At 66.2% G+C, this 54,948-nt stretch carries 57 protein-coding genes and 1 tRNA gene (2 of these 58 only partly in view); 23 read left to right on the top strand and 35 right to left on the bottom strand.

Annotation, left to right across the window (positions count from 1 at the left end; all coding sequences use genetic code 11):
• Together ACSHZY_RS04580 and ACSHZY_RS04575 are read left to right on the top strand one after the other, a co-directional pair.
• A protein-coding gene (locus tag ACSHZY_RS04580) for an LrgB family protein (protein ID WP_435166073.1) crosses the window boundary here: on the top strand, positions 1–248 show its final stretch. It extends 460 nt beyond the left edge of the window; the window shows 248 of its 708 coding nt (coding positions 461–708); its start codon lies off the left edge, out of view; it ends in the stop codon at positions 246–248.
• Positions 245–1,228, top strand: coding sequence for a P1 family peptidase (locus tag ACSHZY_RS04575; RefSeq protein ID WP_435166071.1), 984 nt, complete (start codon positions 245–247; stop codon positions 1,226–1,228). The genes ACSHZY_RS04580 and ACSHZY_RS04575 overlap by 4 nt, the downstream gene beginning before the upstream one ends.
• Here ACSHZY_RS04575 and ACSHZY_RS04570 read toward each other — a convergent pair whose 3' ends face one another.
• The 5 genes from ACSHZY_RS04570 to ACSHZY_RS04550 all read right to left on the bottom strand — a co-directional run bounded on the left by ACSHZY_RS04570 (position 1,229) and on the right by ACSHZY_RS04550 (position 5,645).
• The gene (locus ACSHZY_RS04570) at positions 1,229–1,663 is read right to left on the bottom strand and encodes a molybdenum cofactor biosynthesis protein MoaE (protein ID WP_435166068.1); all 435 of its coding nucleotides are present in this window, start codon (positions 1,661–1,663) and stop codon (positions 1,229–1,231) included.
• Positions 1,660–1,908 carry a molybdopterin converting factor subunit 1 gene (moaD, locus tag ACSHZY_RS04565; RefSeq protein WP_435166065.1) on the bottom strand — a complete coding sequence of 83 codons (249 nt, stop codon included), beginning with the start codon at positions 1,906–1,908 and terminating at the stop codon, positions 1,660–1,662. Before moaD ends, ACSHZY_RS04570 begins: the two co-directional genes overlap by 4 nt.
• A complete protein-coding gene (gene pgsA, locus ACSHZY_RS04560) occupies positions 1,905–2,570 on the bottom strand; it encodes a CDP-diacylglycerol--glycerol-3-phosphate 3-phosphatidyltransferase (protein ID WP_435166062.1) in 666 nt (221 codons plus the stop codon). The genes moaD and pgsA overlap by 4 nt, the downstream gene beginning before the upstream one ends.
• Before the next feature lie 75 nt (positions 2,571–2,645).
• Positions 2,646–4,511: an excinuclease ABC subunit UvrC gene (uvrC, locus tag ACSHZY_RS04555; RefSeq protein ID WP_435166061.1), complete on the bottom strand. Its 1,866-nt coding sequence runs from the start codon at positions 4,509–4,511 to the stop codon at positions 2,646–2,648.
• A 348-nt stretch (positions 4,512–4,859) separates the two neighbouring features.
• A complete protein-coding gene (locus ACSHZY_RS04550; RefSeq protein ID WP_435166058.1) occupies positions 4,860–5,645 on the bottom strand; it encodes a S49 family peptidase in 786 nt (261 codons plus the stop codon).
• A 102-nt stretch (positions 5,646–5,747) separates the two neighbouring features.
• Here ACSHZY_RS04550 and leuB point away from each other — a divergent pair, with 102 nt between their 5' ends.
• The 3 genes from leuB (at position 5,748) to ACSHZY_RS04535 (ending at position 8,039) form a co-directional block, all read left to right on the top strand.
• A complete protein-coding gene (gene leuB / locus ACSHZY_RS04545) occupies positions 5,748–6,848 on the top strand; it encodes a 3-isopropylmalate dehydrogenase (RefSeq protein ID WP_435166055.1) in 1,101 nt (366 codons plus the stop codon).
• Between the two features lie 104 nt (positions 6,849–6,952).
• Positions 6,953–7,912: a DMT family transporter gene (locus tag ACSHZY_RS04540; RefSeq protein ID WP_435166053.1), complete on the top strand. Its 960-nt coding sequence runs from the start codon at positions 6,953–6,955 to the stop codon at positions 7,910–7,912.
• A 50-nt stretch (positions 7,913–7,962) separates the two neighbouring features.
• A tRNA-Pro gene (locus tag ACSHZY_RS04535) sits at positions 7,963–8,039 on the top strand.
• Between the two features lie 306 nt (positions 8,040–8,345).
• Here ACSHZY_RS04535 and ACSHZY_RS04530 read toward each other — a convergent pair.
• Positions 8,346–8,501: a hypothetical protein gene (locus tag ACSHZY_RS04530; RefSeq protein ID WP_435166050.1), complete on the bottom strand. Its 156-nt coding sequence runs from the start codon at positions 8,499–8,501 to the stop codon at positions 8,346–8,348.
• On the opposite strand from ACSHZY_RS04530, the gene ACSHZY_RS04525 reads away from it, so the two are divergent.
• Positions 8,430–8,774 (top strand): hypothetical protein, encoded by a 345-nt coding sequence (locus ACSHZY_RS04525; RefSeq protein ID WP_435166963.1) that lies wholly within the window; start codon positions 8,430–8,432, stop codon positions 8,772–8,774. The genes ACSHZY_RS04530 and ACSHZY_RS04525 overlap by 72 nt on opposite strands.
• Before the next feature lie 432 nt (positions 8,775–9,206).
• On the opposite strand, the gene ACSHZY_RS04520 is transcribed toward ACSHZY_RS04525, so the two are convergent.
• Entirely contained in the window at positions 9,207–9,659 is a 453-nt protein-coding gene (locus ACSHZY_RS04520; protein ID WP_435166047.1) for a DUF3597 domain-containing protein, read from the bottom strand.
• A gap of 340 nt (positions 9,660–9,999) precedes the next feature.
• Here ACSHZY_RS04520 and ACSHZY_RS04515 point away from each other — a divergent pair, with 340 nt between their 5' ends.
• Entirely contained in the window at positions 10,000–11,475 is a 1,476-nt protein-coding gene (locus ACSHZY_RS04515; RefSeq protein ID WP_435166045.1) for a nucleobase:cation symporter-2 family protein, read from the top strand.
• 71 nt (positions 11,476–11,546) lie between these two features.
• Here ACSHZY_RS04515 and ACSHZY_RS04510 read toward each other — a convergent pair whose 3' ends face one another.
• Together ACSHZY_RS04510 and ACSHZY_RS04505 are read right to left on the bottom strand one after the other, a co-directional pair.
• The gene (locus ACSHZY_RS04510; RefSeq protein ID WP_435166042.1) at positions 11,547–12,311 is read right to left on the bottom strand and encodes an SDR family oxidoreductase; all 765 of its coding nucleotides are present in this window, start codon (positions 12,309–12,311) and stop codon (positions 11,547–11,549) included.
• A 36-nt stretch (positions 12,312–12,347) separates the two neighbouring features.
• The gene (locus tag ACSHZY_RS04505; protein WP_435166039.1) at positions 12,348–12,947 is read right to left on the bottom strand and encodes a DUF2076 domain-containing protein; all 600 of its coding nucleotides are present in this window, start codon (positions 12,945–12,947) and stop codon (positions 12,348–12,350) included.
• Between the two features lie 106 nt (positions 12,948–13,053).
• On the opposite strand from ACSHZY_RS04505, the gene ACSHZY_RS04500 reads away from it, so the two are divergent.
• The 5 genes from ACSHZY_RS04500 (at position 13,054) to ACSHZY_RS04480 (ending at position 16,945) form a co-directional block, all read left to right on the top strand.
• The gene (locus ACSHZY_RS04500; RefSeq protein ID WP_435166036.1) at positions 13,054–13,446 is read left to right on the top strand and encodes a barstar family protein; all 393 of its coding nucleotides are present in this window, start codon (positions 13,054–13,056) and stop codon (positions 13,444–13,446) included.
• Between the two features lie 50 nt (positions 13,447–13,496).
• Positions 13,497–14,081, top strand: coding sequence for an ANTAR domain-containing response regulator (locus tag ACSHZY_RS04495; protein WP_435166033.1), 585 nt, complete (start codon positions 13,497–13,499; stop codon positions 14,079–14,081).
• Positions 14,078–15,250: a CmpA/NrtA family ABC transporter substrate-binding protein gene (locus tag ACSHZY_RS04490; protein WP_435166030.1), complete on the top strand. Its 1,173-nt coding sequence runs from the start codon at positions 14,078–14,080 to the stop codon at positions 15,248–15,250. Before ACSHZY_RS04495 ends, ACSHZY_RS04490 begins: the two co-directional genes overlap by 4 nt.
• A gap of 363 nt (positions 15,251–15,613) precedes the next feature.
• The gene (cynS, locus tag ACSHZY_RS04485; RefSeq protein WP_435166027.1) at positions 15,614–16,078 is read left to right on the top strand and encodes a cyanase; all 465 of its coding nucleotides are present in this window, start codon (positions 15,614–15,616) and stop codon (positions 16,076–16,078) included.
• Positions 16,079–16,105: 27 nt separating this feature from the next.
• Positions 16,106–16,945: a formate/nitrite transporter family protein gene (locus tag ACSHZY_RS04480; RefSeq protein WP_435166024.1), complete on the top strand. Its 840-nt coding sequence runs from the start codon at positions 16,106–16,108 to the stop codon at positions 16,943–16,945.
• Positions 16,946–17,134: 189 nt separating this feature from the next.
• Here ACSHZY_RS04480 and ACSHZY_RS04475 read toward each other — a convergent pair whose 3' ends face one another.
• The gene (locus ACSHZY_RS04475; protein ID WP_435166021.1) at positions 17,135–17,428 is read right to left on the bottom strand and encodes a hypothetical protein; all 294 of its coding nucleotides are present in this window, start codon (positions 17,426–17,428) and stop codon (positions 17,135–17,137) included.
• A gap of 239 nt (positions 17,429–17,667) precedes the next feature.
• Entirely contained in the window at positions 17,668–18,180 is a 513-nt protein-coding gene (locus tag ACSHZY_RS04470) for a hypothetical protein (RefSeq protein WP_435166018.1), read from the bottom strand.
• 470 nt (positions 18,181–18,650) lie between these two features.
• Between ACSHZY_RS04470 and ACSHZY_RS04465 the strand changes: the two genes are divergently transcribed.
• Together ACSHZY_RS04465 and ACSHZY_RS04460 are read left to right on the top strand one after the other, a co-directional pair.
• Positions 18,651–21,020 carry a DUF3772 domain-containing protein gene (locus ACSHZY_RS04465; protein ID WP_435166015.1) on the top strand — a complete coding sequence of 790 codons (2,370 nt, stop codon included), beginning with the start codon at positions 18,651–18,653 and terminating at the stop codon, positions 21,018–21,020.
• A 41-nt stretch (positions 21,021–21,061) separates the two neighbouring features.
• Positions 21,062–21,835 carry a FadR/GntR family transcriptional regulator gene (locus ACSHZY_RS04460; protein ID WP_435166013.1) on the top strand — a complete coding sequence of 258 codons (774 nt, stop codon included), beginning with the start codon at positions 21,062–21,064 and terminating at the stop codon, positions 21,833–21,835.
• A gap of 5 nt (positions 21,836–21,840) precedes the next feature.
• Here the strand turns inward: ACSHZY_RS04460 and ACSHZY_RS04455 are convergent, their stop codons facing one another.
• The 12 genes from ACSHZY_RS04455 to ACSHZY_RS04400 all read right to left on the bottom strand — a co-directional run bounded on the left by ACSHZY_RS04455 (position 21,841) and on the right by ACSHZY_RS04400 (position 36,370).
• Complete coding sequence (locus tag ACSHZY_RS04455) at positions 21,841–22,662, bottom strand: carbohydrate ABC transporter permease (protein WP_435166010.1); 822 nt, start codon at positions 22,660–22,662, stop codon at positions 21,841–21,843.
• Complete coding sequence (locus ACSHZY_RS04450; RefSeq protein ID WP_435166007.1) at positions 22,659–23,543, bottom strand: carbohydrate ABC transporter permease; 885 nt, start codon at positions 23,541–23,543, stop codon at positions 22,659–22,661. Before ACSHZY_RS04450 ends, ACSHZY_RS04455 begins: the two co-directional genes overlap by 4 nt.
• Before the next feature lie 51 nt (positions 23,544–23,594).
• A complete protein-coding gene (locus ACSHZY_RS04445) occupies positions 23,595–24,872 on the bottom strand; it encodes an extracellular solute-binding protein (protein WP_435166004.1) in 1,278 nt (425 codons plus the stop codon).
• Positions 24,873–24,918: 46 nt separating this feature from the next.
• Positions 24,919–25,986 (bottom strand): ABC transporter ATP-binding protein, encoded by a 1,068-nt coding sequence (locus ACSHZY_RS04440; RefSeq protein ID WP_435166001.1) that lies wholly within the window; start codon positions 25,984–25,986, stop codon positions 24,919–24,921.
• A gap of 2 nt (positions 25,987–25,988) precedes the next feature.
• Positions 25,989–27,485 carry an alpha-N-arabinofuranosidase gene (locus tag ACSHZY_RS04435; protein ID WP_435165998.1) on the bottom strand — a complete coding sequence of 499 codons (1,497 nt, stop codon included), beginning with the start codon at positions 27,483–27,485 and terminating at the stop codon, positions 25,989–25,991.
• Positions 27,486–27,606: 121 nt separating this feature from the next.
• Positions 27,607–29,280, bottom strand: coding sequence for a catalase (locus ACSHZY_RS04430; protein WP_435165995.1), 1,674 nt, complete (start codon positions 29,278–29,280; stop codon positions 27,607–27,609).
• A gap of 105 nt (positions 29,281–29,385) precedes the next feature.
• Positions 29,386–30,156 carry a Hint domain-containing protein gene (locus ACSHZY_RS04425; RefSeq protein ID WP_435165993.1) on the bottom strand — a complete coding sequence of 257 codons (771 nt, stop codon included), beginning with the start codon at positions 30,154–30,156 and terminating at the stop codon, positions 29,386–29,388.
• 105 nt (positions 30,157–30,261) lie between these two features.
• Positions 30,262–31,290: a LacI family DNA-binding transcriptional regulator gene (locus ACSHZY_RS04420; RefSeq protein WP_435165990.1), complete on the bottom strand. Its 1,029-nt coding sequence runs from the start codon at positions 31,288–31,290 to the stop codon at positions 30,262–30,264.
• A gap of 86 nt (positions 31,291–31,376) precedes the next feature.
• Positions 31,377–32,690 carry a c-type cytochrome gene (locus ACSHZY_RS04415; RefSeq protein ID WP_435165987.1) on the bottom strand — a complete coding sequence of 438 codons (1,314 nt, stop codon included), beginning with the start codon at positions 32,688–32,690 and terminating at the stop codon, positions 31,377–31,379.
• Between the two features lie 3 nt (positions 32,691–32,693).
• Positions 32,694–34,469, bottom strand: coding sequence for a GMC family oxidoreductase (locus ACSHZY_RS04410; protein WP_435165984.1), 1,776 nt, complete (start codon positions 34,467–34,469; stop codon positions 32,694–32,696).
• A 17-nt stretch (positions 34,470–34,486) separates the two neighbouring features.
• Positions 34,487–35,215, bottom strand: a complete 729-nt coding sequence (locus ACSHZY_RS04405; RefSeq protein ID WP_435165981.1) for a gluconate 2-dehydrogenase subunit 3 family protein — start codon at positions 35,213–35,215, stop codon at positions 34,487–34,489.
• Positions 35,216–35,470: 255 nt separating this feature from the next.
• On the bottom strand, positions 35,471–36,370 hold the full coding sequence (locus tag ACSHZY_RS04400; RefSeq protein ID WP_435165978.1) for a LysR family transcriptional regulator: 900 nt from the start codon (positions 36,368–36,370) through the stop codon (positions 35,471–35,473).
• A 295-nt stretch (positions 36,371–36,665) separates the two neighbouring features.
• Between ACSHZY_RS04400 and ACSHZY_RS04395 the strand changes: the two genes are divergently transcribed.
• Positions 36,666–36,854, top strand: a complete 189-nt coding sequence (locus ACSHZY_RS04395) for a hypothetical protein (protein WP_435165976.1) — start codon at positions 36,666–36,668, stop codon at positions 36,852–36,854.
• Between the two features lie 199 nt (positions 36,855–37,053).
• The gene (locus ACSHZY_RS04390; protein WP_435165973.1) at positions 37,054–39,027 is read left to right on the top strand and encodes a PhoX family protein; all 1,974 of its coding nucleotides are present in this window, start codon (positions 37,054–37,056) and stop codon (positions 39,025–39,027) included.
• 41 nt (positions 39,028–39,068) lie between these two features.
• On the opposite strand, the gene ACSHZY_RS04385 is transcribed toward ACSHZY_RS04390, so the two are convergent.
• The 4 genes from ACSHZY_RS04385 to ACSHZY_RS04370 form a co-directional block, all read right to left on the bottom strand.
• The gene (locus ACSHZY_RS04385; RefSeq protein ID WP_435165970.1) at positions 39,069–40,829 is read right to left on the bottom strand and encodes an SLC13 family permease; all 1,761 of its coding nucleotides are present in this window, start codon (positions 40,827–40,829) and stop codon (positions 39,069–39,071) included.
• Between the two features lie 145 nt (positions 40,830–40,974).
• On the bottom strand, positions 40,975–41,799 hold the full coding sequence (locus tag ACSHZY_RS04380; protein ID WP_435165967.1) for a manganese catalase family protein: 825 nt from the start codon (positions 41,797–41,799) through the stop codon (positions 40,975–40,977).
• Positions 41,800–41,882: 83 nt separating this feature from the next.
• On the bottom strand, positions 41,883–42,383 hold the full coding sequence (locus ACSHZY_RS04375) for a ferritin-like domain-containing protein (RefSeq protein ID WP_435165964.1): 501 nt from the start codon (positions 42,381–42,383) through the stop codon (positions 41,883–41,885).
• A 59-nt stretch (positions 42,384–42,442) separates the two neighbouring features.
• Entirely contained in the window at positions 42,443–42,958 is a 516-nt protein-coding gene (locus tag ACSHZY_RS04370) for a ferritin-like domain-containing protein (RefSeq protein WP_435165962.1), read from the bottom strand.
• Positions 42,959–43,139: 181 nt separating this feature from the next.
• Here ACSHZY_RS04370 and ACSHZY_RS04365 point away from each other — a divergent pair, with 181 nt between their 5' ends.
• The 7 genes from ACSHZY_RS04365 to ACSHZY_RS04335 all read left to right on the top strand — a co-directional run bounded on the left by ACSHZY_RS04365 (position 43,140) and on the right by ACSHZY_RS04335 (position 48,819).
• Entirely contained in the window at positions 43,140–43,634 is a 495-nt protein-coding gene (locus ACSHZY_RS04365; protein WP_435165959.1) for a DUF4142 domain-containing protein, read from the top strand.
• A 70-nt stretch (positions 43,635–43,704) separates the two neighbouring features.
• Positions 43,705–44,025 (top strand): hypothetical protein, encoded by a 321-nt coding sequence (locus ACSHZY_RS04360; protein ID WP_435165957.1) that lies wholly within the window; start codon positions 43,705–43,707, stop codon positions 44,023–44,025.
• Between the two features lie 71 nt (positions 44,026–44,096).
• Entirely contained in the window at positions 44,097–44,843 is a 747-nt protein-coding gene (locus ACSHZY_RS04355; RefSeq protein ID WP_435165954.1) for a ZIP family metal transporter, read from the top strand.
• A 100-nt stretch (positions 44,844–44,943) separates the two neighbouring features.
• On the top strand, positions 44,944–45,810 hold the full coding sequence (locus ACSHZY_RS04350) for a cytochrome ubiquinol oxidase subunit II (RefSeq protein ID WP_435165952.1): 867 nt from the start codon (positions 44,944–44,946) through the stop codon (positions 45,808–45,810).
• Positions 45,807–47,915 carry a cbb3-type cytochrome c oxidase subunit I gene (locus ACSHZY_RS04345; RefSeq protein ID WP_435165949.1) on the top strand — a complete coding sequence of 703 codons (2,109 nt, stop codon included), beginning with the start codon at positions 45,807–45,809 and terminating at the stop codon, positions 47,913–47,915. Before ACSHZY_RS04350 ends, ACSHZY_RS04345 begins: the two co-directional genes overlap by 4 nt.
• Positions 47,912–48,526 (top strand): cytochrome c oxidase subunit 3, encoded by a 615-nt coding sequence (locus tag ACSHZY_RS04340; protein ID WP_435165946.1) that lies wholly within the window; start codon positions 47,912–47,914, stop codon positions 48,524–48,526. The genes ACSHZY_RS04345 and ACSHZY_RS04340 overlap by 4 nt, the downstream gene beginning before the upstream one ends.
• A complete protein-coding gene (locus tag ACSHZY_RS04335; protein ID WP_435165943.1) occupies positions 48,523–48,819 on the top strand; it encodes a cytochrome o ubiquinol oxidase subunit IV in 297 nt (98 codons plus the stop codon). The genes ACSHZY_RS04340 and ACSHZY_RS04335 overlap by 4 nt, the downstream gene beginning before the upstream one ends.
• Positions 48,820–48,823: 4 nt before the next feature.
• Here the strand turns inward: ACSHZY_RS04335 and ACSHZY_RS04330 are convergent, their stop codons facing one another.
• The 8 genes from ACSHZY_RS04330 to ACSHZY_RS04295 all read right to left on the bottom strand — a co-directional run.
• Positions 48,824–49,957, bottom strand: coding sequence for a Gfo/Idh/MocA family protein (locus ACSHZY_RS04330; RefSeq protein WP_435165940.1), 1,134 nt, complete (start codon positions 49,955–49,957; stop codon positions 48,824–48,826).
• A 63-nt stretch (positions 49,958–50,020) separates the two neighbouring features.
• Positions 50,021–50,965, bottom strand: a complete 945-nt coding sequence (gene choX, locus ACSHZY_RS04325; protein WP_435165937.1) for a choline ABC transporter substrate-binding protein — start codon at positions 50,963–50,965, stop codon at positions 50,021–50,023.
• A 106-nt stretch (positions 50,966–51,071) separates the two neighbouring features.
• Positions 51,072–51,536: a YaiI/YqxD family protein gene (locus tag ACSHZY_RS04320; protein WP_435165935.1), complete on the bottom strand. Its 465-nt coding sequence runs from the start codon at positions 51,534–51,536 to the stop codon at positions 51,072–51,074.
• On the bottom strand, positions 51,529–52,359 hold the full coding sequence (fghA, locus tag ACSHZY_RS04315; protein WP_435165932.1) for an S-formylglutathione hydrolase: 831 nt from the start codon (positions 52,357–52,359) through the stop codon (positions 51,529–51,531). Before fghA ends, ACSHZY_RS04320 begins: the two co-directional genes overlap by 8 nt.
• Positions 52,360–52,369: 10 nt before the next feature.
• Positions 52,370–53,293 carry an AEC family transporter gene (locus ACSHZY_RS04310; RefSeq protein ID WP_435165929.1) on the bottom strand — a complete coding sequence of 308 codons (924 nt, stop codon included), beginning with the start codon at positions 53,291–53,293 and terminating at the stop codon, positions 52,370–52,372.
• A gap of 38 nt (positions 53,294–53,331) precedes the next feature.
• Positions 53,332–54,204: an OmpA family protein gene (locus tag ACSHZY_RS04305; RefSeq protein WP_435165927.1), complete on the bottom strand. Its 873-nt coding sequence runs from the start codon at positions 54,202–54,204 to the stop codon at positions 53,332–53,334.
• Positions 54,201–54,848, bottom strand: coding sequence for a GNAT family N-acetyltransferase (locus tag ACSHZY_RS04300; RefSeq protein ID WP_435165925.1), 648 nt, complete (start codon positions 54,846–54,848; stop codon positions 54,201–54,203). The genes ACSHZY_RS04305 and ACSHZY_RS04300 overlap by 4 nt, the downstream gene beginning before the upstream one ends.
• On the bottom strand, positions 54,845–54,948 hold the end of the coding sequence (locus ACSHZY_RS04295; protein WP_435165922.1) for a competence/damage-inducible protein A. 616 nt of this gene lie beyond the right edge of the window; 104 of the gene's 720 nt are visible here — the last part of the coding sequence; its start codon lies off the right edge, out of view; its stop codon occupies positions 54,845–54,847. The genes ACSHZY_RS04300 and ACSHZY_RS04295 overlap by 4 nt, the downstream gene beginning before the upstream one ends.

The raw sequence follows: 54,948 nt of genomic DNA, 5'->3' as shown, positions 1-54,948 counted from the left end.
TGACGGCGGGGCTTGTCATCCTGACGGGCATGACGGGGGCGATCATGGTATCGCCCCTGATGAACGCGCTGCGCATCCACGACTGGCGCGCACGCGGTTTCGCCGTGGGCGTCGCGGCGCACGGGATCGGCACGGCGCGCGCCTTGCAGGTGAACCCGGTGGCGGGGGCGTTCGCAGGGCTGGGAATGGGGCTGAACGCGATCCTGACCGCGTTCATCGCCCCCTGGGCATTGAGGGTGTTCCAATGAAGCAAGGACCGTTGAACCTGATCACCGACGTCGCGGGGCTGCGCGTCGGACATGCGGGCGATGACCGCCTTCGGTCCGGCACCACCGTGCTGGTGGGGGACGCGCCCTTCACCGCCGCCGTGTCGGTGATGGGCGGCGCCCCCGGCACCCGCGAAACGGACCTGCTGGCGCCCGACCGTCTGGTGCAGCAGGTGGACGCGCTGGTTTTGTCGGGCGGATCCGCCTTCGGGCTGGACGCCTGTTCGGGCGTGATGGACGGCTTGCGCGCGGCCGGTCGCGGCTTTGCCGTGGGCGGGGCGCGGGTGCCGCTGGTGCCGGGGGCGATCCTGTTCGACCTTCTGAACGGCGGCGACAAGGCGTGGCGCGAAAACCCCTATCGCGCCTTTGGCCGTCAGGCGCTGGAAGCGGCGGCGGCCGAGTTCGATCTGGGGACCGCCGGCGCCGGCATCGGCGCGATGACCGCCCGGTGGAAGGGCGGCGTCGGCTCCGCCTCGGCCGTGCTGAAAAACGGGGTGACGGTGGGGGCGCTGGTGGCGGTGAACGCTGTGGGATCCGTGACCGCAGGCGAAAGCCGCCGCTTCTGGGCCGCCCCGTGGGAGGTGGACGCCGAGTTCGGGTCCGTCGGCCTGCCCTCCGTGCTGGTGGGCGAGGAGGAGCCTCCCCTGACCAAGCGCAGGGGGGAGGCGACGACCATCGCCATCGTGGCGACGGACGCCGCGCTGACGCAGGCGCAAGCCCAGCGCATGGCGGTGGCGGCACAGGACGGCATCGCCCGCGCCATCGTGCCCGCGCACACCCTGTTCGACGGGGATCTGGTCTTTGCCGCCGCGACGGGCCGGCGCGAGGTCACCGAGGCGGACCAGTTCCTGCTGGGCCATGCCGCCGCCGTGACGCTGTCGCGTGCCATCGCACGGGCGGTGTACGAGGCGAGCCCGCGTCCCGGCGACCTTCAGCCCGTCTGGCGCGACGGGCTGGGCTGATCACCAGCGGGTCAGCGCGTCCTCGTCGCTGGCCTTCGCCTCCACCCACGCCTCGCCCTCCGCGCCGATTTCCTTCTTCCAGAAGGGCGCGCGGGATTTCAGGTAGTCCATGAGGAACTCGGCCGCCTGGAACGCCCCGGCGCGGTGGCGGGCGGCGGTGGCGACCATCATGATCGGCTCTCCCACCACCAGGCGTCCATGGCGGTGGATCACCAGCGCGCGTTCCAGCGACCAGCGGGCCGTCGCCTCCTGCACGATGGCGGTGATCGCGCGTTCGGTCATGGCGGGATAATGCTCAATCTCCATCGCGACCATGCGGCCCGCGTCGCGGACAAGGCCCGTGAAGCTGACCACGGCCCCCGCCTCCAGCCCGTGGGAGAAGTTGTTCAGTTCCGCCCCCATGTCGAAGGCGGCGGTCTGGACGCGGACGGTCATCCGCCGGTCATCGGGGGGAAGAAGGCCACTTCGCGCACGCCGGCCAGCGGGGCGTCGAAATCGGCCAGATCCTGATCCACCGCCACCCGCAGGGCGGAAGTGTCGGCGAAGGCCAGCGCATACCGTTCCTCGCGTTCGCGCAGTTCGGCCACCAGATCCGCGACGGTCGCCGCCTGCGTTTCCACGCGTTCCTTCGGCAGGCCGATGCGTTCGCGGACCCAGGCGAAATACAGGATGTCGATCATTTCTCATCCCTCAGGAAGGGCAGCGCCTTGATGAAATAGTCGACGCCGGTGATCGCGGTCAGCAGGGCCGCGATCCAGATCAGGACCAGCCCGATCAGCGTGGCCGTGGTGGCGCATCCCAAGGACCCGCAGGTGCGGATGGCCGGTTCCAGGCCTAGGGTCACCGCCTCGGAATACTCGCCCGCCGTCATGCCCTGAAGGGCGATGCCTTCCAGATATTCCAGCCCCGTGCCCAGGAACAGCACGGCGATGGCCACCATCTGCGCGGTTGTCTTCCACTTGGCCAGCTTCGTGACGCGCAAAAGCCCCGCCCGTGCGCCCAGGAATTCGCGCAGGCCCGACACGAACACCTCCCGGAAGAGGATCACGGTCGTGGGCAGGATCAGCCAGGGGTTCATCCCGGAATAGCCGGTGATGATGACCAGCGCGATCACCACCATGGCCTTGTCGGCGATAGGGTCCATCATGCGGCCGAAATTCGATTCCTGCTTCCACAGGCGCGCCAGATAGCCATCGAACCAATCCGTCACGGCGGCGCTGACGAACAGCGTCAGGGCCAGCCAGTCGGCCCAGGGGCGGTGGAAATACAGAAACATCAACGCCACACCCGGCGCAGCCAGAAGGCGCAGGACGGTCAGCGTGTTGGGCAGGTTCCAGGTCATGGCGCAGGCTTATCCCGTTTCGCCCACCAAGGGGAAGGGGCGGCTTTGCAACAGATATGTGGAAGCTTGCCCCTTTCAGCCCTTGGCATGAAAGAAATCATGGATGTTCTGCGCCATCTGCGCCGAAATGCCTTCCACCGCCTGAAGATCCTGAAGGCCCGCCCGCGCCACGGCCTTGGCCGAGCCGAAATGCGCCAGCAGCGCGCGCTTGCGGCCCGCGCCCACGCCTGGAATCTCGTCCAGCGGCGTGGCGCTGACGGCCTTGGCCCGCTTCGTGCGGTGGGCGCCGATGGCCCAGCGGTGCGCCTCGTCCCGCAGACGCTGGACGAAATACAGGACCGGATCGTTGCGCTGCAGCGCGAAGGGGCGCTGGCCGATGCGGTGGAACTCCTCCTTGCCCGCGTCGCGATCGATGCCCTTGGCCACGCCGACCATGGGGATGTCGTCCACGCCCAGACCGGCCATCACCTCGTGCACCGCGCTGACCTGCCCCGCGCCGCCGTCGATCAGCAGAAGGTCGGGCCAGGCGTCGGACTGGCGGTCCGGGTCTTCCTTCAGCAGGCGTTCGAAGCGACGGGTCAGCACCTCGCGCATCATGCCGAAGTCGTCGCTGTTGGCGCCGGCGGCGCTGCGGATGTTGAACTTGCGATACTGGCTTTTCAGGAACCCTTCCGGCCCCGCCACGATCATGCCGCCCACCGCGTCGCTGCCCTGGATGTGGGAGTTGTCGTAGACCTCGATCCGCTGGGGGGCGCCGTCCAGCCCGAAGGCCTCGGCAAGACCGTCCAGAAGCTTCGTCTGCGTGGCGCTTTCGGACATGCGGCGGGCCAGGCTTTCGCGGGCGTTGCGGGCGGCGTTCTCCACCAGCTCGGCCTTCTCGCCCCGCTGGGGCACGCCGACCACGACCTTGCGACCCGCGCGTTCCGACAGCACCGCCTGCACCAGGTCGGGATTGTCGACCTGCGTGTTCAGAAGCACCATCCGCGGCGGTTCCTTGTCGTCATAGAACTGCGTCAGGAACGCTTCGAGGATTTCCGGCGCCTCGGCCCCGGCCCCCGTCTTGGGATAGAAGTCGCGGTTGCCCCAGCTTTGGTTGGCGCGGATGAAGAAGACCTGCACGCAGGCCTGCCCACCTTCCATGTGAAGGGCAATCACGTCGGCCTCGGCCACGCCCTTGGGGTTGATGGACTGGCCCTGCTGCACCTGCGTCAGCGCCTTGATGCGGTCGCGCAGGGCGGCGGCGCGCTCGAACTCCATGTTCTCGGACGCGGCGGCCATGTCGCGGGCCAGATCGGCCTGCACCCGGGTGGAGCGGCCCTTCAGGAACTGCTCGGCGTCGGCGATCAGGCCGTTGTATTCCTCGGCGCTGACCTTGCCGACGCAGGGGGCGGCGCACCGCTTGATCTGGTGCAAAAGGCACGGCCGCGTGCGGCTTTCGAAGACCGGGTCCGAACAGGTGCGCAACAGGAACACGCGCTGCAACTGGTTCAGCGTGCGGTTCACGGCGCCCGCGCTGGCGAAGGGGCCGAAGTAGCTGCCATCCTTGCCCCGCTTGCCGCGGTGCTTGCGGATCATCGGGAAGGCGTGGTCCTTGGCGATCAGGATGTCGGGGAAGGACTTGTCGTCGCGCAGAAGCACGTTGTAGCGCGGCTTCAGCTGCTTGATGAGGTTCTGCTCCAGCAGCAGCGCCTCCGTCTCGGTCCGGGTGGTCAGGAACATCATCGACGCAGTTTCGCGGATCATCCGCGCAATGCGGCCCGAATGGCCGGAAGGACGGGCGTAGTTCGACACCCGCGCCCGGAGGTTGCGCGCCTTGCCGACGTAAAGGACCTGACTTTGCGCGTCCAGCATCCGGTAGACGCCCGGCGATCCGTCCAGCGTCTTGAGGTATCCTTGAATGACCTGATGGCCCGTGGGCAGGATGTCGGCACTGTCGGTCACGGCTGATTCCCGGGTCGGCTGCAATGGTGGCGGGGTGCGGGCAAGAGGAAAGGCATCCACCGAACCTGTGGATAAGGCTGGGCACAACGGACGGAAATAGGGGATTTCCCCTTGTTTTGCAGGAGGTCCATCAAACTGCCCATTTTTTAGGCTATTTTACAAGTGGTTGATATTGCACGAAACATTGTCGTCATGCCGACAAAGTCCCTGATTTTCCTAGGGTTATACGTGCTTGAGTAACAGTCACGCGACACAGTGGACAAGTGTCACCGCCTTCGGCGCAACATCCCGAGGAAGCCAAGGATCACGACCACAGCAAGGAACAGGATGGCGATCTTGACCAGCATCCTACAACCCCAACCTTGCCCAAGCGCTTCGATCTTCAACCATGCCCAGAGCGGCCTGCGCCGCCCGGAAGCCGAACCGTGCCAGAAGCCCACGCTTGGGGGCGTGTGGGACAAGACGCACATCCTTGCCGTAAAGTTCCTTCAGTTTCGGCACAAGATGGCCCACCCCGTCCGCCAGTCCCAGATCGACCGCCTGCTGGCCCACCCAGATGTCGGCGTTGAACAGGTCCGCCTCGGCCAGCTTTGCGCCGCGCCGCACCTTCACATGCGCGATGAAGGCGTCGTGGATGGGGGCCTGGATCGCCTTCAGGCGGGCCACATCCTCGGGCTTTTCGGGCAGGAAGGGATCGGCCAGGGATTTCGATCGGCCGGCGGTGTGGACACGACGCTCGATCCCGTGGCGAGCGAGGAACTCCGGAAAGCCGAAGCTGGAGGAGATCACGCCGATGGAGCCGACGATGGAGCTGGGATCGACCCAGATGTCATCCCCCGCGCAAGCGAGCCAGTAGCCGCCCGAAGCGGCCGCATCCTCGATGAACACGTGCACGGGCACGCGCTTTTCGTCCGCCAGCCGGCGGATGCGCGCCGCGATCAGGCTGGACTGCGCGGGCGATCCGCCCGGCGAGTTGACGACGACCGCCACCGCCGCGGGCTTGCCGCGCGAGAACGCCCGTTCGATCAGCGGGGCCATGGAGACGTCCGACATCGCGCGGGAGGAGATGACGCCCTGCAACCGGATCACCGGCACGAAGGGGCCTTTGTTCAGAAAGGGGATGAAGCGCTTCATGGCAGGAAGATAGAGGCGATGGACCCCCCGAACAAGGCCCGCGCTTGACCCCCCTCGCGCCCGGCGCTAGGCCGAAGGCATCACCGAAAACAGGAGCTGTCCTTGGCCAATCCTTCCCTTCTCATCCTGCCGGGCGACGGCATCGGTCCCGAAGTCATGGCCGAGGTCCGCAAGATCATCGGCTGGCTTGGCACGCAGGGCGTGTTCTTCGACGTGGAGGAGGGGCTGATCGGCGGGGCCTCCTATGACGTGCACGGGGTGCCGCTGTCGGACGGGACGCTGGAACGCGCGCAGGCGGTGGACGCCGTGCTGCTGGGCGCCGTGGGCGCGCCGAAATACGCGGGCGTGGATTACGCCCTGCGCCCCGAGGCGGGCCTTCTGAAGATCCGCAAGGAGATGGACCTTTACGCCAACCTGCGCCCCGCGCAGTGCTTCGAGGCGCTGGCCGACTTCTCCTCGCTCAAACGCGAGGTGGTGTCGGGGCTGGACATCATGATCGTGCGCGAGCTGACCTCCGGCATCTATTTCGGCGAACCGCGGGGCATCCAGGACGATAACGAAGGTGGACGCGTGGGCATCAACACCCAGCGCTACACCACGAACGAGATCCGGCGTGTGGCGCGTTCGGCCTTCGAGATGGCCCGCCGCCGCGGCAACCGCGTCTGCTCGATGGAAAAGTCGAACGTCATGGAGTCGGGCATCCTGTGGCGCGAGGAGGTGCAGTGGGTGCACGACCGCGAATACCCGGACGTGGAACTGTCGCACATGTATGCCGACAATGGCGCGATGCAGCTGGTGCGCAACCCTCGCCAGTTCGACGTGATCGTGACCGACAACCTGTTCGGCGACCTTCTGTCGGACGCGGCGGCGATGCTGACCGGATCGCTGGGCATGCTGCCCTCGGCCAGCCTCGGCGCCCCGATGGCCAACGGGCGGCCGAAGGCGCTGTACGAACCCGTGCACGGATCGGCCCCCGACATCGCGGGCCAGGGCAAGGCGAACCCGATCGCCACGGTCCTCAGCTTCGCGATGGCGCTGCGCTATTCCTTCGATCTGGGCCATCACGCCACCCGGCTGGAACAGGCGGTGGAGCGGGTTCTGTCCAACGGCCACCGCACCGCCGACCTGATGGGCGTGGAGGGCGGCACCCCGCTGAGCACGTCGCAGATGGGCGATGCCATCGTGGCGGCGCTGGCGGGATAACGCCACTTCCCGCGATCCGGCGCCGGTCCGCCCATCAGGACCGGCGCCGGACTTGCCTTGGGCCGAAGACGGGTCAGTTAACGACCAGAGCAGCCAAAGACGAAATGATGGACGGCAAAAGCAACCTCCGCGCCGCAGTGACGGCCCTGACCGCATTTCTGGTCTATTCGACCCATGACACGGTGGTGAAGGTTCTGGGCAGCTTCTACCACCCCATGCAGATCGTGTTCTTTTCCGTCTGTTTCGCGATGCCCCTTGTCACCGTCATGCTGATGCGGGACCGCACCGACGGAAACCTGATCCCGCGCCACCCGTGGTGGACGCTGCTGCGGACGTTCTCCTCGGTCGTGGCGGGGGTGTCGGCCTTTTACGCCTTCACCGTCCTGCCCCTGGCACAGACCTATGCCATCCTGTTCGCCACGCCGCTGCTGATCACCCTTCTGGCGATCCCGATCCTGGGAGAGCGGGTTGGCCCCCATCGCGGCGGCGCCATCGTGGTCGGCCTTCTGGGCGTGATGATCGTGATCCAGCCGGGGGCGGAACCGTTGACGACGGGCCATCTGGCGGCCCTCGCCTCGGCCGTGTTCGGATCGTTGGGGGCCATCATCGTGCGCAAGATCGGACGGGAGGAGCGGAGCGTGGTGCTGCTGCTGTATCCCATGATGGCCAACTTCATCGTGATGGGCTGCGCCCTGCCCTTCGTCTACAAGCCGATGCCCATCGAACATCTGGGCCTTCTGGGGATGATGGCCGCGCTGTCCTTTGGGGGGATGCTGCTCACCATCTCCGCCTACCGGATGGGTGAGGCGGTGATCGTGGCCCCCATGCAGTACAGCCAGATCATCTGGGCGACGCTGTTCGGTTTCCTGATCTTCAAGGAGACGCTGAAGATGAACACCTTGCTGGGGGCCACCGTGATCGTCGCCTCCGGCCTTTACATCGTGCTGCGGGAAGATCGCGGATCGTCGACCGAAAAGCCGGTAACTCGGTCGCGCTGGCGGGCCGAGGTGTCCATGCCCCGCGTTGGTCCGATGATGCTATGGCAAAAACAGCAGAAACGTTAGGAATGGCCCCTTGCAATGGCCGCAGTAAGCGGGTAACCCACGCCCACGGTCGGAGCGTAGCGCAGCCTGGTAGCGCACCTGCTTCGGGAGCAGGGGGTCGGAGGTTCGAATCCTCTCGCTCCGACCAGAAGAACTTTTGACGCGTTTCAGGAAGTTTTGCTCTTTGTTTCAAAGAGCACCTTTCCGACGCGAGGCTCCCCTCACAAGATAAGGTAGTCCCTCCGTACAGCGCTGCGCTTGCTGAGCAAGGTGTCGGCGCTCTTGTCTGTGGAAGGTTTCGTCGATGTTTGGTCGCGAAATTCTGAAGCTAAGCAGGCAGCGCAAGATGCCTCAGTTGTATCGTCATCATCACGCAGGATAACACGCCGCCAACATGGAAAGGGTGTATTGACTCTGCGGAGTCTGCGCAGGTTAAGCCGCTCATCTGAATGCCTCAGCAGGCGTGCGCCTGGCAAGCGCCTGATGCGGGCGGCGGGTGTTCTAGAACTGAATCCAGTCCCCCGATGGCGCGAGCGGCATGCTGGATGCTCTCGAAGCGGTGTCGGTGAATGCTCTGCTCCTTCAGCGTCCGGATGACGCGCTCGACCATGCCGTTTTGCTGCGGGCAGTGCGGGGTGATGAACTCTTGGCTGAGGCCGTAGCTGCGAACCAGACCCGTGTGATGGCGGCTGGTGAGGACCAGGCCGTTGTCCGATCGCAGCAGGAACTTCCAGTTGACGCGGCCCAGAGGGCCGAAGCGGTTGATCAGGGCATGCTCCAGCGCACTGGCGGCCGTGGTTGCCTTGCCGGTGCGCGACAGGTGCCAGCCGAGAAGTTCACGCGTATGGCTATCAATGACCAGATGCAGGAACTGAACATCTAGGAGGCACTTTTGGAACGGCAGGCGACGTCATTGGATGTGTCAGACTCGGTATGCTTTCGGTGAGGCCAGCACTCCACCTCACAGCTACTCTTGGACAGTCAAGCCGTAGGCCGGTGGCGGCAACATGCACACGAAACATGCCAATGCCTCCCCCTCAAACCCCTGCGCAATGAGGAGGACGATGCGACAGCGAAGCGCGCAGGTGGAACACGGATCGGACCCACGTGGCGGAGCTAGCTCTACTCCGCAGTCCGGTCGCTTTGAATCTTTGGAAGCGGCACCGAAGTCATCTTGCACGCAGGGCCGCAGATTCCATACCAACGGGCAGGTCTGCGCCGGGGCAAACCGGTCCTGATGGCGACGGATGGGCCGTGACTTACGTGTTCACGCGGAGCGCCCTTTGGCGACCCGCGTGGACGAGCATCATACGTATCAGTCGGTCAGTTCGGACGGGACCTTGCCGCCGTTCTTGGCCAGTTCGCGCATGACGGCCTTGTGCAGCCAGATGTTCATCTCGGCGCTGCCGTCCAGATCGCCGGTGTAATGCAGTTCCTTGGCAAGATCCTTGCGGTTGGCCAGGCTGGAATCGATGTCCAGCAGCTTCATCAGGTCCACGATGGAGGAGCGCCAGTTCAGGTCCGAGCCCTTCGCCTTGGCCGTCGCCTCAAGGCTGGCGATGACGTCGACGGGGCTGGACGCGGCCGGGGCGGCGGGTGCAGCGGCCGGCGTGGCCGAGGCGGCCGGAGTGGCGGGCGCCGGTTGCGGGGCCTGCGCCGCGACGTCCTTCTGCGGTGCCGGGGCCAAGGTGGGGGCCGTGGCGGGACGCTCACCCGCTTCCGCCTTGCCGCCGAAGATGGCGCCCTTGATCTTGCTGAAAATGCTCATTCGTAAAAACCTTTCGAACTGTTTTCGCGCCGGCCGTGACGAAGGCCAGCGCATCCTAGCGATCACGTGGCAATCGCCTGACACAGGTCATCTAGTCCGCCGACCCTGTTGGAAAACCTCGATTTCCCGCGGACAGGTCCAAGAACGAACCCCGAGTCAGCGATACGGACCCGCCTGTTGCGCGTTTCACGACGTGATCATTGCTGCGGCGACAGGGGCGAAAAACGGTCAAACCGCGGGCGTTCCCCTGCAAGCGCCGCATCCGTCGACACCGGAACCTGCCCGCGGCCGCACCCCCCACGCAAAGTGGACCCTGACAAGGGGACAGCGGAGGATCACCATGACACATCCCGTCGATGAAAGATTGCCGGCCGGGCGGCTGGCGGTGCTGGGGCTTCAGCACGTGATGGTGATGTATGCGGGCGCGGTGGCCGTGCCGTTGATCGTGGGGCGCGCGCTGCAACTGTCGCCCGCGGATGTGGCTTTCCTGATTTCGGCCGACCTGTTCGCCTGCGGCATCGTCACCCTGATCCAGTCGGCCGGGCTGACGCCGTGGCTGGGCGTGCGGTTGCCGGTCATGATGGGGGTGACCTTCGCGTCTGTGGGGCCGATGCTGGCCGTGGCCACCTCTCACCCAGGAGCCGAGGGGGCGCGCATGATCTTCGGCGCCATCATGGCCGCCGGCGTCATCGGCCTCTTTCTCGCACCGCTGATCGGCCGCCTGCTGCGGTTCTTCCCCCCGGTGGTGACGGGTACGATCATCCTTGTGATCGGGGTGACGCTGATGCGGATCGGGATCAACTGGATCTTCGGCAATCCCGTGGGCCCCACCGCCCCGCGCATCGTCCCGCCCGAGGCGCAGGCCTGGCTGCGCACCTTGTCCGAAATGTCGGGCCAGCCCGGCAGCCCGGTGCCCCCGATGCCCCAAGGGCTGAACCTTGCGCCCAGCCAGCCGAACCCGGCCTATGCCTCGGGCGGAAGCGTCCTGCTGTCCGCTTTCGTGCTGCTGGTGATCCTGGCGATCACGCGGCTGGCCAAGGGGTTCCTCGGCAACATCGCGGTGCTGGCGGGCATCGTCGCCGGAAGTCTGGCCGCGGTGGTGGCGGGCAAGATGACCTTTGCAAAGGTGGGGGCCACCGCGTGGTTCGCGCCGATCCTGCCCTTCCATTTCGGCGCCCCGATCTTCGATCCGGTGCTGATCGCGACGATGGTGCTGGTCATGGTGGTGGTGATGATCGAATCCACCGGCATGTTCCTGGCGCTGGGCGCGATCACGGGGCGGGAGGTGACGCGCGGGCAGCTGACGGCCGGGCTGCGGACCGACGGTCTGGGGACGCTGATCGGCGGGATATTCAACACCTTCCCCTACACCTCGTTCAGCCAGAACGTGGGCCTTGTGGGGGTGACGGGCGTGCGCAGCCGCTTTGTCTGCGTGGCGGGCGGGGTGATCCTGATCGTGCTGGGTCTGATGCCGAAGATGGGGGCGCTGGTGGAGTCGGTTCCGACGGCCGTGCTGGGCGGGGCCGGGTTGGTGATGTTCGGGATGGTGGCGGCCACCGGCATCCGCATCCTGTCGGGCGTCGACTTTCACACGCAACGCAACAACCTGTTCATCGTGGCCGTGTCCCTCGGCTTCGGGATGATCCCGCTGGTCGCGCCGGACTTCAAGCTGTGGATGCCGCACGCGCTGCACCCGCTGATCGATTCCGGCATCCTTCTGGCCACGCTGTCTGCGGTGATCCTGAACGCCGTGTTCAACGGCGCCCGCGCCACCTTTGACGACGCCAGCCGCAGCGCCCTTCTGGCCGAGCATTGAGGTCCTGCCCGACCGGCCTTCCAACGGCTCGCGGAAAACAAAAGGCCGGGGACATCCCCGGCCTTGCCACATCAGCCGTTGCGCGCTTCGTTCGCGAAGGCGTTCAGCTTTGCCAGCGTCTCGTCGAACTGCCCTTCGGCTTCGGCGAACCGCAGGAAGCGCACGCGTTCCACCAGGATCTCGGCGGGCGTGGGATCTTGCCCGAACAGCGCCATCACCTCCTCAACAAAAGCGTCCAGCGGCTGATAGCCGGGACGGCTTTCCTGCCCCGGCGTCAGGCCGGTCTGCACGGCGGGCGGCGCCAGTTCGATCACCTCCACCTGCCCCTTCAGAACCTCGCGCAGGGCGACGGTATAGGAATGCAGGGCGGCCTTTGTGGCGTTGTAGGTGGGCGTCACCAGCAGCGGCACGAAGGCCAGCCCCGAGGTGACGTTCACGATCGCCGCGTCGGGCTGCGTCTTCAGATGATCAATCAGCGCGTTCATCAGGCGGATCGGCCCCAGCAGGTTCGTCGTCACCGTCGCCTCGGCGTCCGACAGGTCGCGGGTCGCCGACACGTCCTCGAACCGCATGATGCCGGCGTTGTTGAACACCACGTTCACCTTCGGATGCGCCGTCAGCAGCCGTTCGGCAAAATCGGCAACGCCTTCGGCGCGTTCGACATCCAGCGTCAGGGCGTGCATCTGTGGCCGCCCGGCGATCGCCTCGTCCAGAACGTCCTGCCGGCGCCCGGCGACGATGACGGTGTTGCCCGCATCGTGGAACCTGTGCGCAAGGGCGCGGCCGATGCCTGACCCCCCGCCGGTGATGAGAATGGTGTTGCCGGTCTGCTTCATGATGGGGAACCCCTGAGGTTGGATGGAAAGAGGCGCTTATTCGCCCTCGTCATAGCCGCCGTCGTCGTAACCGGCGGAGTCGTCGCCCCAGTCGCTGCCGGTGTCGGCATCGGTCTCGTCCTCGGCCGGCGCCGGATCGTCCTGCGGGGCCTCCTCGGGCGACTCTCCGGCCATGGCGTGACCGCCGAACATCCCCGCGATGGCGTTGCCCAGAAGAACACCGCCCGCCACGCCCATGGCCGTCTGCGCGGCCCCGGCCAGGAAGCCGCCGCCCCCGCCGCCCTGGTTCTGGAAGGGAGACCGCGACGGGTTCTGGAACGGAGAGGTGCGGGACACTCTGGGCACCGAACCGCCTCCGAAGCCCGACATGAAGCCGCCGCGACGGGCCGGCTCATCGTGGGGGCGGGCGTCATGGGCCGGTTTGGCTTCCAGTTCCTCGATCCGCTTTTGCGCCGCTTCCAGCGCCTTCTGCTGCATGATGACCGTCTGCGCCATGTAGTAGGAGGCGGCCGGATGCCGGTTCAAGGCGTCGCGGATCACGCGCTCGGCTTCGGCGTCGCGCTGTGGCATCTGCCGTTCCACCGTGGCAAGGTTGGCGAACAGGGTGTCGATGGCGCTGCGATCCTCATGGTTCATGGAAACGCTCCTTCTGCTGTATCCCGTCACAGCGACCAACGGGGCCGGATGGTTCCCTTGGGGAACACGCTCGTGAAGCCGGAACGTGACCACAAAGGGTGCCGCCATGACCACAAGCCTCTGCCTTGTTCTTGAGGGATCGCGCATCCACGACATCCCCGGCTTCTATGATGAGATCAACCGCGTTTTCATGGCCGGGGAAAGCTGGCGGCTGGGCGAAAGCCTGGATGCGCTGGACGACCTGCTGCACGGCAGCTACGGCGCGCTGCACGGCCACGCGACCGCGACCCTGCTGTGGCGCGACATCGATCTGTGCCGGCACAGTCTGGGACATGAAACCACGCGCCGCTGGCTTCGGGGCAAGCTGACCCCACCATTCGACAACCGCCTGATCCGTAGGCAACTCGATGCGCTGGAAGGCGGTGAAGGCCGAACCTACTTCCAGATCATCGCGGACATCTTCGCCAGCCACCCCAACATCCGCCTGATCGAGGGGTAAGGCCCTGTCTCGCCTTGCTTCCCGGCGTTCTTCGTGGCGTCATGCCCCGCATGCAGCAGCGTCTTTCCATCGTTCTGGTCGATCCCGACGAACATCGCGCCGGCCCCCTTGTGGAAGGGCTGCGGGAACTGGGCGATCATGACATCCACGTCATCAGCCAGATGGGCGATCTGGCCGGCAAGATCACCGCCTTCAAGCCCGACATCGTGCTGATCGACCTGGCCAATCCATCCCGCGACGTGCTGGAGGAACTGGCCCTCGCCTCGGGCCCGCTGGAGCGGCCGGTGGCCATGTTCGTCAACCAGTCCGACGAACACCTGACCCGCGCCGCGATCGAGGCGGGGGTGTCGGCCTATATCGTGGACGGGCTGCGCCCCGATCGCGTGAAGCCGGTTCTGGACGCGGCCATCGCGCGCTTTCGCATGTTCCAGCGGATGCGGACCGAACTGGCCGCCACCAAGGCCGCGCTGGAGGAACGCAAGGTCATCGACCGCGCGAAGGCCATCCTCATGCGCGCCCGCGGGATCGAGGAAGAGGCCGCCTATGCCCTTCTGCGCAAGACCGCGATGGATCAGGGCAAGCGCATCGGCGACATCGCCCAGCAGATCGTCATGGCGGCAGGCCTTCTGATATGAGCCTCGAGACCCTGCGGCTGGGCTACGTCCCGCTGACCGACGCCGCGCCCGCCATCATCGCCCGGGAACTGGGCTTTGCCACCGAGGAAGGGCTGGCGCTGGATCTGGTCCGCATCAGCGCCTGGGCGCAAAGCCGCGACCTTCTGGGCGCGGGCCTGATCGACGCCGCCCACATGCTGGTGCCGCTGCCGGTGGCGCAGGCCGTGGGGCTGGGACCCGCCCTGCCGGCGATGGACCTCGTGATGTTCCTGTCGCAACGGGGGCAGGCCGTCGCGATCAGCCAGACCCTTGCGGACCGGCTGCGCGCGGACGGCCACCCGTTCGACTTCACCGATGCGCGGGCGGCGGGCCTTGCCCTGCGCCGCGCGGTGCAAGGGCCCTTGCGCGTGGGCGTGCCCTTCCGCTTCTCGACGCAGGCCGAACTGATGTTCCACTGGCTCGAAGCCTCGGGCTTCGGAGAGGAGATCCGCGTCGTCACCATCCCGCCGCCTTTGATGGCGGATGCGATGGCGGCGGGCGAAGTCGACGCCTTCTGCGTGGGGGAGCCGTGGTCCTCCTTCGCGGTGGAACGGGGTGTCGCCTCGCTCTTGCTGCCGGGGCAGGCGATCTGGGCCTCTCCGCCCGAAAAGGGGCTGGTGCTGCGGCGCGATTTCACGGTGCAGCGGCCGGAGGTCACCGGCCGGCTGATGCGCGCGATCTGGCGCGCGGGCCGCTGGCTGGACGATCCGGCCAACCGTGGCACCGCGGCCGACATCCTGTCGCGCCCGGAATATCTGGACCTGCCGTCGGAACTGGCGGAACGCGGGCTGCGCGGGCGGTTGATGATCGCCCCCTCTGGTGAAACGCGGGAATGCGATGATTTCATCGCCTTCCACCGCGACGCGGCAACCTTCCCGTGGAAAAGCTTGGCCGCGCTGTTCGCAGCCCGGATGATCCGCGACCACGATCTGGATCCCGACCCCGCCATGGCCGCCGCAATGGGCTGCTTCCGCACCGACCTTTACCGCGAACACCTCCGCTCGGCCGGGGCGGCCCTGCCCGGCGCGTCTTCCCGGGTGGAGGGGAGGATCGACCGGCCGCGTCTGGTCGCCGCGGAAAAGGGGCAGGTGATTCTGCGCGCCGACGCCTTCTTCGACGGCCGCGTGTTCGAACCTCCGTCCACACGCTGATGGCTTTGCGGGCAGTCCGCCCGCCCCCCGCCCCGCATTTGCGCAGACAGGCGCCGCCCTTGCGTCCAAGGGCATTGGCGCTTGCCGGGGCGGCAGGACGCCTTTCATGATCACCTCATGGCAGGATGCAACGTCGCATCCTACCGGCTCGCAAGGATGCGGCACGTTTCGCGATGACGCGGAATAACCGAAAGCGCCCGGTCCCGCGCCGGTATCCCGCTTTCCGAAAGCTGACGTTTTTTCCGTTCCTGCCATCCGAGTTCTCATGCCTGTCGCATCCGCACATCCCCCGGAACCGTTCCGTTCCGCAAGACGCCTGCCGCGTCACCCTCTTCCCGTTCCGCCTCCTGAAAGGACCCTGCCATGAACAAGATGACGATCGAGGAACTGACCCGCGACGACCTCACGGCGATGATCCTGCGCGCCAAGAAGCGCGCGGGCCTGACATGGGACGGCCTTGCCGAGGCCATCGGCATGTCCCCCGTCTGGACCCATTCCGCCGCCACCGGCATGAACGCCTTTCCCCCCGACAAGGCCACCGCCTTCGCCGACCTGCTGGGCCTGCCGGACAGCGCGATCGACCTGCTGACCCAAAGCCCCACCAAGGTCTGGACGCAGACCGTGCCCACGGACCCCTGCCTGTATCGCTTGCACGAGATCATGGGCGTCTACGGCCCGACACTGAAGGCCCTCATCAACGAGGAGTTCGGCAATGGCATCATGTCCGCCATCGACTTCTCCATGCACCTGGAGCGGGAGCCGGACCCGAAGGGCGACCGGGTGAAGCTGACGATGTCGGGAAAATACCTCGCCTACACCAACTGGTAAGAACACGATCCACAGGAAGGTTTCTCGATGTCCTACGTCAACCCACCCGACCTTGCCCGCAAGATGATCGACGCGGGCGCTTCCAAGGCGCTGATGTCCACCAAGGACACGCTGATCCGCGCCTACATGGCTGGGGCGATCCTAGCGCTGGCGGCGGCCTTCGCCGTCACCGTCACGGTCAACACCGGCAACCCGCTGATCGGGGCGCTGTTGTTCCCCGTTGGGTTCTGCATGCTCTACCTCATGGGGTTCGACCTTCTGACGGGCGTGTTCACGCTGGTGCCGCTGGCGCTTCTGGACAAGCGGCGCGGCGTCACGATGAAAAGCCTGTGGCGGAACTGGGGACTTGTCTTCGCCGGCAACTTCTGCGGCGCGTTCACGGTGGCGATCTTCATGGCCATCATCGTGACCTTCGGCTTCACGACCGAACCGAACGCCGTCGGCCAGCAGATCGGCCATATCGGCGAAGGGCGGACGCTTGGCTATGCCGCGCACGGGGCGGGTGGGATGCTGACCCTCTTCATCCGCGCGGTCATGTGCAACTGGATGGTGTCGACGGGCGTGGTCGCGGCGATGATGTCCACCTCCGTCTCCGGCAAGATCATGGCGATGTGGATGCCGATCCTCGTGTTCTTCTACATGGGCTTCGAACATTCGATCGTGAACATGTTCCTGTTCCCGTCGGGCCTTCTGCTGGGCGGCCAGTTCACCGTGATGGACTACCTGATCTGGAACGAGATTCCGACCGTGATCGGAAACCTCGTGGGCGGGCTGACCTTCGTCGGCGCCATGATCTACGCCACGCATTACCGCACATCGCCGCAAACGGAACCGGTGGACGGGCCCATCGCCGTACCGGCAGAATAACCAAACGGGTTTCAGGGAAACGTCCTTCTTTCCTGTGAAAGACATTCTCGTAGCACTGCGACAAGAAGTTACTTTTGTCTTGGGTGCCTTGGCGGCTCCACCAGGGATGCGACGCGACGTGCCATGCGATGGCTTTTCGGAAAGAAGGGCTTCAAGCGCGTCGTTAAGCCAGTAAAGATTGCTCATCGATCAGGCTTCCTTGCGGAGCCTGAACCCTGCAAAACCCTCAAAACGACGGGTCTGGAGCTTCGTCTCACAGATCGTGGTGGGGCCGTTCGTGCCGAAGTCCTGGCACACGTGGCCAGTCAGCGCGTCCACCGCCATCAGGCGTCTGTCGGCGGTGCCCCAGATGATGCGCTGCGCGCAGGCCTGCGTCGCGGGGGGGGCGTTCGGAACGCTCTGATAAGCGACGCCACGGCAGACACCGCCCGGCTCCTTGAGGTTGGTGAGGTCCGTCTTCGGGATCGAAGCGCCAGTTTTCACCGCCCGTTTCGGCGTTGATCGAAATGACGACCTGTTTCGGCGTGCAGGTGCAAAGCGAGTTGTCGATCTTCAGCAGCGAGGCTTCGTTCCGATAGGCGATCTTCTCACCCGGCTCTTCACGTCGCCGTGGTGATATTCCACACATTTCCAGCTCCGAGGCGTTTTCGGGTGTGATCTGCGCCGCGACGAAGTGGTGCGTGCCGAGGTCAGAGCCGGGATAGGCGGTCCAGCTGTTCTCGTCATGCGTGGCGGCGACGTTCCGGTTGGCCGACGTGACCGTCGCGCGGCTGAAGGGCTCGGCCGGACGTTCCGCAGCCGCGTCCCCGGAGGCGGAGGTGCAGCGTCGGCGGCCAAGTGATCGGGATGATGATCATCAGGAACATGATGACCGGCAGCGCGACCGTCACGCCGAAGAAGACCGGCTTACCGATGCCCGGGATGACAGGGCGCACGCGCTTCCAGAACAGCGCGGTCAGCGCGATCAGCGAGGCCAGACGCGGGACCGAACCCCAGCCGTCGAACCCGATTTTCAGACCGTCCAGAAAATGGTGACGACAAGGGAGGCCCCGAACAAGAAGAAGCCCGCCCGCCGGTTGATGAACATCAGGATGGCCGAGATCACCAGGGCCAATCTCGTCAGGACATGACAGAAAGACCGGCCCGCATGGGCCAGATGGGCCGCCCTGATAGGCAAGCGCAAGGCCCCGAGCTGCCATGATCAGCAGATACAGGCCCAAAAAGAAAAGCGCCAAGCGTTATGCCCCGACGCCGAGGCTCATTCGTCATTCAGTAATGTCCACCGACTGGTGGCCGTGAAACATGACCGCGCGACTTGAGATTCGGTTTTGGCCGTAACCTGCTGCGAAAAGGACAAGGTTGCGGCTTCGTGCCGCAACCTCTTCGCAACAGAAGCCTCAGACGGGAAATGATCGGATCACCCCCGCACCTATCCTCCCGGTCGGCACAACAGAATCACGTCGCCCGGACGTCGCATCGGTGCCCCCGATGACCTGCAATCCCAAGCAGTGCAGCGTTATGTCGCAAACATCTGCAACAAGGTCGAAATCATGTTCTTATTGATAAGAACATAATACCGTAATCGACGGTGGGTGCGCGGGAAATGCGTCTCCCTGTCGTGCGGCACGGGTCCGCAGCCTTGGCAGACTACCCTTTTCCCGGTCCGTGTGGCACGGACAGCCATCCCAACGCATGATCGACGCCGATGACCCAGATTCTCCGCCTTGTTTGCCTGATGTTCTGCCTTCTGCTGGGGACGGCCGGCGCGCTGCCGTTGCCGGCGGCTGCACAGGTGTCCTCCGCCCTGCAGGATCAGGTCAACCTCCTCAACCAGGCGTCGGCCAATCTGGACACGGTGCGGTCCGCCCTTCAGACGGAACGCGCACGGTCGGATTACGACGCCCTGCGCACGCAGGCGCAGGAAGCGGCGGCCACGGCCAACGCCACGATCGGCATCCTGACCCCGCGCCTGACTGAACTTCAGGCGACGTTGGCGGCGATCGGGGAGCCCACGGATGGTGAGGCGCCGGTCATCCAGAACCAGCGGGCGGACCTGACCAGCGAAAGCGATCAGCTCGACTCGGCCGTCAAGCAGGCCCGGCTGCTGGTGACCAGCGCGAACGAGACGGTGGAGGCGATCAACCGCGCCGTCACCGCCCTTTTCAACAAGAACGTCCTTGAACGCGTGGCCTCCCCCTTCACGCAAGCCTACTGGCAGGCGCTGTTTACCAACCTTCCGACCGATTTCGACCGCCTGACCAACTTCTTCAACGCCGCCACCAACCGCTTCATGACCGCGATGACCGTCAGCGGAATCGCGATCCTGTCGGGGGCGCTGGCGCTGGCGGGGCTGCTTCTGCTGCCTGTGCGCCAACGCCTCAACCAGCTGGGGCAGAACTACGCCGCCCATCGCGCGCCGCAGACGCAGTTGCGGCGCACCGGCCTTGCGCTGTGGTTCGTCACCGTAGGCTCTCTGACCTCCACCCTCGCCTTCCTGATCGTCGTGCAGGCGTTGCAATGGGCGGGGGCACTCACTTCCTCCGCGTCCTCGCTCGCCTGGACGCTTCTTTACGCCGCCTCCTTCGGGGCGGTCACGATCGCTCTCGGCTCCGCCCTCCTGCTGAAGGACAAGCAGTCCTGGCGCCTGCTGCCGATCGAAGATCACGACGCCCACGTTCTTCATCCCTTCCTCGGGGTCTCGGCCGCGCTTGCAGTGCTGAGCGCAGGCCTGACCGAGATGAACCGGATCGTCGGGGTCAGCCCGTCCGCCAACGTCACCGGCAACCTTCTGATCGCCACCCTTCACGTGGGGCTTCTCATCTCCATCCTGATCGCGCTGCGCGGGTTGCGGGGCGCGCGGGATCTTCAGGCCGGACAGGTGACGGAGCGCCGGTCCCTCATGACGGTCGCGATGCTGGTCGGCTGGATCACGGTGGTTGTCTGCGTGATCGCGCTGGTCCGCGGCAACGTGAACCTGGCCCTGCTGATGGGACGCGAGGTGCTTTGGGGCACCATCGTCATCTCGGCCGCGTATCTTCTGATGGCCGCGGTGGATGACATCGCGACGAACGTCTTTTCCGAAAACAGCCCGGCCGGACGGTCCCTGACGCGGGGCTTCGGGTTGCGCCAAAGCACGGTGCGGCAGCTGGGGCTGATCGTGTCGGTCCTCGGTCGGATCGCCATCGGCTTTCTGGCCCTGTCGGCCATCCTCGCGCCGCTGGGCGGGGGCACGGGTCCGGCCTACACCAAGATCTCCGGCATCTCCATCTCCTCCATCGCGGTGGGGGGCATCGTCATCCAGCTGGGCGCCATCGCGCGGGCGGCCATCGTCTTCGCGATCGGGATCGCCGGCATCCGGATGATCAGCGGCTGGCTGGACAAGACCTATCTGCCCGCCACGGAACTGGACGCGGGGGCACGCAACTCCGCTTCCACGATCATGCGGTATCTGGGCCTTGCGGTGGTGGTCACATGGGCGGTGTCGTCGCTGGGCATCGGGATGGAACGGCTGGGCCTCGTGGTCAGCGCGCTGTCGGTCGGCATCGGTTTCGGCCTTCAGGCCATCACGCAGAACTTCATCTCGGGCCTGATCCTGCTGGCCGAACGGCCGGTGAAGATCGGCGACACCATCCGCATCGGAACCGACGAAGGGGATGTGAAACGCATCAGCGTCCGATCGACCGAGATCCAGATCGGCGACAGGTCGACCCTGATCATCCCGAATTCGGAACTGATCACGAAGAACGTCCGCAACCTGACGCTGGCCAACCCCATGGGCCGCATCCAGATCGAATTCACCGTCCCGATGGAGGAGGACGCCGACGAGGTGGCGCGCGTCCTGCTGAAGCTGTTCCGCGACCATCCGGCCGTCTTTGACGACCCGAAGCCGTCGGTCTACATCGACTCTCTTGTCGAAGGGATGATCAAGTTCAACAGCTTTGCCTTCGTGGCCTCCCCCCGCTTGGTCTACGGCACGCGAAGCGATCTGCTGTTCCGCCTTCTGGCCGAACTGAAGGCGCGGGACGTGGGACCCGGCCATCCGCCGGCCGCCGTCGCCGGGATGGATGACGCGTGAACATCGTCGCTTTTCCTGCCCCGGTCTGATAAGCTCCGACAATGAAACAGGCCGCGCCGACCGACCCCGCCATGTCATTTTCCACCCGGTCCGTGCGCCGGATCAACGGCTCCATCGCCGACTGGCTGGGGCGGAAGATCGTGTCCGGCGATCTGGCGGAAGGGGAGCAGGTCCCGACCGAGATGGACTTCATCCAGCAGGCCGGCGTGTCGCGCAGCGCCTATCGCGAAGCGCTGCGGCAGGTGGCGGGCAAGGGCATGCTGATCAGTCGCACGCGCAGCGGCACCCGCGTCGCCCCGCGCGAGGCGTGGACCTTGCTCGACCCCGACGTCGTGCGCTGGTTCTTCGATTCCGGCCCCCCGCCGGACTGGTTCATCCGCGCGATGTACGAACTGCGCTCCATGATCGAACCGGCGGCCGCGGGGTTCGCCGCCCAGCGCCGGACCGAGGCGGACCTTGACGCCTTCCGCAGCGCCCTGCACGCCATGCGCACCTGCGAGATGACGGAAACGAGCTGGCACCAGGCCGATGCCGGGTTTCACCGCGCGCTGCTGCGCAGTTCGCAAAATCCCGTCCTGATCACGCTGGAAGCGGGGATCTGCGCGGCCGTGGCCTTCACCACGGCCTTCCGCTATCGCGACATGCCCAACCCCCACACCCGCAATCCGGTCGACGAACACGCCGCCGTCTTCGAACGGATCGAGGCGGGGGACGCGTCCGGCGCCCACCGCCTGATGGCCCAACTGGTCGACACCGCGCTTCTGGACACCTCGGGGGCGACGGTCTTCGACCTGAAGACCGCCCCTTCCCCCTGACGCCCCTACCCCTTGACGCCCGAGGAAATCATCACGGCTTCCGTCACGCGACGCTGGAAGATCAGGTAGGCGATCACCACCGGCGCGGCCCCCAGAAGCGCCACCGACATCAGCCGGGCATAGGCCACGCCGAACGCGTCGTTCACCTGCGTCAGGCCCACGGGGATGGTCATCATGTCCTCGGTCGTGATGACGAGGAACGGCCACAGGAACGCGTTCCACGAGGAGATAAAGGTGATGATGCCCAGGGCCGTCGTGATGCCCCAGTTCAGCGGCAGATAGACCCGGAACAGCAGGGTGTAGTCGCCACCCCCGTCCAGCACGACCGCCTCCTTCATCTCTTTCGGGACGGCGTCGAAGAACTGCTTGTAGACGATGATCACCACCGGCACGACCAGCTGCGGCAGGATGATCCCGCCCCAGGTGTTGATCAGGCCCAGATCGTTCATCAGCATGAACTGCGGCACCACCAGAACCTGCGCCGGCACCATGAAGCTGCCCAGCACCACACCATACAGCAGCCGGCGCCCCGGAAAGGTCATCTGCGACAGCGCATAAGCGCACATCATTCCCGTCAGCAGCACGATCGCCGTGATGATCAGCGATGTCCCGATGGAGTTCACGTACCAGTTCAGCAGGTTGGAGTTGAAGAGCGCGTCATAGTAGGCGCCCAGCCGGAATTCGTCCGGCACCAGCCCCGCCGCGTCCGACACGACCCGGTTCTCGCTGCGGAGGGAGGTGATGACCGCCCAGTAGAGCGGGAAGATCCAGATCAGCCCGGCCGTCAGGGCCAGCGCGGTCAGGGCCGCGTTCTCGACACGTCTCATCGCCGTCCCCTTATCCGCAGGATCTGATATTGCAGCACCGACACCGCGACGATCAGCAGGAACACGACCAGCGAGATCGCCGCCGCGTAGCCGCCGTTGTTCTGCTGGAACGCTTCGCGGTAGACCATCAGAAGCAGCACCGAGGAGTTGTTGAACGGCCCGCCTTCGGACAGAAGGTAGATCTGGTCGAAGATCTTCAGCTGAAGGATCAGTTGCAGCGTCAGGACCAGCGCCACCACCGGCCAAAGCAGGGGCCAGGTCACGCGCCGGAACTGCTGCCGCCGGTTCGCCCCGTCCAGCGCCGCCGCCTCGTACAGGTCCGTGGGGATGTTGCGCAGGCCGGCCAGCAGCAGCAGCACGTTGAAGCCGTTGGTCCACCAGATCGTCACCAGCGCGACCGAGGGCATGACCCAGTAGGGGTTCTTGAACACGGGCACGGGCTTGCCCGCGATCTGTTCCAGCAGCGGTTGCAGGATGCCGAACTGGAAATCCAGCATCCAGGCCCAGATCTGCGTCACCACCGACACGGGCAGGATGTAGGGCAGAAAGAACATCGCCAGCACCAGCGCCTGCATCCGGCCCTTCAGCCGCTGCACCATCAGCGCGATGCACAGGGCGATCAGCGTGGTCGGGATCACCGTCAGCAGCACGAAATACCCGTTGTTCTTCAACGAGGTGTAGAACAGCCGGTCGTCCAGAAGCTCGCGGTAGTTTTCAAGCCCGATCCATTCGCCGCCCCCGATCAGCGTGGCGTTGGTGAAGCTCAGCCGGATCACCTCGGCGATGGGATAGGCGAAGACCACCGCGAAGATCAGGGTGAAGGGCAGGATCAGGGTCAGGGCGACCATCCGGTGGCGCCTCTGGTTGCGTATCATCGCCATGGAACGCTCCTTTCTGCGGACGGCCCCCGGCGATGCGGGGGCCGCGAACGATCAGTTCAGCACGCCTTCAAGCTCGGAGCGGATCTCTTCCACCGCGTCCTCGGGCTCCATGTAGCCGTGGATGGCCGGCGAGATGATGTTGATCGCCGCGTCATAAACGGGCGAGGCCACGCCTGCGGCTTCCGAGCGGGGATCATAGGTCGCACGATCGGCCAGACCGGCATAGCTCGCATTCGGCTCCATCGCGCGGAACGCTTCGGATTCGGCCACGGGCTTGTAGGCGGGGATGTGGCCCGCCGCGGCCCAGTCCAGCGAATGCTCCTCCATCCAGCCGATCAGGGTCATGACGGCCGCACGCTTTTCGGGGTCCATCTGGGTCTTGCCCTGGATGGGGATGGCAAAGCCGTGGCTGTCGGCCCAGTTCGTCTGCTTGCCCATCAAGGGCGGGATTTCGGCCACACCCCATTCAAAGCCCAGGTTCCCGCCCTTTTCCAGATCGACCATCGTCGGCACCTCCCAGGCGCCGTTGAAGAAGAAGGCGGACTTGCCCGAGGTGAAGAGCGCGACCGACGCCTCGTAGGCCGCCTGCTCGGGCTGCCAGCCTTCCTCGAACCAGTGGGTCATGACGCGGATCGCGTTGGCGGCCTTTTCACCACTGTCGCCCGGAAGAACCTCGCCATCGGCCGAAATCAGTTCCCCGCCCTGCTGGGCCAGAAGGCTGTAAAAGACGCGATAAACGCCGCCATCATCGCCCGTGGCATAGGAGATGGGGGCCTCCGCGCCCTTGTCCTTGGCTGCGGCCAGCGCGCCTTCGAACCCTTCCAGCGTGTCGACGCCCGTCAGCTTGCCGTCGGCGTCCAGATACTCGGTCCCTTCCAGCAGCGTCTTGTTGTAAAAGAGGACGGTCGAATGGATGTCGAAGGGCACCGCGTAAAGCGTGCCGTCCGGCCCCTTGGCGGCTTCCAGCGCGGGGCCGAAGAAGTCGTCCTCCTTCAGGCCGGCCGTTTCCATATCCGCCACCGTGATGGGCGTCAGGACCCCTTCCTGCAAGGCCATCGGCAGGCGCGACAGGTGATAGCTCATCACGTCCGGCCCCTGCCCCACCGCCGCCGAGGTGCGGATCTTGGTGTAGAAGGGCGTGCCCCATTCCAGCGAAGTCGCGGTCACGGCGATGTCGGGATGTTCGTTGTTGAACTGCTGCAGCAGCGCCTTCATGCGCACGCCGTCGCCGCCCACGAAGAAGTCCCACCAGGTGATCTGCTGCTGGGCCAGCGCGGGGATCGCGGTGGACAGCAGGATGGCCGTCACAAGCGAGGTCAGTCGTTTCATTCTTGGTTCCTCCTCTGTTGACCGGACCTCCCCGTCCGGTTTTTCCTCAGCGCAGCCGCAAGCCCTCCGCCGTGAAGCACAGGACATGCGCGGGATCGACGGCAAGGTGGATACGCTGCCCCTCCAGCCGGTCCCGCAGGCCCCGGCGCTCGAAGACGACATCCGCCCCCGAAGCCAGGCGCGAATGGATGAAGGCGTTGCCGCCCAGTTCCTCGGCCATTTCCACCAGCACCGGAATGCCGGTTTCGGCGGGAACCAGATGTTCGGGGCGCACCCCCAGCGTCACGGCGCTCCCTTCGGCCGGGCGGTTGATGACATGGGCCACGATCTCCCCCTGCTCGGTCGCGGCGCGGATGCCCTGCGCCGTGTGCGCCACCACCGTGCCGTCCAGGAAGTTCATGGCCGGCGATCCGATGAACCCGGCGACGAAGCGGTTGTCCGGATCGTCGTAAAGCCCCAGGGGCGCGCCCGACTGCTGGACGACGCCGTTCTTCAGCACGAAGATGCTGTCGGCCAGCGTCATCGCCTCCACCTGGTCATGCGTGACATAGATCATCGTCGCGCCGATCTGGTGGTGCAGGCGGCTCAGCTCCAGCCGCATCTGGACGCGCAGTTCCGCGTCGAGGTTCGACAAGGGTTCGTCGAACAGGAACACCTCCGGTTCGCGCACGATGGCGCGGCCGATGGCCACCCGCTGCCGCTGACCGCCCGAAAGTTCGGACGGACGCTTGTCCAGATGATCGGTCAGCTGCAGGATCCGCGCCGCTTCGCGCACCTTGCTTTCCCGCTCCGCCCGCGACGCCTTCGCGAGGCGGAGCGAGAAGGCCATGTTCTCGGCCACCGACAGGTGCGGGTAAAGCGCATAGGACTGGAACACCATCGCCACGCCGCGCCGCGCCGGCTCCACATCCGTGACGTTGCGGCCGCCGATCTCGATCGTGCCGCCGGTGCTGTTTTCCAGCCCGGCGATCATGCGCAGCAAGGTGGACTTCCCGCAGCCCGAGGGGCCCACGAAGACGCCGAACTTGCCTTTCTCGATCGTCAGCGACACGTCCCTGATGACGTCGATGGCGCCGAAGGATTTGCGCACGTTGCGCAGAACCACCCCGGACATCGTCACACCTTCAGGCGGATGACGTGATAGGACAAGGGCGGCAAGGCACCCACGACGTTGCCATCCTCCACCCCGATGCCCGTGCCGTCCACGGGCGCGATGGGTTCGGCGTCCGGACCGTTCGTTGCCATCAGATCATGCCCCCCGATCATCTTGTGAAAGTCGAGTGTCGCCTTGAAGCCCGTCAGCGACAGACGCAGATCCAGCGTTTCCCGCAAGTGGCGGTTGATCGCGAAGATCGTGACACAGCCTGCGCCCTGAACGGCCGTGATGTCCAGATAATCCACGTCGGAGGCCACCGCGCAATCATACTTCGGCCCGTCCACCGCCACGCGCAGCGCCGTGCCCCGCCCATAGACCGAGGCCATCTGGTAGGGCCAGTAGATCGACTGGCGCCACGCCTTGCCGTTCTTGTCCGCCCGGATCGGGGCGATCACGTTCACCAGCTGCGCAATGCAGGCGATCTTCACGCGGTCCGACCGGCGGATGAACTCGTTCAGAAGGCCACCGACGAACAGCGCGTCCTCGAAGGTGTAGGTTTCCTCCAGCAGGTCGGGCGCTTCGGGCCAGTCCCAGGTGCGCCAGCGCCGTCCGTCCTCCTCGCGCCGGTGATACCAGACGTTCCATTCGTCAAAGCAGATGTGGACGTCGTTCTTCGCCCGCTTCTTCGATTTCACGAAATCGATCACGCCGCCGATCGTGTTGATGTAGCGGCCCGTTTCCTCGATCTTGCCAAAGAAGTTCAGCGTGTCGCGGGACGAGTTGCCGAAGTACTTGTGGAGCGAGATGTGGTCCACATGCTCGTAGCATTCCTCCAGCACCACCCGTTCCCATTCGGGATAGGTCGGCATCTCGTCGTTCGACGATCCGCAGACGATCATCTCGGCGTCGGGGGTCAGGGCACGCAGGGCCTTCGCCGTCTCGTCCGCAAGGCGGCCGTATTCGCGGGCGGGCTTCGCGCCGATCTGCCACGGGCCGTCCATCTCGTTGCCAAGGCACCACATCTTCACGCCATAGGGCTTTTCCACCCCGTGGCTGCGGCGCAGGTCGGACCAGTAGGTGCCGCCGGGATGGTTGACGTATTCCATGAAGTTGCGCGCCTCCTCGATCCCGCGGGAGCCGAGGTTCACGGCCAGCATCATGTCGATGCCCAGCTCGTTCGCCCAGATGGCGAATTCGTTGATGCCGACCTGGTTGGTTTCGCGCGACCGCCAGGCCAGATCCAGCCGGACGGGGCGATCCTCTTTCGGGCCGATGCCATCTTCCCAGCGATAGGCGGACACGAAGTTGCCGCCGGGATAGCGGATGGCCGGGATGTTCAGGTCGCGCACCATGGCCGCCACGTCGCGCCGAAACCCGTTTCCGTCGGCCTGCGGGTGGCCGGGCTCGTAGATCCCCGAATAGATTGCCCGCCCCATATGCTCGATGAAGGCGGCGTAAAGCCGGTCGTCGATCTTGGAGATTTCGAAGTCCCGATGGATGGCGGCCTTGACCTTCATGTTCTTCCTCCCTGTTTGTCTGACAAACTAGAAGGCAAAAATCAGGCTGTCAAAACTATTCGTGCAAATGACAAAGGCCGCATCGCTGCGGCCTTTGCGGGGGATGAATGACGCCCGGAGTTTACTTCGCCGCGTCCAGCGTGCCGTTCAGCACTTCCTCGGCCGTGGCCTGACGGTTCTTGACCGAGCTTGTCCACTGGCCCCAGACGGTTTCGTCGATCACGTCGTTGTTCGCGCCAAGGCTGGCCAGACGACGCTGGTCCTCCTCGGTCAGCACCTGCTTGGGCAACGGCCCCAGATGCTTCAGGTCGGCGGCGGTGATGCCCAGCATCTCGCCCATGCGGTTGCCGTAATCATCGTGCACCATCATGAAGTGCCAGACCATCCGCTCCTGCACGTCGCGTTCGCAATCGGCCAGAAGGGTGCCCATGTTCAGCACCAGATCGTCCCGTTCCCACTGCATCATCGTGCAATAACGGCCGCGCGCCTGAACATAGTCGTTGCGGCGTTCCAGCACGCTGCGGGTCAGGTGGCCGCGGATCTCGGGCTGGTTGTTAGGGGCATCGCGATCGGATTCGTGCAAGCCGTTGTGGATCGACGGCTCGAAGTTGACATGGGGGTTCTGCCCCGGTGCCAGATCGCGCCCGAACGACATCTGCCCGCCGTCATAGTTGGTGGACACGCGCGCGTTCTTGGCGCGGTTCACCGGCAGTTGCAAATAGTTGGTGCCCACGCGGTAACGCTGCGTGTCGGAATAGGAGAAGGTCCGCCCCACCAGCATCTTATCGTCCGAAAAGTCCAGCCCGTCCACCAGCACGCCCGTGCCCATGGCGATCTGCTCGTTCTCGTCGAAGAAGTTCTCCACGTTGCGGTTCAGGGTCATCACGCCGACATGGCGCAGCGGGAAGTCCTTTTCCGGCCAGATCTTGGTGTCGTCCAGCGGATCCCAGTCCAGCTCGGGATGCTCGTGATCCTCCATGATCTGCACGAAGAAGTCCCATTGCGGATACTCCCCCCGCTCGATCGCGGTGAACAGGTCCTTGGAGGCGGAGCCGAAATCCCGGCCCTGCACCTTCGCGGCCTCGTCCGCCGTCAGCGAGGCCAAGCCCTGCCGCGGGTGGAAGTGGTACTTCACCAGAACCGTCTCGCCCTGCGCGTTCACCATCTTGTAGGTGTTCACGCCGAAGCCTTCCATGTGGCGGTAGGACGCCGGAATGCCGCGTGGGCTGAACAGGTGCGTCAGCATGTGCATGGCTTCGGGCGTCTGCGACATGAAGTCGAAGATGCGGTTCGGTTCCTGCCGGAAGGTGACCGGATCGGGCTTCAGCGAATGGATCACGTCCGGGAACTTGATCGCGTCGCGGATGAAGAAGACGGCGAGGTTGTTGCCGACCAGATCCCAGTTCCCGTCCTCGGTGTAGAACTTCACGGCGAAGCCGCGCGGATCGCGGGCCGTTTCGGAACTGTCGCGCCCGCCGATCACGGTCGAAAAACGGATCGCCAGCGGCGTCTTCTTGCCCTTGTCCTGGAACAGCTTGGCGCGGGTGTAGGTGGAGGCGGGTTCGTCCCCGATCATCCCTGTTGCCTCGAACTCGCCATAGCAGACGAAGCCGCGCGCATGGACCACGCGCTCCGGAATGCGTTCGCGGTCGAAATGGGTGATCTTTTCAAGGAAGTGGTAGTTTTCCAGCGTCGCCGGGCCGCGCGGACCCACGGTGCGCTGCGACTGGTTGTTCGTGATCTCGTGCCCCTGACGGTTGGTCAGGGTCTTGTTGTGTGGCGGTTGGTCTTCCATGGCGTCTCTCCCCGAGGGCTGTGGAAGCGAAAGGTAGACCTGCGTTCCGGGCCTTCAACATCGCCGCCGGAAGTTGACGCGGGGCGGCGGATCCCGGCCCGCCGGTCAGACCAGCAAGGCCGCTTCGGACCGCGTCAGGACGCGCCGCGCCGTCCGGCCATAGCTTTCGGGCAGCGTGCGCAATTGCGGAAAGACGGCGAACACCCCTTCCCGCGTGGCGTCATCCAGGCCGCCGAACCCGTGATCGGCGGGGTGATAGCTTTCGGTGGCCACCCCATTGACCACGATCACCTCGTGCCGGTCGAACAGCAGGTGAAGGTAAGTGACCGTTTCCCGCTCCTCCACCGTGACATGCCGTCCATCCACCAGGTGCCGGGCCACGGCCAGCACCTCCGTCTCGCCCTGCAGCCGCGTCGCGCGGGGGCCCTCGATCAGCATGCGGTGATGGGGGGACACGACAAGGTCCGCCGTCAGGCCGGGAAAGGCCGCCGAACGGATGCGGACGGGGGCGAGGCCTCCAAGGCCCGGAACCTCCGTCCGGCCGACCCACCGAAGGGGTTGCAGGCCACGGTCCCGCGTCACCACCATGTCGCCGGCCATCAGCGTTTCCACCGCACGGGGGCCGCCGTCGGTCTGCACCCTCGCGCCGGGCGTGAAGCAGATGATCCGTTCGGCGGCAGGAAAGCCAAGCCGTGTGCCATCGGCCAGGGTGATCCGGCCGGGGGCACCCGCCAGAGGTTCGGTTCCGACGATCCCCCGCCCCGATCCGCCCGGTGCCGGACCCGCCTTTCCGAGGGTGATCCGGCCGCCCGACCGCGCGTCGGCGGCCTCAAGACCTGATGCGATCTGCCCGCTTTCGATGGCCGTCTCCCACACGCTGATCCTGTGAGACAGCCTCACCGGGCCAAATTGTGCAGAACAATCTGAACATGTGTCAATACATCTTAAAGATGCATTTTATCCGGCTCCCGCACGGCCGGATCAGAAGCTTTCCCGTATCCGGATCTCGATCGGGACCTCGCGGAAGGCGGGGCCCTGAAAGCCGCAGGGCAGGACCGTGTCCTCCATCGCGCCGACCAGATCCTCGACCACCCGCTCCACCGGATGGCTCAGCACGACATCGAGGGTGCCGTCCTTCAGGCAGCGGTTGACCGCGTCGCTCAGCTCCGTGCCAAGGATGATCAGGCGGCCGCGCTGTTCGGGGGTAAGGGCGGCCACCGCCCCTTCCACCCCGCCGCCGGCGATGACCAGCGCCACGAGGTCGTCATGGCGCGGAACCTCCCGCTCCACGATGCGGCGGGCTTCGGTGTCGGATTCGAAGGTGTGCCGCGTGTCCAGCACCTCCAGCCGGCTGTGGCGTTCGGCCAAGGCCTGCCGCAACCCCCTGTCATAGCCCTGATGTGCGCGATAGCCGGGTGCCCCGATCAGCATCATGACGCGGCCCTGCGGCGGGCAAAGCTGGTGGATGAACCATCCCGCGCTGCGCCCCATCTTCAGCGCGTCGGACCCGACAAACCCCGCACGGTCGGGCGTCGACAGGTCCGAGAACATGGCCCAGACCGGCACCCCCCGCGACGCCAGACGCCCCACCGCCTCCCGCACCAGCGGATGATCCAGCAGCACGGCACCGATCGCGTCGCACTCCTCGCCCAGCGCTTCCAGCGCCTGCGCCATGCCCTGCGGATCCAGATCCTGCAAATGATGGACCACCGCCCGCCCCTGCACGCGCTGCGACAGGCGCACCCGCTGCGTCAGGCCGTTGGCCAGCTGGGCGTACAGCGAACGGTCGCGCTGGTTCAGCAAAAAGCCGAAGGTCTTGGACGGCGCGCCTTCCATCAGCCGCTGCCGGATCACGGGCACCCCGTGATAGCCCAGCCGCTCGGCCGCTACGAGGACATGCTCGATCGTGGCGCGCTTCACGGCGCCCCGCCGGTTCACGATCCGGTCCAGCGTGGACAGGCTGACCCCGGCGGCGGCGGCGATGTCTTCAAGCGTGGATCGGCGGGGCAATCGGGTCACTCCCTCGGGAATGAAGGCACCTCATACCGACGGGGGTCCGAAACGCAAGCGGGCCGCACAAGGCGGCCCGTTTCCGATCACTGCGGGATGGCCAGCTTGTCGCGGGCCTGCGTGTCGGCGCGCATCTTCGCGACATCCGCCACATCCACCGGCGGCGCGGCGTTCCCCCAGCTGTTGCGCACGTAATCCAGGATCTCGGCCAGCTGCCGGTCGCTGTATTTCCACGCAAAGGACGGCATCCCCGCCCCCGTCGGACTTTCGTGCGAGGAGACGGCCCGTCCCCCCACCATCAGCGCGTGGGTCAGGTTCGTGATGTCGGGCGACAGCATGGCCGCGTTCCCGGCAAAGGCAGGGGCCAGCAGCCCCATCCCTTCGCCATGCGGACCGTGGCAGGCCGAACAGCTCACCTCGTATTCCAGCGCGCCGCGCTTCATGGCGTCGCTTTCCGCCGCCAGCGGTTCGGGGCGCACGGCGTCCGATCCCGGCACGGTCTTCAGGTAGGTGGCCACCGCGACAAGATCATCCTCGGTCATGTGCTGCAGCGAATGCTCGATCGCTTCGGCCATGGGACCGGCGGCGACCTCCACCCCGTTGGTGCCGGTGCGCAGGTATTGCGCGATGCTGTCGACCGACTGCGCGCCAAGGCCCAGATACTCGTTCGACGTGATCTCCGGCGCATAGGAGGTGCCGAGGCTGCCGCCTTGCAGGTACTGGCTGGCCACTTCGCCCGACAGGATGTTGCGCGGGCTGTGGCAGGCCGAGCAGTGACCGCCGCCGTCCACGATGTATTTGCCGCGGTTCCACACCTCGTCCTGCGATGCGTCGGGCGCATAGCCCGCATTGTCGAAGAACAGCATGTCCCAGCCCACCATCGCCAGACGGATGTTGAAGGGGAACTTCATCCCCGCCGTCTCGTCGATGTCGTTCTGCACCGGGGGAACCGTGGACATGTAGGCCCACAGGTCGTGCATGTCGCCGTCGCTCAGGTTCTTGTAGGCGGTGTAGGGCATGGCCGGATACAGGGGCCCGTGCTGGCCAAGCCCCTGCCGCAGCGCGTTGAAGAAATCACGCTCCGTCATGGCGCCGATGCCGGTCGCGTCCGGCGTGATATTCGACGACACGAGAACGCCGAAGGGCGTCGCGATCTCATACCCGCCGGCAAAGCTGCCGGATTCGCGCGTGTGGCAGGCGGCGCAGTCGCCGGTCCGCATGACGTATTCGCCCCGCGCCACGGCCTCGGGGTCGGCCTTGAACTCCGCCAGGGTCACGCTGTCGTCGGCCACGTCCGAACGGGACGTGTCCAGCGTGTCCCAGGCCCACCAGCCCGCACCCGCCGCCGCGATCACCGCCACCGCGGCGACGCCGCCGCCGATCTTCTTCCAGTTCGCCATGGATCAGCCCTCCACCAGCGCGCCGGGGTTCTTCACATACGTCTCGGCAATCGCGCGCGCGGTGCGGATGGCCAGCGCGCCGACAGTGCCCGTCGGGTTGTAGCCCGCATTCGTCGGGAAGGCCGAAGCGCCGACGACGAACAGGTTGTGCGCGTCCCAGCTTTGCAGATACGGGTTCACCGCCGAGGTGTTCGGGTCCGCCCCCATCGGCACGCCGCCGATAACGTGGTCCGACGCGACGATGGCCGTGGTGAACGGCTTGTCCGCGAAGTTGAAGCCCGCCACGTGGCTGGCCCCCATCTCGCGCCCGATCTCCAGCGACCGGTCCATCGTGAACTTCGCCATGTTCCGGTCGCTTTGCGCATAGTCGTAGGTGATGCGCAGCAGCGGCACGCCGAACTTGTCCTTGAAGTTCGGATCCAGGTCCATGTAGCCGGTCTTCGTCGGCATGGAGCAGCCCTGGTTGAACAGCGTCGCGTAGTTCTGGTAATATTTCGCGTAGGACTTCTTGAACTCCGACCCCCAGCGCGGCGTGCCCGGCGGCAGCGCGTTGGCCTTCGCGATCGGCAAGCCGTCGCGCGACAGGGTCAGGATGCCCGCGCCGCCGATAAAGTCCAGATCCGAATGGTCGAAGTTGTCGCCGTTGTAGTCGTCGATCTGGCTGCCCAGCGCGCCCGCCCCGATGAACGGGTTGATCTGGTCGTCCTCGAACCACAGGTCGGCGCCCGACACGGTCTGGAACGTGAAGTTCCGCCCCACCACGCCCGACTGGTCGCGCGGATCATAGGGCTTGGAGATGCCCGAATGCAGAAGGATCCGCGTGTTGTCCATCATGAAGGCCGTCAGGATCACGATGTCGGCGGGCTGTTCCACCTCGTTGCCCTGTTCGTCCACATAGATGGCGCCGGTGACGGTCTTGCCGTCGGGCGACTTCGTCAGCTTCGTCACGCAGGATTTCGTCAGGACCGTGAAGTTCGGACGGCGCATCAGCACCGGGAAGATGCAGGCCTGCGGCGAGGATTTGGAGAAGTTGCCGCAGCCGAAATACAGGCAGAAGCCGCAATAGGTGCAGGCGCCCATGCTGACGCCCAGCGGGTTCACGTAAGGCTGCGACAGGTTCGCCGTCGGGATCGTGAACGGGTTCAGGCCCATGCGGTTCGTCGCGTCGTTGAACAGCTCCATCGCGCGCAGCGTCTTCAGCGGCGGCGTGGGATAGTCGCGGCTGCGCGACCCTTCATAAGGGTTGCCGCCGCCGACCTTCTGGCCGTCGATGACGCCGGCCTTGCCCGACACGCCCGCGATGCGTTCCCAGCGGTCGTAGAAGGGCTCCAGCTCGTCATAGGTGACGCCCCAGTCCTGAAGCTGCAGCTCCCCGTCCTCGGCCCGCGCAAGGCCGTAACGTTCGATGGTCTGCTTGCGCACCTCGAAATCCCAAGGGGAAAAGCGCCAGCCCATGCCCGCCCAGTGGAAACCCGCGCCGCCCACGCCGCCGCCCAGTTCGAACACGCCCCAGTTGCGGGTCGGGATCGCGGTCTGGTCCAGCCGGTTGCGGAAGGTGGCGGTGTTGTCGCGCGGCGCCGACAGCAGTTCCTTGCGCTGGCTCCAGCGCAGTTCGTCGGGGTCCACGGCGGGGGGCGTGTGGGTGGAGGTGTCGGTCCAGGCGCCGCGGTCGATCGCGACGACGTTCAGGCCGGCGCGGGTCAGTTCCTCGGCCATCAGGGCGCCGGACCAGCCCAGCCCGACGATCACCACATCCGCCTTTTGGCGTTTCGTTGTCATGAGAAGTTACCTTACGTTCAGTCGCGGGGGATCAGGCTGACGGGTTCCAGCCCCAGATCCTCGCCCGTGCGGTCGGCATAAAGACGGTAGTCGTAGCGGGCGCCGGGGAAGCCGATCATCTTCCAGCCCACCATGTCCTTGTTCCCGCCATAGATCGGGTCCGAAAAGTAGCCTTCGCGGACGTTGATCAGCATCAGTTCGAAGAAGGCCTTGGTGTGGACGCCGTTCCCCAGATCGATCGTGCCTTCTTCCATGCCCTTCAGGATCTCGTCCTGGCGGTTGGGCTGAAGATCGGCAAAGGACGCGCCGTCGGTGCGTTTGGCATATTCCTCCAGCGCGGCAAGGCCGGTGGCATAGCGTTCGCGCGGGGTTTCGATGAATTGCGGCGTCTGGGCCAGCTCATCCTCGTTCGGCAGCTTCGGGCCCGCCCGGTACAGGCTCGCCCCCGCACCGAAGGGACCGGCCAGCTGCATGTCCAGAAACTCCACGCAGCCCGCCTCGCTGGCCGAGGCGCCAAGTTCGTCGGCCGGGATCAGGCGGTCGAAGACGGCGGTCACGGTGCGGCGGTCGATGTCGCGGCTGAGGACGTGGAAGCGGCCGCCATGGAGCGCGGGACGCGGCAGGAAGTCGGGATCCATCGCCATGTCGGTCGGATAGCCGTGCATCTCGGCGGTGCGGGCCTGCGTCGCGGCCGCACCCGCGGCGGCCATCGCGCCCAGCGAGAAGAGCGCCTTTCTTCGGTTCATTGCTTGTCCTTCCTTCCGCATGGCGATCGGCCATGCGCTGCCTGGCGTCGGGAACGGGTCCCACGCGCACGGTTGCTCACCGGGTTTCAGATCTGGCGGGCGGCGTGCCTGCCCTGCAGCGGCGGGCGCGTCGCGATTCCGGACCGGGGCGGGCCCGGCGGAATTGGCGGCACACTATGGTGTGCCAAAATCTGCGACAAGGCGCCGCAGCGCCCCGGGCGAAGGCGCGCGGCCTTTCCCTTCATTTTGACGGGATCAGCGGAACAGTACGGGGTGCCGCACCATCCGTTCGGCCAGCACGTCGCGCAAATGGCGCAAAAGCAAGCGCACCATCCGCGGGGAGTGATCGGCGGCGGGCTGCACGCCATGAACGACGCGCGCGCCTGTATGCCAATCCGGCAGCACTTGGATCAGCCGGCCGGCTTCCAGATCCTCCAGCACGTCCCAGACGGATTTCATGGCGATGCCGCCATCGGCCAGCGCGGCCGCATGGGCGGTTTCCCCGTCCGATCCGGACAGCGGCGCATGGATCGCCGCCTCCACCCGCCGGGCGTCGTTCCGCAGCGCCCACACCTTGGGTGCGGGCTGCCCCACGGTCAGGCAGCGATGATGGACAAGATCCTCCGGCCCCGCAGGCGTTCCGTGCCGCGCCAGATAGGCGGGGGAGGCGACAAGAAGATGACGGTCCGGCGCCAGCACCTCGCCCGTCGCGTTGGGGCCCTGCCGCAGGGCAAGGTCCACGCCTTCGCGCACAAGGTCGATCAGGCGGTCGGTGGCCACAACCTCCACCGTCAGACCCGGATGGCGGTCCAGAAAGGCCGGCAGGCAAGGCGCCAGCCGCCGCTGCGCGAAGGCAACGGATGCGCTGAGCCGCAGGCGCCCGCGCAGCGGCGCGTCGCCCCGATCCTCCAGCGCGTCAAACGCGGCCAGGGCCGTGCGGCAGGGGCCGAGGAATCCCTCCCCTGCCGGCGTCAGCCGAAGGGCGCGGGTGGAGCGTTCCGCCAGCCGCGACCCCACCGCCGTCTCCAGCCGCGCCAGCCGCTTCGACAGCACCGACAGCGCAAGGCCCAGATCGCGCGCGGCGGCGGACAGGCTGCCCGTGCGGGCCACCGCCTCGAACACCCGCAGATCCTGGATATGGTCGATCCGCCCCATGCCACCCTTTCCAGTCCGGGAAGGCCGCCTTCCTCATTTCACAACAAACGCGGGCGGTTCCCGGCACGTTCCCCCCACCGAACTGTCTGAATGAAAACCCACATGATCCCGACCCCAGCCCACCAACCCTCCGCCTTTCGGGGTGCAGGTCGCCCTGCGCCAATGGAACATGGCATGGACCACAACCCTCTTGTCCGCCGGATCGGGCATGTGGGCATGGTCGTCCCCAACCTGACCGCCGCCAAGACCTTCTTCATCGACGCCTTCGGCGCCGAGGTCCTGTACCGACCCGGAGATGTTTCAGGTCCTGCGCCCCACGCACGACCGGGTGCCCGAACTGACCAATCCCAGCGTCACCCACTTCTCCATCTATTGCGAGGATGTGCGGGCCGTGGGCGAGGCAATGGCGCGCGCCAGCGGGCGGATGCTGAAGGGGCCGGTCCCGTGCTCTGCGCAGGAGGAGGGGGAGGAAAACGTCCTGTGATTCGGGTGGACGCACTGGGGATCGCTGATCGAGCTTCTGCAGGTTCCGACCCCGCCGACCTGCGACGCGCCGGGGGCGACGCATCCCCGCTGGCAACCCCGCCCGCCTGAACGCTCCCTCTCAACGCCTCGAGTGTCGCGAATATGACATGAAGTGATGACATGGCTTCAGGCGCGAAGCTGATGCCAGGGGGACACGCATGACCAAGCAAAGCCAGATTTTCCGCACGTCGCAATTGGAAGAGGCCGAGGGCCCCGGCCTGAACCCGACCGCGAACCCGACCATGGGGGACATCATCGCCGCCCGCTTTTCGCGTCGCGGGTTCCTGAAGGGATCCATGGCCTCGGCCGCGATCGCGGCCACCGTGTCGCCGGTGGCCCTGTTCGCCGCCGACGAGGCGCGCGCGCAAACGACCTCGGCCTTCAGCTTCCCTGAAGTGGAAGCCGGCGTGGACGCCAACCACCACGTTGCCGAAGGCTATGACGCGGACGTGCTGCTGCGCTGGGGCGACAAGCTGTTCGCCGACGCGCCGGAGTTCGATCCCACGAACCAGTCCGAAGCCGCGCAGGAACGCCAGTTCGGCTACAACAACGACTTCGTGGGCTTCATCCCGCTGGACGGCGCCATGGATCGCGGCCTGCTGGTCGTGAACCACGAATACACGAACGAACACCTGATGTTCCCCGGCATCGTCACGATGCAGAACGGAGAGCTGGAGGTCGCCGACGCCACCGAGGACCGCGCCAACATCGAGATGGCCGCGCATGGCGGCACGATCGTGGAAATCCGCAAGGTCGACGGCAAGTGGCAGCCGGTTCTGGACGGCAAGCTGAACCGCCGCATCACCGCCAAGACCGAGATGCAACTTACCGGCCCCGCCGCCGGCCACGAACGCCTGCAAACGACGGCCGACACCTCGGGCCGCAAGGTCTTCGGCACGATCAACAACTGCGCCGGCGGCGTGACGCCCTGGGGCACCTACATCATGGCCGAGGAGAACATCCACGGCTACTTCCTCGGCGAATTGCCCGAAACCCATGCCGAGGCCGGAAACTACAAGCGTCTGGGCATCCCCGGTGGCTCCTACCAGTGGGGCAACTTCCACAAGCGCTTCGATCTTGCCTCCGAACCGAACGAACCGAACCGCTTCGGCTGGGTGGTCGAGGTGGACGTGATGGACCCGAACTCTGTCCCCAAGAAGCGCACCGCGCTGGGCCGCTTCAAGCATGAAGGCGCCGAAAGCGTCGTGGCCAAGGACGGCCGCGTGGTCTTCTACCTCGGCGATGACGAACGCTTCGACTATGTCTACAAGTTCGTGACGAAGAACGCCTACAACCCCGACGACCGCGCCGCCAACATGGACCTGCTGGACGAAGGCACGCTTTATGTCGCCCGCTTCGACGAGGACGGGTCGATGGAGTGGCTGCCGCTGGTGCACGGCCAGGGCCCGTTGACCGCCGAGAATGGTTTCCACAGCCAAGCTGACGTGCTGATCGAGACGCGCCGCGCGGGCGACCTGCTGGACGCGACGCCGATGGATCGCCCCGAGGACATCCAGCCGAACCCCGCCACCGGCCGCGCCTATGTCATGCTGACCAATAACACCAAGCGCGAAGAGGCGAATGCCGCCAACCCGCGCGTGGAAAACGCCTTCGGCCATATCGTCGAAATCCTGGAAGCCGACGGCGACTTCACCGCCACCAACGGCACATGGGAAATCCTGTTGCAATGCGGTGACCCTTCGGTGGCCGAAGTCGGGGCCACCTTCTCCACCGAGACGACGAAGAACGGCTGGTTCGGGATGCCGGACAACGCGGCCATCGACGCCGACGGCCGCCTCTGGGTGTCGACGGACGGAAACTCCATGGCCGACACGGGGCGCACCGACGGTCTGTGGGCCGTGGACATCGAAGGCGAAGCGCGCGGCACCTCGCGCCTGTTCTACCGCGTGCCGGTGGGAGGGGAGATGTGCGGCCCCTGCCCGACCGAGGACATGACCACCTTCTTCGTCGCGGTGCAGCACCCGGGCGATGGCGGGGACGACTGGGAAGGCCACGGCCGCCCGTCCTATTACGAGGATCTGTCCACCCGCTGGCCGGACTTCAAGGACGATATGCCGGTGCGCCCGTCCGTGGTCGCCATCACGCGTCAGGGCGGCGGCCGGATCGGCTGACCCGACAGGCGGGCCGGAAACCGGCCCGCCCCACCCCCCCCTCAGCCCCAGACGGCGAGGATCAGCGGCACCCCCACGCACACGACCAGCAGCGACAGCGGAGCGCCCAGACGGGCGTAATCGCCGAACCGGTACCCGCCCGGCCCCATGACCAGCGTGTTGCACTGGTGCCCGATGGGCGTCAGGAAATCGCAGCCGGCCCCCACCGCCACGGCCATCAGGAACGCTTCGGGCGCATAGCCCAGTTCGGTGGCGAAGGTGGCCGCGATGGGTGCCATGACCAGAACCGTGGCCGCGTTGTTCAGGAACGGCGTGACGGCCATCGCGGCGATCATGATCACCGCAACCGCCCCCCAGACCGGCAAGCCCGAAGCCGCGCTGGACAGCCACGCCCCGATCAGTTCCGTCCCACCGGTGGTCTGCAACGCCTCGCTGACCGGGATCAGCGCGCCCAGCATGATCAGGATCGGCCATTCCACACTGTCATAAGCGTCCCGCGTGCTGATCGCGCCGGTGGCCATCATCAGCGTGGCCGCCGCGAAGAAGGCCACCGCCACCGGCAGGACGCCGGTCGCCGTCAGCCCCATCGCGGCCACCAGGATCACCAGCGGCAGGATTTCCTTGCGCACGCTTCCCAGCCGGATGCTGCGTTCGGCCAAGGGAAGCAGGCGCAGGTTCTCCAGCACCTCGGGCATCACGGCCGAAGGGCCCTGCACCAGAAGCACGTCCCCCGCCATCAGCGTGGTCGCGCCCAACCGCTCCGTCATCTGGTGCCCGGCACGCGAGATGGCGATCACGTTCACCCCGTGCAGCGCGTGCAGGTTGACCTGCTCCGCGCTCCGGTTCACCAAGAGGGAGGAGGGGGTGACCACCGTCTCGATGATGCCCAGCACCTCCTTGCTGCCGTCGCCCGACTGGCGGGCCAGTTCCAGCCCACCCACGGTGATCGCCCGCTCCAGCGCGTTGGGTTCGCCGCGTAAAAGCAGGGTGTCGTCAGCCTCGATCACCGTTTCGGGCAGGGTGACGCCCCGGCGCTTGCCGCCGCGCACGATGCCGGTGATGACCAGCCCGCCATCCACCATCCCCAGCAGTTCCGCCACCGTCTTGCCGACGACCTTGGCCCCCTCGGGCACGGTTGCCTCGGTATTGTAGTCGCTGATGCCCACCGCTTCCTCCAACGAGGGGGCCGCGCGGCGTTCACGCGGGATCAGGCGGTATCCAACCTGCAGGAACACAAGGCCGGTCAGCGCCAGGCCGATCCCGACCGGGGCGTAATCGAACATGCCGAACGGCTCGCCCGTCATCTCCTCCCGCACGCGCGAAACGATGATGTTGGGCGAGGTGCCGACCAGCGTGATCAGCCCGCCCAGAAGCGAAGCGAAGGACATCGGCATCAAAAAGGCCGAAGGCGAGGCCCCTGACCGCTTGGCCATCTTGAAGGCGGCCGGGATCAGGATCGCCAACGCGCCGATGTTCTTGATCAGCGCCGACAGAAGCGTGACCGAGCTGACCAGCACCGTCATCTGCCAGCGGACGTTGGTGACGCGCCGCACCACCCAGCGGATCAGCGTCTCGACGATGCCGGACCGCGCGATCGTGGCGCTGACCACCAGGGCACTGCCCACGATGATGACGATGTCGTCGCTGAAGCCGGTGAACGCATCCTCGGGCGACACTGTGCCCACCGCGAGGGACGCCAGCAACGCCAGCAGGGCGACCATGTCGTAGCGCAACTTCCCCCATATGAAGAGCAACATCATGCCGCCCAGAATGAGGAAGGCCAGAACCTGAGGCTGCGTCATGAAATGTCTCCGGGAGGGTTGTCGTGAACGTTCCGAAGGGGTGGGGGTTCCCGTTCGAAAGGTCATGAGGCCCCTGTTCCAGTGCGGCCGTTTCAAAACGAAAAGTGGCCGCCGAGGCGGCCACGATCTGGACGTGAAGGTCCGATTACATCTGTTCGGACTGGGCGCCGCTTTTCGGCTTGGCCTTGCCCAGATCCGGGATCTGGCTGGACGGTTCCAGCGCGGCGGTCATGAACTCGCCCTTGCCGTCGATCGACGGGCCTTCCGACCAGCGGCCGGGGGCCGGGGCGCTGCCGTCCTTCTGGAAGCCCAGATAGGCATAGCTGAACTCGGTCTTCTCTTCGGCCTGCGGGTGGCTGTTCGGAATCGGGAACGCGCCCTTGGCGCCGCCCAGTTCCTCCAGCGCGGCCATCCACTGGTTCTGGTGCATGGTGTCGCGGGCGATCAGGTATTGCAGCATGTCCTTCATGCCCGGATCATCCGTCATGTTGTACAGGCGGACGGCCAACGTGCGGCCGGTGGATTCGGCGGCGATGTTGGCCGTCATGTCGGCGGCGATGTTGCCGCTGGCATAGATGTGGGACATGTCGAAGGGCACGCCGTCGCTGTCGACCGGCATGGCCGACAGGCCTGCGGACAGAAGGTTCTTCAGGTTCATCCCGCCCATGACGGCATTGATGGCCGAGTCCTTGGCCATTTCCTCTTTCAGGCTCAGTGGTGCGCCTTCAAGGTTCAGGGCGACGGCCGTGGCCAGCATCTCGATGTGGCCCAGTTCCTCGGCGGCGGTGTTCATCAGCAGGTCGCGGAACTTCGGATTGCCGCGGGCGCCGCAGGCCTGGAAGAAGTACTGCATGGCCACGCGGATCTCACCCTCCACGCCGCCGATGGCCTGTTGCAGGGCACGGGCGAACAGCGGGTTCGGGGTGTCGACGCGAACGGGATATTGAAGCTTGTTGTCGGTATAGAACATGATGTCTCCAATTTTTTCTGAAAGCGGCGACGGGCCGTTCCGTGCCGTCATGAAAAGGCCCGCGAGGCGGGCCCCTTGGGCAATCAGGCGGCTTCGCCGGTGGCGGCGGAGTTGATCACGGACTCGGCCAGCATGGTCAGCTTCTCGTCCGTGGCGGTTTCTTCCTGCAGCGTCTGGTCCAGAAGCGTCACCGCCTCGTCCATGCCCAGCTTCTCGGCCCAGGCCTTCAGCGTGCCGTAGCGGCTGATCTCGTAATGCTCGACCGCCTGCGCCGCGGCCAGAAGGCCCGCGTCATGCGCCGGGCTGCCCTTGAACTCGTCCATGATCTCGGACGCTTCCGAGATGATGCCCTCGATCGCGTCGCAGGTCTTGCCGCGGGGGCGCTTGCCGATCAGCTCGAACACCTGGTTCAGGCGTTCCACCTGGCCTTGGGTTTCTTCCTCGTGCTGCTCGAACGCGGCCTTCAGCTCGGGGCTCTGCGCGGCCTTCGCCATCTTGCGCAGGTTCGTCGTCAGCTTCTTCTCGGCGTAGTAGACGTCTTTCAGCGTTTCGTGAAACAGCGTGTCGAGGGTCTTGTCAGCCATCGGTCATCTCCTGATGCTTGGGTTTGCCCCTGCACGGGGCCCGAAACGTGTCGCGTAGGTCAGATGTCGGCGCGTTCGCCACTGGCCGACAGGGCGATGTAGGCGCGCGTCACCGTGGGCAGGTTGTCTTCGATCCAGCCCGCCATGCGGCGTTCCTCGTCCAGGTTCTGGCGCAGAAGCGACAAGGCCTGCGTGGCGCCGCTTTCCTCGCCGGCCGTTATCAGCGACAGGTAGGCCGCGATCTCGAAATGTTCGAAGGCATAGTTCGCGAAGCTGTTCTTCAGGATCTCGTCGCTGGCCATGGAATGGGTCAGGGCCGCCATGGATCCCGTGAAGGACAGCGCCGCGTCTTTCAGCGAGGAGTGGGATTCGTCGACCCCGGCCAGGATCTCTTCCAGCCGCTGGATCTGTGTTTCGGTTTCACGGATGTGCAGGTCCAGCTGGGCCGCCACGTCCGGGTAATGTTCGATCCGCGACAGCTGGGGCTTCATGATGGACAGGGCCTGGTTTTCCATCGCATGGGCGTTCTTCAGCCCCGAGATGAAAACGTCGTTCGCACTTGCAAGATTTGCCATTGTCTCTCCTTCAAGCTCGGGACCGGACGTCCCGGGCTCGTGATGGGTTCGATGTGGAAAGAAGCCTGCTTGACGGCATTTGTTCCTTGGCATGGGGCTTTCCCGCCACAACGAATAAAATGCGATCTTTCGGAACAAACTCGGCGCACTCCTGTTGGCGCTTCATCCAGGAGGAATGTTCATGAATCGCAGACATGTCTTTGCCGCCGGCGCGGCCGTCGCCGCCGCCATGCCCTTCGCATCCTTTGCCCAGACGGCCGCAGCCCCCGCCGATCCCGCCAAGCAGCCAGCACTTCTGGGGGGCAACTTCGCCCTTCTCAGCAGCCGCATGGCAGTTGAAAAGGCGACCAACGCGTCGGTGAAAACCTTCGCCACGATGGAAATTGCGGAACAGGAAGCCGTTGCCATGGCCTTCGGGGCCGAAGCCGGCGCCGGTGGCGTGTCCGAAAAGCACGCGGCCGTGCTGAAGGAACTGGAAGCGGCCCCCGCCGGTCCCGCCTTCGACATGATGTATGTGGATGGCCAGATCACCGGCCACGAGGAACTGCACAAGATCCACGCCGCCTATGCCAAGAATGGCAGCGATCCGATGGCGCGCGGCGCGTCCATCGTCGGCGTCCCGTCGATCGAGACGCATCTGGCCATGCTGCGCGGGATCAAGCAAAGCCTCGCCTGATCCGTCCCGACCGGACAAAGGAAATGCCGCCCCACGGGGCGGTTTTTTCCATGCGTATGGATGATCTTCCATGCCGGCACTGACGCCCGACAAACGCTATATCGTGGTCCGGGGCCGCCTGTGGCGGGCCGCCAACCCGCACCTGACCGACGCCGACCGCGCGCGGTTCGTGTCGGACTTGATGCACGCCCGGCGCGCCGTGAAGACCGCCCGTGCCGCAGGCGACGCGGCAGCCGAGGACGCGGCCCACAAGGCCGTGAACGCCGCGAAGATCGCGCTGGGGGAACGCGGCCCGGTCTGGTGGGACGATGGCGCGCCGGACCTGAACCGGCGCATGGCTCGAAACACCCCCTATGCCGCCTGGCATGCCGCCTTGCCGCCCGAAGGCTGAAGCACCCTCCGGTGGCCGATGCGGCGCGGCGGATTATCTGCCTGCGCATCTGGTGAAGGGAAAGGGCGCACATGCCGATCTGGATGCAAGCGGGGCTTTGGGGGCTCGCCGGGGCGTCATCGCTTCTTCTGGGTGCGGCACTGGCCTATCTGGCGCGTTTCCCGCGCCGCGTCACCACGGGCTTCATGGCCTTCGGGTGCGGTGTCCTCATCTCGGCCGTCAGCTACGACCTGATCAAGGAAGGGTTCGACCAGGCCGGGGGCATGACCCCGATCGTGCTGGGGGCGCTTGCCGGGTCGGTGGCCTACACGCTGGCCAACTGGATCATCACACGCGGCGGCGGCCATCACCGCAAGCGGTCCGGAGAGCATCAGAAGAAGGCCGCGCAGGGCGGCGCACTGGCCATCGCCGCCGGGGCCTTTCTGGACGGCATTCCGGAATCGGTGGTGCTGGGCGTGGGCCTGCTGGACGGTGGCGGAGTCAGCCTGACGATGTTCGCGGCCATCTTCCTGTCGAACTTCCCCGAAGGCCTGTCCAGCGCCGCAGGCATGAAGGCCGCCGGCCGCAGCCCCGCCTATGTCTTCGGCCTGTGGTCCTTCATCACGCTGTGTTCGGGGGTGGCGGCGCTGACGGGCGCGGCGCTTCTGGGCGGCGCCTCCCCCTGGACGCTGGCGGCGGTGAACGCGCTGGCGGCCGGCGCGCTGCTGACCATGATCGCCGACACCATGATCCCCGAAGCGGTGGAGGGCGAACGCGGCGAAACGGGGCTTCTGGTGATGATCGGCTTCCTGGTGGCCTTCGCCCTGTCGCAGGGCTAGGGGACGTGCCGAGCAAAAGGAATATCCTCCCCACTGTGCGGCCCCGAACACCGGATTACAATCACCGGGCATCCGACGCTCCTGTCGCCGAGGGACCCTTTTGATCCGCACCCCCCGTTGTCTGCCCGTCAGCGTCGTGTTCTCCGGCCTCTGGACGCTGTCCGGCTGCGGGCTGAACATGGGCCTGCTGTCCCCCGCAGGCCCCGTGGCCGAAGCGCAGCGCCTGCACCTGTGGATCGTCTGCGCCCTGATGCTTCTGGTCGTGATCCCGATCTTCGTGACCATCCCCTTCCTGTTGTGGCGCTACCGCTATCGCGACGGAAAGAACCACGCCGCCTATCGCCCCGACTGGGAAGCATCATGGAAATGGGAGGTGGTGCTTTGGGCCGGGCCGCTGATGGTGACGGCCGCCTTGTCGTGGTTCCTGTGGACCTACACCAAGGCGCTGGACCCCTACCGCGAACTGTCGGACCGGCCCTTGCAGGTGCAGGTGGTGGCCTATGACTGGAAATGGCTGTTCCTGTATCCCGACCTTGGCGTTGCCAGCGTGGATCGGCTGGTCCTGCCGGCAGGGCGGGCGGTCACGCTGTCCCTCACCTCGCGCACGGTGATGCAGTCGATCCTGATCCCGGAACTGGCGGGGCAGATCTACCTGATGAACGGGATGACCACGCAACTGAACCTGCAGGCGGACCAGCCGGGCGCATGGACGGGCCGCAACACGCAATACAACGGCGACGGCTTCCACCGGCAAAGCTTCCGGGCCGAAGCGCTGGACGCCGGCGCCTTCGCCCAATGGACCGAACGCGCCGCCTCCGCGCGCCCGCTGGACGCCGCCGCGATCTCCGCGCTGGAGGAGAAAGGGACGCGCGACGACCTGCCCGACACGTTCAGTCAGGTGCCACCGCATCTGTTCCACGATCTGGTTGGCGGGGGCGTCCATGTCCATCACGAGGGACACGAATGACCGGGCATGAGATTCTTCTGGGCCGTCTGGACGCGACCGCCCTGCCCTGGCACGAGCTTCTTCTGGCCGACACGCGGCTGGAGGTCATCAGCGGGATTGTCGGGCTTTCGGCGGCCATGATCGCGGTGGCCGCAGCGGTCGCGATCGCGGGGGCGCTGACGTGGTGGCGCCTTTGGGGGCCCTTGTGGCGCGACTGGCTGACCAGCGTCGATCACAAGAAGATCGGCATCATGTACATGGTGCTGGCCTGCGCGATGCTGGCCCGCGCCGTGGCCGAGGCGGGGGTGATGCGCCTTCAGCAGGCCCTGGGATCGGGCGGCGGCGGGATCGTCACGCCGGACCATTTCGGCCAGCTCTTCTCCACCCATGGCACGATCATGATCTTCTTCGTGGCGATGCCGTTCCTCACCGGCCTCATCAATTTCGTGATGCCGTTGCAGATCGGCGCGCGGGACGTGTCTTTCCCGCTTTTGAATTCGGTCAGTCTGGCGCTCACGGCGGCGGGGGCGGCGCTGGTGATGGTGTCGCTGGTGTTCCAGCCCTTCTCCACCGGCGGGTGGTCGGGCTATCCGCCCTTCACCGACGCGTCGTTCAACCCCGGCGCAGGACCGGATTACTGGATCTGGGCGGTGACGCTCTCCTCCCTCGGCTCCACCCTCACGGGCATCAACTTCACCGTCACCATCTACAAGGAGCGGTGCGAGGGGATGCACCTGATGCGGATGCCGATGTTCTGCTGGACCTCACTCTGCACCGCGATCCTGATGATCTTCGCGATGCCGCCGCTGACCGTCGCCACGGGGCTTCTGGCGCTGGATCGCTATCTGGGGTTCCACGTCTTCACCAATGATGGCGGCGGCAACATGATGCTGTTCGCCAACCTGTTCTGGCTGTTCGGCCATCCGGAGGTCTACATCCTGATCCTGCCCGCCTTCGGCGTGTGGAACGAGGTGTTCTCCACCTTCTCGGGCAAGGGGCTGTTCGGCTACCGGGCGCTGGTGATGGCCACGATGTGCATCGCCGTCCTCAGCTTCACCGTGTGGGTGCACCACTTCTTCACGATGGGGCAAAGCCCGGACCTGAACGCGATCTTCGGCATCGCCACCATGACCATCGGCATCCCGACCGGCGTGAAGATCTACGACTGGATGCTGACCATGTATCAGGGCCGGGTGCGGATCACGGTGCCGATGGTCTATGGCATCGGCTTTCTGTTCCTGTTCGTGCTGGGCGGGATGACGGGGGTGATCCTGGCGAACCCTTCCATCGACTATCAGGTGCACAACACGCTGTTCCTTGTGGCGCATTTCCACAACATGGTGATCCCCGGCACCCTGTTCGCGATGATCGCGGGCTACACCCTGTGGTTTCCCAAGGCCTTCGGCTTCCGGCTGGTCGACCGCTGGGGCTATCGCGCGGCGGGGCTGTGGATCGCGGGGTTCCTGCTGGCGTTCTTCCCGCTCTACCTCCTCGGCCTCATGGGGATGCCGCGCCGGATGGTGGCGTATTTCGAAGGCGCCTGGCTGCCCTGGACGCTGGTGGCGCTGACGGGCGCGGGGCTGATCGGGCTGGCGCTGCTGTGCCTGGCGATGCAGCTGTTCGTATCCATCCGCGACCGGGCCGCCTTGGCCGTGCCCGTGGGCGATCCGTGGGACGGGCGCAGCCTAGAATGGTCCCTGCCCGCCCCGGTGCCCCCATGGAATTTCCACGTGCTGCCAGTGGTGGAGGAGCGGGACACCTTCATGGAGCGGAAGAAGAAAGGCGAACATCTGGACCGCCCCCGCGACGGCTTTGACGATATTTCCATGCCGCGCCTTAGCAGCGTGGGTCCGGTCACCGGCGCGGCCGGGCTGGTGTGCGGCTTTGCGCTGACCTGGCACATCTGGTGGCTGTGCGCGCTGGCGCTGGCCGTGATCGTCGGCGCCATGGTGGCGCGCGGCTTCGTGCGCGACACCCACCACACCATCCCTGCGGCCGAGGTGGAGGCCCGCTGGACCGCCTGGCGTACGCTGGCCGACGCCTCCCCCCGCATTCGCCGCCGCGATGAACAGCGCCCGGCGAACCGCGGCCACGCCTTCCCCGCCGCGCAGGAGGGCGAGGCATGAGCCGCCGCCATCCGGGCCTGAACCTTGGCGTATCCCACGGCGCCGCGCATGAAGCCGCCGAGAACGAGGTCTTCGGCTTCTGGGTCTTCATGATGAGCGATGCCATCCTGTTCGGCCTGCTGTTCGCCACCTATGTCGTGCTGCAAGGCAACACGAACGGTGCCCCCGGCCCGACCGACCTGTTCGAGATTCCGTCGGTTTTGGCCCAGACGGTGATCCTCCTCACCTCCAGCCTGACGGCGGGGCTTGCGCAGCTGGCCATGAAGCACGACCTTGGCACGCGCCGGATCGTGATGTGGCTGCTGATCTCCCTCGGGCTGGCGCTGGCCTTCCTGGGGTTGGAGATGCGGGACTTCCTGACCATGATCGACAAGGGCGGCGTTCCGCAGGCCAGCGCCTTCCTGTCGGCCTTCTTCGCGCTGGTGCCGCTGCACGGGCTGCACGTGGCGGCGGCCTGCCTGTGGCTTCTGGCGCTGCTGGGCCAGATGGCCCGCTATGGCACCGATGACGCGGTCAAGACGGCGATGCTGCGGCTGGGCATCCTGTGGCACTTCCTCGACGTCGTCTGGATCGGGATCTTCACCATCGTCTATGTCGGGGGGCTGGCATGAACCGCAGGCAGGAACGGCGCAGCTATCTTGTGGGCTATGGTCTGGCGCTGGCGCTGACCCTGCCGGTCTTCGCGCTGGTCGGGTTCGACCTTCTGCCCCGCCGATCCATCCTGTGGATCGCCGGGGTGGCCGCAGTCATGCAGATCGTCGTTCACTTCCGCTTCTTTCTGCACATCCGCCTGAAGGGCCAGACGCGCGAGGATCTTCAGCTGATCCTGTTCACCACGCTGCTGCTGATCCTGATGGGCGGGGGCACGATCTGGATCATGACCAACCTCGCCCACCGGATGTAGCGCCTCAGTCGCGGGAGGGGCTGGAGGCGTTCACCTTCTTCGGCGCCGACACGGGGCGCAGGCGCTGCTCCTGCGCCTCGGGGTCGATGCGCAGGCTTCGGGTGAAGGGTTCCACCTTGGCCGGCTGGCCGGTGCGCAAGGCTTCCATGATCGCCTCCACCACCAGAAGGTCCACCAGCCCTTCCTCGCCGCTCGGCTCCACCGCCCGGTCGTTCAGGATGCAGTCCGAGAAGTAGCGCAGCTCCCCCCCGAACTGGTCCGTCGCGGGGAACTGTTCATGCGTGTCGTCGTCACCGATGCGGCGGGTCTGGGCCAGGCCGTCGCCCAGGCCGAAGGCGGGGCTCATCTCGATCGTGCCCTTGGTGCCGGTGATGGTGAAGTTGTCCAGCCGGTTCGCGTAATAGCTGACCACGAACTGCGCCAGCTGGTTGCCCGGCATCCGCAGCGTCACGGCCAGCGTGTCGTCGAAATCGCCCAGATCGGCTTCGGGATGGCGGGTGCCCACGGCGGACACGACCTCCACCGGCTCCGCCCCGAACAGGAAGCGGATGGCGTTGATCGGATAGGGCGCAAGGTCGAACAGCGGCCCGCCTTCGATCCCGTGCCTGGCGCGGTGGTTGGCCGGGTCCAGCACCTGTCCCATGCCGCCCGTGAAGGCGATCAGGTCGCCCAGCTCGCCCGCGCGGATGCGGCGGATGGCGTCGAGGTTCGCAGGCTCGAAATGCAGGCGGTAGGCGGTCATCAGCTTGGCACCGCCGCGCTTTTCAGCCTCCATCATCGCGCGGCACAGGTCGGAATTCACCTCCAGCGGCTTTTCGCACAGCACGTGGATGCCCGCCTCCAGTGCCGGAATAGCGAATTCGGCGTGGCGCCAGTTTGGCGTCGCCAGATAGATCGCATCCACCTGACCGGACGCGAGAAGCGCTGGAAATTCGTCGTAGCTGTAGCGGTTCTCGACGTTGTAGAGATCGCCCAGCGCGGCCAGCTTTTCGACATCGCTCGACACCAGGGCGGTGATCTCGGAATTGCCCGTATGGGCGACCGCCGGCATGAGCGAGCCTTGCGAGATGTCGCCCAGCGCCACGATGCCGTAGCGCACCTTCTTGCCGCCCAGACCCAATGCCGATGCAATGCTCATTCCCGTTCTCCCTTCAGGTTGCACCGTGGCAACCCGAGGGGGGACGGGAGGTTCCGTCGCGGCTCAGTCTTCCAGCGCGGCCTGCACGGCGGCCAGACCGGGTTCACCGTCCACCGTCGTCACGCCGTCCAGCCACGGGGCTAGGCGTTCGGGATGGGCGGCCAGCCACTCGCGCGCGGCGTCCTGCGGATCGTCGCCCTCCAGCAGGGGGCCCATCAGCTCGTTCTCCATCTCCACGTCGAAGACCAGCTGGCCGAAAGCCTTGGCGGCCGACGGGCATTGCGCCACCCAGTCGGGGCGCGCGATGGTGCGCACCTCTGCACCGCCGAAATCCGGCCCGAAATAGGCGTCGCCACCCTCCAGATAGGTGATGTCGATCTGGGTGTTCATCGGATGCGGCGCCCAGGCCAGGAACACGACGGGATCGCCCGCGCGGTCGGCCCGCTGCACCTGCGCCAGCATGCCCTGCTCGCTCGATTCCACTACTTTCCAGTCCTTCAGGCCGAAATCGCCCGCGTCGATCATCCGCTGGATGTTCTGGTTGGCGGGCGCCCCCGGCTCGATTCCGTAGATCGTGCGGTCCAGCTCCTCCGCATGGGCCTGAAGATCGGCGAATGACCGGATGCCCAGATCCGCGGTGGCCTTCGGCACGGCCAGCGTGAACTTCGCGCCCGTCAGGTTGGTGCCCAGCACCTGCACCTTTTCCGCCTTGGTCAGGTCGTCGATGAAGGCCTGCTGCGCCGGCATCCAGTTGCCAAGGAAGGCGTCGATCTGATCGCCCTTCATCGCTTCGTATCCGACGGGCACGGCCAGCGTCTTGATGTCGAGGTCATAGCCCAGCGCGTCCAGCACGACCGTGGCCACGGCGTTGGTGGCGGTGATGTCGGTCCAGCCCGGATCGAAGGTGCGGATGGTCCCGCATTCTGCCGCGTCCTGCGCCGCGGCGCCCGTCGCGACGGATGCCAGCAGCGCGGCCAGCGCCAGCGGGGATGAAACTGTCTTGATCATGCAATCCTCCTGTTGGGGGCATCATGGCGCATTTCCCGCGCCTGTTGAAGCCAAAGGGCGCGGCCTGCGGGGGAACGGATCCGGCGAAACCGTGCCCGGCCGGGGATTATCCTTCCGCCGAAAGCGTTTTCGCCTTGCGGATCGCGCGGTCCAGCGCGTCCAGAAAGCGCGAGCGGTCCGTCTTGGAAAATGCGCGCCCTCCGCCCTGACGGAACGGGTCGGCCGAGCGCAGATCGGCCATCAGATCGCGTGTTGCCAGCACGTTGCCGATGTTCGCGGCCGTCAGCGCGTCGCCGTCCGGCCGCAGCACCTGCGCCCCCGCCGCCACGCATTTCGCGGCCAGCGGGATGTCGTTGGTGATGACGACATCCGCCGCCCCGGCCCGTTCCGCGATCCACATGTCGGCCACGTCCGGCCCTTCGGACACGAAGACGCTTTCGACCAGCGGATTGGCCGAAGGGCGGATGCCGCCGTTCGACACCATCAGGACCCGCACGGCGTGACGTGTCGCCACCCGCTCCACCTCGGTCTTCACGGGGCAGGCGTCGGCGTCGACATAGACCTCAGTCATACAGGGCCTGCGCGTGGAAGGTCACATGCTCCTCCATGAAGCTCGACACGAAGAAATAGCTGTGATCATAGCCGCGCTGCATCCGGAAGGTGCCCTCCTGACGGCGGGCGGCCATCGCCTCGGCCAGCGCCTCGGGGCGCAACAGGTCGAGGAACTGGTCCGACGCCCCCTGATCCACCAGAACCGGCCCGTCGAAGCCGCGCTTCTTCATCAGGAGCGTGGCGTCATGCGGGGCCCAGGCGGCCTCGTCCTCGCCCAGATAGGCCGTGAACTGCTTGCGTCCCCAGTCCGAGGCGGACGGATTCGCGATCGGCGCAAAGGCCGACACGGAGCGGAAGCGGCCCGGAAAGCTCATCGCGATGGTCAACGCGCCGTGGCCGCCCATGGAATGGCCGGTGATGCCCTGACGCCCCTCGTCCAGTGGGAAGGCCTTGAACAGCTGATCCGGCAGGTCCTTGGTGACGTAATCCCACATGCGGAAATGCGGTGTCCATGGGGCGTTCGTGGCGTTGACGTAAAAGCCCGCGCCCTGCCCCAGATCATAGGCCGAATCGTCCGCCACCCCTTCGCCGCGGGGCGAGGTGTCGGGGAAGACCAGCGCCAGCCCCTCCTCGGCCGCCCATTTCTGCGCGCCGGCCTTCACCATCGCATTCTCATGGGTGCAGGTCAGGCCGGACAAGAACCACAGCACCGGCACGGGGTCATGCTCCGCCTCGGCGGGCAGGAACAGGCCGAAGGTCATGTCGCCGCCCGTTGCGGCCGATGTGTGGGCGTAGACGCCCTGCACGCCACCAAAGGCGCGGCTTTCGGATAGGGTTTTCATGTGACCTCCGTCATTGCGTCAAGGCGAGCGTGGCGGTCAGCGTGACAAGGCTTCCCAAGGTGGACATCAGGATCGCCGTCGACACGCGATACGGCGCCACACCGTAATGCTGCGCCAGCATGTAGACATTCCCCGCCACCGGCAAGGCGGCCGTGGCAATCATCACCTGCGCGGCGAATCCATCGGCCCGGCCGATGGCCAGAAGGGCCAGCGCCACCGCGCCCGGATGCAGCACCAGCTTGGCAAAGGACAGCCAGCCCCCGATCCCCACCCGGTCCAGCCCGCGCGCGGCCAGCGATCCGCCGATGGCGAACAGCGCCCCCGGCGTGGCGGCGGCCGACAGAAGCGACACCGTCCGGTCCACCGGTCCCGGTACCGTCCAGCCCGTGGCGGACCAGCCCAGCCCCAGCGCCAGCGCCACGATCATCGGGTTGGTCACCAGGCCCTGCCCGATCCGCAGCGGCAGTTGCGCCGACATGCGCCCGCTGCGCGAAAGGGTGATCAGGATGGTGAACAGGCTGCCGAAGACCGCAAGATCGATGGTCAGCATCATCAGGATCGGGCCCACCGCCTCGCGCCCCAGAAGGGCGACCAGAAGGGGAAGGCCAAGGAACCCGGTGTTGCCGATGACGGCGGTCTGCGCCTCCACCGCCGCCTCTCCCAGCCGCTCCCCCCTCATCCTCGCCACCGACAGGACCAGAACGTTCACCGCCCCCGTGGCCAGAAGATAGGCGACCGCCAGGGGCCAGTCGAAAATCTCCCCCAGCGACAGTTCGGACGAAAAGTGGAACAACAGCGCCGTCAGCGCGAACCAGAAGATGAAACGTGTCAGCGCGTCCGTGGCCGCTTCGGAAAAGAAGCCGCTGCGCACGGCGCCATATCCGAGACCGATCAGGGCGAAGAAGGGGAGAAGTTGCGACAGGATGGGCAGCATGAGCTTGGACTTTCACGCCGGGGGGTGGGATGCAAGCCTCAGTCCGGGATCACCTCAACTCGCCGGTTGCGGGCACGGCCTTCTTCGGTGGCGTTGGTGTCGCGCGGGGCGACAAGGCCCGCGCCTTCGGCCGACACGCGCGACGCCTCGATCCCTTGGGCGATCAGCCAGTCGCGCACCGCCTGCGCGCGGCTGCGCGACAGGGCGACGTTCGTATCGGCGGATCCCTGGTTGTCCGTATGCCCCACAAGCTGGACACGGCGTTCCGGATGGGCCTTCAGCCAGTCCCGAAGCGGTTCCAGCACCGGCTGCGCACCGTCCAGCACCGCGCCTCCGGTCGGAAACTCCAACCCCTCCAGCACGCGGGGGCGGTCGAAGTCGGAGGTCACCTCGGGCACGGGCACAGGTGCGGGCCGGGTCGGCGCCTCGGGTCCGGGCGGGGCCACCTCCACCACCTCCACGAAGCCCAGATCGGCGGTGCGGCTGACCATCACGCCCAGCCGCGCGTCCCCCTTCGCGGCCGAGACATAGCGGAAGTCCCCCAGATCCACATGCATCTGCGGCTCGGGAAACACCTCCACGGCAAAGCGGAAGTCATAGCCGCCGCAGACATCCGTGTCGCAGTCCAGCTTCAGGGTCCAGCCCTCGGCCAGCAGCGCCTCGCGGATGGGGCGCAGGATGGACAGGGTCGTGAAGCCCTCGGGCGGGGTCGTCTGCCACGCGGTGCGGGTGACATGCCCTTCCACCGTTTCGGTGGGAAAGCCCGCCGCGGTCCAAGGGCCCAGAGGCAGGGTCACGCTGTCCAGCGGCAGGTCGACGCTTCGGGCCACCTCGGCCGAACCGGCCACGGGCGGGGTGAAGGCGAATGCGGGCTGAGCCGCCAGAAGGGCCAGACAAAACCAGCGGATCACAGGGCTTTCCTGTAGTGATAACGGCCGCAGTCCTGCATCCCGGCGTTGTCATAAAGCGCCCGGGCCGGGGCATTGCCTTCGGACACCACCAGCGCCAGCCGTTCGGCGCCCTGCCCGGTCGCCCAAAGGGCCGCCCCGCGCAGCAAATCGCGCGCCAGACCGCGGCGGCGATGGGTGTCCGCCACCTCCAGCGCGTGCAGCACGGCCAGATCGCCGTTCACCGCCACGAAGCCCGCGCCGCCTTCGCAGGCGATCACCGTCTTGGGGCACAGGCACCGTTCCATCACGGCCAGCCGTGACGGCCCGACTTTGCCCGACCGCGCCCACATCCCGACCGTGTCGTTGGAGGGTGGCCATTCCGGCCGGGACGCGCCGTCCCCCGCCAGCGTGTCCACCCGCGCCTCGTACAGAACCACGGTGTCGTCGATCACGTGGCCGGCGGCGGCCAGACGCGCGTCCAGCGCGGCCTCCCCCTCCCGCAGCATCACGAGGGAGGGCGTCGCACCGTCATCCTCGCCGTCCAGCGTGGCGGCGGACACGCGCCCACCCCCGCCGGCGCCGTCGCGCATCGTCCACGGCCCTTCGCGCCACAGGCGGGCGGGCGGCCAGGTCGGCTCCATCCGGTCCAGAAGCGCACGGCTCATGCAAACAGGTCCGCCAGACGGGTCATCGCCTCGCTCAGCCGACCGGCATCGGTGCCGCGGATGACAAGGTTGGTCCCCACCGCACCGTTCTGCACGAAGG

This window comes from Falsirhodobacter sp. 1013, assembly GCF_051195255.1.
In the GTDB taxonomy this organism is placed as follows: Bacteria; Pseudomonadota; Alphaproteobacteria; order Rhodobacterales; family Rhodobacteraceae; genus Falsirhodobacter.
The sequence above is the reverse complement of the archived record's forward strand: the minus strand, read 5'-3'. Positions and strand labels throughout refer to the sequence as shown.

Excerpts from the sequence above, each read along its gene's own strand:
- ACSHZY_RS04575 (WP_435166071.1), top strand. The coding sequence starts at position 245 with ATGAAGCAAGGACCGTTGAACCTGATCACCGACGTCGCGGGGCTGCGC.
- ACSHZY_RS04570 (WP_435166068.1), bottom strand. The coding sequence starts at position 1,663 with ATGACCGTCCGCGTCCAGACCGCCGCCTTCGACATGGGGGCGGAACTG.
- moaD (WP_435166065.1), bottom strand. The coding sequence starts at position 1,908 with ATGATCGACATCCTGTATTTCGCCTGGGTCCGCGAACGCATCGGCCTG.
- pgsA (WP_435166062.1), bottom strand. The coding sequence starts at position 2,570 with ATGACCTGGAACCTGCCCAACACGCTGACCGTCCTGCGCCTTCTGGCT.
- ACSHZY_RS04550 (WP_435166058.1), bottom strand. The coding sequence starts at position 5,645 with ATGAAGCGCTTCATCCCCTTTCTGAACAAAGGCCCCTTCGTGCCGGTG.
- ACSHZY_RS04540 (WP_435166053.1), top strand. The coding sequence starts at position 6,953 with ATGATGGACGGCAAAAGCAACCTCCGCGCCGCAGTGACGGCCCTGACC.
- ACSHZY_RS04525 (WP_435166963.1), top strand. The coding sequence starts at position 8,430 with ATGCTGGATGCTCTCGAAGCGGTGTCGGTGAATGCTCTGCTCCTTCAG.
- ACSHZY_RS04530 (WP_435166050.1), bottom strand. The coding sequence starts at position 8,501 with ATGGTCGAGCGCGTCATCCGGACGCTGAAGGAGCAGAGCATTCACCGA.
- ACSHZY_RS04520 (WP_435166047.1), bottom strand. The coding sequence starts at position 9,659 with ATGAGCATTTTCAGCAAGATCAAGGGCGCCATCTTCGGCGGCAAGGCG.
- ACSHZY_RS04515 (WP_435166045.1), top strand. The coding sequence starts at position 10,000 with ATGACACATCCCGTCGATGAAAGATTGCCGGCCGGGCGGCTGGCGGTG.
- ACSHZY_RS04510 (WP_435166042.1), bottom strand. The coding sequence starts at position 12,311 with ATGAAGCAGACCGGCAACACCATTCTCATCACCGGCGGGGGGTCAGGC.
- ACSHZY_RS04505 (WP_435166039.1), bottom strand. The coding sequence starts at position 12,947 with ATGAACCATGAGGATCGCAGCGCCATCGACACCCTGTTCGCCAACCTT.
- ACSHZY_RS04500 (WP_435166036.1), top strand. The coding sequence starts at position 13,054 with ATGACCACAAGCCTCTGCCTTGTTCTTGAGGGATCGCGCATCCACGAC.
- ACSHZY_RS04495 (WP_435166033.1), top strand. The coding sequence starts at position 13,497 with ATGCAGCAGCGTCTTTCCATCGTTCTGGTCGATCCCGACGAACATCGC.
- ACSHZY_RS04490 (WP_435166030.1), top strand. The coding sequence starts at position 14,078 with ATGAGCCTCGAGACCCTGCGGCTGGGCTACGTCCCGCTGACCGACGCC.
- cynS (WP_435166027.1), top strand. The coding sequence starts at position 15,614 with ATGAACAAGATGACGATCGAGGAACTGACCCGCGACGACCTCACGGCG.
- ACSHZY_RS04480 (WP_435166024.1), top strand. The coding sequence starts at position 16,106 with ATGTCCTACGTCAACCCACCCGACCTTGCCCGCAAGATGATCGACGCG.
- ACSHZY_RS04465 (WP_435166015.1), top strand. The coding sequence starts at position 18,651 with ATGACCCAGATTCTCCGCCTTGTTTGCCTGATGTTCTGCCTTCTGCTG.
- ACSHZY_RS04460 (WP_435166013.1), top strand. The coding sequence starts at position 21,062 with ATGAAACAGGCCGCGCCGACCGACCCCGCCATGTCATTTTCCACCCGG.
- ACSHZY_RS04455 (WP_435166010.1), bottom strand. The coding sequence starts at position 22,662 with ATGAGACGTGTCGAGAACGCGGCCCTGACCGCGCTGGCCCTGACGGCC.
- ACSHZY_RS04450 (WP_435166007.1), bottom strand. The coding sequence starts at position 23,543 with ATGGCGATGATACGCAACCAGAGGCGCCACCGGATGGTCGCCCTGACC.
- ACSHZY_RS04445 (WP_435166004.1), bottom strand. The coding sequence starts at position 24,872 with ATGAAACGACTGACCTCGCTTGTGACGGCCATCCTGCTGTCCACCGCG.
- ACSHZY_RS04440 (WP_435166001.1), bottom strand. The coding sequence starts at position 25,986 with ATGTCCGGGGTGGTTCTGCGCAACGTGCGCAAATCCTTCGGCGCCATC.
- ACSHZY_RS04435 (WP_435165998.1), bottom strand. The coding sequence starts at position 27,485 with ATGAAGGTCAAGGCCGCCATCCATCGGGACTTCGAAATCTCCAAGATC.
- ACSHZY_RS04430 (WP_435165995.1), bottom strand. The coding sequence starts at position 29,280 with ATGGAAGACCAACCGCCACACAACAAGACCCTGACCAACCGTCAGGGG.
- ACSHZY_RS04415 (WP_435165987.1), bottom strand. The coding sequence starts at position 32,690 with ATGGCGAACTGGAAGAAGATCGGCGGCGGCGTCGCCGCGGTGGCGGTG.
- ACSHZY_RS04410 (WP_435165984.1), bottom strand. The coding sequence starts at position 34,469 with ATGACAACGAAACGCCAAAAGGCGGATGTGGTGATCGTCGGGCTGGGC.
- ACSHZY_RS04405 (WP_435165981.1), bottom strand. The coding sequence starts at position 35,215 with ATGAACCGAAGAAAGGCGCTCTTCTCGCTGGGCGCGATGGCCGCCGCG.
- ACSHZY_RS04400 (WP_435165978.1), bottom strand. The coding sequence starts at position 36,370 with ATGGGGCGGATCGACCATATCCAGGATCTGCGGGTGTTCGAGGCGGTG.
- ACSHZY_RS04395 (WP_435165976.1), top strand. The coding sequence starts at position 36,666 with ATGTTTCAGGTCCTGCGCCCCACGCACGACCGGGTGCCCGAACTGACC.
- ACSHZY_RS04390 (WP_435165973.1), top strand. The coding sequence starts at position 37,054 with ATGACCAAGCAAAGCCAGATTTTCCGCACGTCGCAATTGGAAGAGGCC.
- ACSHZY_RS04385 (WP_435165970.1), bottom strand. The coding sequence starts at position 40,829 with ATGACGCAGCCTCAGGTTCTGGCCTTCCTCATTCTGGGCGGCATGATG.
- ACSHZY_RS04380 (WP_435165967.1), bottom strand. The coding sequence starts at position 41,799 with ATGTTCTATACCGACAACAAGCTTCAATATCCCGTTCGCGTCGACACC.
- ACSHZY_RS04375 (WP_435165964.1), bottom strand. The coding sequence starts at position 42,383 with ATGGCTGACAAGACCCTCGACACGCTGTTTCACGAAACGCTGAAAGAC.
- ACSHZY_RS04370 (WP_435165962.1), bottom strand. The coding sequence starts at position 42,958 with ATGGCAAATCTTGCAAGTGCGAACGACGTTTTCATCTCGGGGCTGAAG.
- ACSHZY_RS04365 (WP_435165959.1), top strand. The coding sequence starts at position 43,140 with ATGAATCGCAGACATGTCTTTGCCGCCGGCGCGGCCGTCGCCGCCGCC.
- ACSHZY_RS04360 (WP_435165957.1), top strand. The coding sequence starts at position 43,705 with ATGCCGGCACTGACGCCCGACAAACGCTATATCGTGGTCCGGGGCCGC.
- ACSHZY_RS04355 (WP_435165954.1), top strand. The coding sequence starts at position 44,097 with ATGCCGATCTGGATGCAAGCGGGGCTTTGGGGGCTCGCCGGGGCGTCA.
- ACSHZY_RS04345 (WP_435165949.1), top strand. The coding sequence starts at position 45,807 with ATGACCGGGCATGAGATTCTTCTGGGCCGTCTGGACGCGACCGCCCTG.
- ACSHZY_RS04340 (WP_435165946.1), top strand. The coding sequence starts at position 47,912 with ATGAGCCGCCGCCATCCGGGCCTGAACCTTGGCGTATCCCACGGCGCC.
- ACSHZY_RS04335 (WP_435165943.1), top strand. The coding sequence starts at position 48,523 with ATGAACCGCAGGCAGGAACGGCGCAGCTATCTTGTGGGCTATGGTCTG.
- ACSHZY_RS04330 (WP_435165940.1), bottom strand. The coding sequence starts at position 49,957 with ATGAGCATTGCATCGGCATTGGGTCTGGGCGGCAAGAAGGTGCGCTAC.
- choX (WP_435165937.1), bottom strand. The coding sequence starts at position 50,965 with ATGATCAAGACAGTTTCATCCCCGCTGGCGCTGGCCGCGCTGCTGGCA.
- ACSHZY_RS04320 (WP_435165935.1), bottom strand. The coding sequence starts at position 51,536 with ATGACTGAGGTCTATGTCGACGCCGACGCCTGCCCCGTGAAGACCGAG.
- fghA (WP_435165932.1), bottom strand. The coding sequence starts at position 52,359 with ATGAAAACCCTATCCGAAAGCCGCGCCTTTGGTGGCGTGCAGGGCGTC.
- ACSHZY_RS04310 (WP_435165929.1), bottom strand. The coding sequence starts at position 53,293 with ATGCTGCCCATCCTGTCGCAACTTCTCCCCTTCTTCGCCCTGATCGGT.
- ACSHZY_RS04300 (WP_435165925.1), bottom strand. The coding sequence starts at position 54,848 with ATGAGCCGTGCGCTTCTGGACCGGATGGAGCCGACCTGGCCGCCCGCC.